This is a genomic window from Nocardia sp. NPDC056541 (assembly GCF_042794235.1).
Lineage (GTDB): Bacteria > Actinomycetota > Actinomycetes > Mycobacteriales > Mycobacteriaceae > Nocardia.
In genome coordinates, this window is sequence record NZ_JBHTUD010000014.1 from 170,610 (window position 1) to 226,205 (window position 55,596).

Sequence of the window (55,596 nt, forward strand, 5' to 3'; positions counted from 1 at the left end):
GTCCGGGGTGCTCGAGGAGAAGCCGCCTTCGTGGCGGACCAGTTCCCAGCCCTTGGGCGCGGTGATGCGGCAGGCGTGCGTTTCGCAGAGATCCCAGGAATGCGGTTCGGCGACGGTGGCCAAGGGTCCGACGACAGCGGTCGAGTCGGAGTACACATAAGTCAGCGTCGCTACAGCCGGGTTCTTGCAGCCGGGTCGGCAGCAACGACGCATAGGGATCACGACGTCGAGATTAGCCCTCCGCGGCCCGAAAGTGGATACGGACACGCCCTAATGGGCGAAGGCGGAGGTACGCATGATCGGCACGGCCGCGCAGCGTTCGTCGGTCTCGAGCGCACGGCCGGAGCGAAGGCGGAGGTACGCATGATCGGCACGGCCGCGCAGCGTTCGTCGGTCTCGAGCGCACGGCCGGAGCGAAGGCGGAGGTACGCCTATTCGGGCTCGGGATCGATCAGATCGGGGTCTACACCGAGGTAGGTCGCGATCTGCTGGACGAGGACCTCGCGCAGCAACTCGACCAGATCGTCGGGATCGGCGGCCCGTAATTCCAGCGGCTTGCGGAACAACACCACTCTGGCCCGAGTGGCCGCACCGTGCCGGTCGACGCCCGCGGGGATCAGCCGCGACAGCGGCACCGGTCCGTCGGCGACCACCTCGTCCGGCCAGGTGACCGAATCAGGATGCAGTGGACGGATTTTCGGCACATCGTCGACGGCGATATCGAGCTTGGTGAGGCGATCGTGCCAGCGGGTGTCGAGTGGGGCGAACGCCTCGAGCACGAGCCGATCGAATTTCTGGCCCCTGGTGCGCCACGCGGGCACTGTCGGCGGAAGCATGGGGCCTCGGACTCCGCGGCCGCGGCGGGTCACCGAACGAGCGGTGGGTGCCGGAGAATGACGCCGGGAACGTGCCATGGGTCTTTCACCTCTCTCGCCTGCACCGTGAAGATCAACAAGGGCGTTCGCCCGGAGACACCGACGTACTGCGCCTGCGTGGCTCCGGGCCAGGCCTGGAGAGAGTCTACTTTCGAACAGTCACTTAACCGATTCCGCGCTTCAGCCTGCGACGCTCTCGTTCCGAGAGACCGCCCCAGATGCCGAAGCGTTCATCATGTGCCAGTGCGTATTCCAGGCACTGGTCACGTACTTCACAGCCCAAGCAGATTCGCTTGGCCTCACGCGTCGAGCCGCCCTTCTCGGGGAAGAACGCCTCGGGGTCGGTCTGAGCGCAGAGGGCACGTTCCTGCCACTGCTCTTCGATCGACTCGAACATTTCGTCGAAGCCCGTAACGACCAGACTCAGCCGGGGAGCCGCGACTTCGCTTACCACGTCCGGTTCCTGCCAGCTCATGTCAGCGCAGACAGCGTGAGCTGCGCCTGCTGTGGAATCGGTCGGCGAGACCAGATCTTCGGTCATCGTTCCGCCTCCTCACTATGTGTTAGCGCAGAATGATTCTTTCCGTCGGTCCGAATGAGATCTCCGACGGCCCAACACCGCGACGTAGTCTCGCGGGCTTCCCCGAGCCTGCCTTCCGGCGAGTGGGAACCTTCTCGCAAACGTCCCCTGCGCTGTGTCCTCGCGCCGTGGCCGTTTCCGGCGACGTGGAACCCTCTCGCAAACGCCCCCGCGCTATGCCCTCTCGCGGTGACCGGAATGACATGTCTGTGATTAGACACGCCGCACTTGCCGGTGGTCAACCCGCCGTCACCCTTCCGTTACACTCCGCACCCGCCTTTCGTGTTGATCTTGTTATGTGCCGTGGCAAATGACCAGCAACTTCGCTGTAATTCGGCGCGGAAGCGACGGGCAACCGTCACTCACTAGGCTGTGACCCTGTGACTGCACAACACGCGGTGCGCGAGCCCAAGATCGCCGTTCTCGTCGGCGGTGTCGGCGGTGCCCGGTTCCTCCAAGGCGTCCGGCAGCTGCTGCCCGAAGCCGACATCTCGGCCATCGTCAACGTCGGCGACGACGTCTGGATGCATGGCCTTCGCATCTGTCCCGACCTCGACACCTGCATGTACACCCTCGGCGGTGGCATCGACACCGAGCGTGGCTGGGGCCACGCCGACGAAACCTGGCACGCGAAAGAGGAGCTGGCGAAATACAACGCCCAGCCCGATTGGTTCGGCCTGGGCGATCGCGATATCGCCACCCACCTCATTCGCACCGAAATGCTGCGCGCCGGATATCCGCTGTCCGCGGTCACCGAAGCGCTGTGCAATCGCTGGCAGCCGGGGGTGAAGCTGATTCCGGCTACCGACGATCGCTGCGAAACCCACGTGGTGGTCAGCGATCCCGACAATGCTGGCGAACGTCGCGCGATCCACTTTCAGGAATGGTGGGTGCGGTACCGCGCGGCGCTCCCGACTCACGGATTTGCCTCGATCGGCGCCGAGCAAGCCTCGCCGGCGCCGAATGTGACCGAAATCATAGGCTCCGCTGACGCCGTGTTACTGGCCCCGTCCAACCCTGTCGTGAGCATCGGCGCGATCCTCGCCGTGCCCGGAATCAGAGGCGCGCTACGCACCAGCGAAGCCAAGGTGATCGGGCTCTCGCCGGTGATCGACGGAAAGCCGTTGCGGGGCATGGCCGATGAGTGTCTGACCGCGATCGGCGTGGAGTCCACCGCGGAGGCGATCGGCCGCCACTACGGCGCCCGCTCGGCCACCGGCATCCTCGACGGGTGGCTGGTGCACTCCACCGACTCCGCCGATGTTCCCGGCGTGGAGGTGCGCAGCGTTCCGCTGCTGATGACCGACCCCGAGGCCACCGCTGAAATGGCGCGCGCCGCATTGGAATTGGCGGGAGTGAAGGTATGAGTTCGCAGACGAACGGCACCGGCGGCGCGTTGCCCGACCACGCCGCCGACGAGTTGCGGATCCTCCCGGTGACCGGGTTGCCGGAGTTCCGGCCCGGCTACGACATCGCCGAACATCTTGCGGCACAGGCGCCCTGGCTCGCCGACGGCGACATCATCGTGGTCACCAGCAAGATCGTGTCGAAGGTCGAGGGGCGCATCGTCGTCGCGCCGGTCGACCCCGAGGAGCGCGACACCGCTCGTCGCAAGCTGGTCGAGGACGAAGCCGTGCGGGTGCTCGCGCGCAAGGGCCGCACCCTCATCACCGAGAACCGGCTCGGCATCGTGCAGGCGGCCTCCGGGGTGGACGGCTCCAACGTGGCCGAGGGCGAATTGGTGCTGCTGCCTGTCGATCCCGACGGCAGCGCGAAGTCGCTGCGCACCGCGCTCGCCCAGCGGCTCGGCGTCGACGTGGCCGTGGTCATCACCGACACCATGGGCCGGGCCTGGCGCAACGGGCAGATCGACGCGGCCATCGGGTCGGCCGGGCTGCGGGTGCTCCATGATTACGCCGGCTCGGTGGACGGGCAGGGCAACGAACTGCACGTCACGCAGGTGGCCGTCGCCGATGAGCTCGCCGCCGCCGCCGATCTGGTCAAGGGCAAGCTCGGCGGAGTCCCGGTGGCGGTGGTGCGCGGGCTGCGGACCGACGACGACGGGTCGACCGCGGCGGCACTGCTGCGCGGTGGCATCGACGACCTGTTCTGGCTCGGCACCGCCGAAGCGCTCGAGCAGGGCCGCAAAGAGGCTGTGCCGCTGCGTCGTTCGGTGCGCGCGTTCACCACCGAGGCGGTGGACCCGGAACGGATCCGCGCCGCCGTGGCGGTCGGCCTCACCGCGCCCGCGCCGCACCACACCCGCCCGGTGCGCTTCGTCTGGCTGCGCAAGGCGACGCTGCGGACCCAGCTGCTCGATGCCATGACCGAGAAGTGGAGCGAGGACCTCACCGCCGACGGGCTCGACCCCGAACGCGTGCGGCGTCGGATCGCGCGTGGCCGAATCCTTTTCGACGCGCCGGAAGTGATCATCCCGTTCTGCGTGCCCGATGGCGCCCACGACTATCCCGACGCTCGTCGTCAGGCGGCCGAGCAGACGATGTTCACGGTGGCCGTCGGCGCGGCGGTGCAGGGGCTGCTGGTGGCGCTGGCCGCCGACGGCCTCGGCAGCTGCTGGATCGGCTCGACCATCTTCGCGCCCGAGATCGTTCGCGAGGTCCTCGGGCTCGACGAGGACTGGATGCCGCTGGGCGCCATCGCGATCGGTCATCCCCTGGAGGAGCCGGTGGTGCGCACCGTCGGCTCGCCAGGAGCGGGCCTGGTGGAACTGTGAGCGCGGAGTCGCTGCACGCGTCGGCGACCGAGTTGCTCACGCACTGGGAACCGGAGGCCCGCGCGGATCACTCACTGCGCGAAGCGATTCTGGCCTTCCTCGGCTCGGCTCCCCGCGGGTGTCTGCGCGAACACGCGCCCGGCCACATCACCGCGTCGGCGATCGTGTTGTCGCACGACCGTCGCGACATCCTGCTCACCCTGCACCCGCGCGTCGGTCGCTGGATCCAGCTGGGTGGTCATTGCGAACCCGATGACAAGACCGTGCAGGACGCGGCGCTGCGGGAGGCGGTGGAGGAATCCGGCATCCCCGACCTGATTCTCACGCCGGGTCTCTACGGCGCGCAGGCGCACCCGATCACCTGCTCGCTCGGCGTGCCGACGCGGCATCTGGACCTGCTCTTCGAGATCGTGGCGCCCCCCGGTGCGGTGCCGGTCCGCAGTGCCGAATCGACCGATCTGCGGTGGTGGCCGGTCGACGGGCTACCACCGGGCGCGGACGTGCTACTTCCGGTCAGAGGCCGAATGTAAAGGCCCCTGAAAAGGTCACTGACCTGTAACGACGGCGACCGTGTCCAGTTCGGGCACGGTCGCCGTCCGCGTTATCGAGTCGTCACTGCTTTACAAATTGGCCAATTTGTCTAGACAGCGGACGCATCCGGACATATCGTCTGTGACAGAGAGTTACGCACATCACACGTGTGAGATGTGCCTCGGGACTGGAGACGATGATGTCGACTGATGCCAACGCGTCCGAGCAGCGGGTCGCACCGCCGCAGTGGCGAGATTCCAAGCGATATTTGTGGCTGTGGGGGCTGTTCGCCCCGACCGGCCTGTTCACGATCGCGATCCCCCTGATCTGGGGCCTCAACCAGCTCGGCTGGCATCGCATCGCCGAGATCCCGTTCTGGCTCGGGCCGGTGCTGGTCTACCTCGTGATCCCGCTGGCGGACCTGTTCTTCGGTCCCGACGGCAACAACCCGCCCGACGAGGTGATGGAGTACCTGGAGAACGACAAGTACTACCGCTACCTCACCTACCTGTACCTGCCGTTCCAGTACGCCTCGCTCATCTTCGCCTGCTACATCATCACCGCGCCGAACCTGCACTGGCTGGGCTTCCCCGGCGGCGCCAATGTGGTCGACAAGATCGGTATCGCGATCAGCGTGGGCATGATCGGCGGCATCGGCATCAACACCGCGCACGAACTCGGTCACAAGAAGGTCGAACTGGAACGCTGGCTCGCGCGCATCGCGCTGGCCCAGTCGTTCTACGGGCACTTCTACATCGAGCACAACCGTGGTCACCACGTGCGGGTCGCCACGCCGGAGGACCCCGCGAGTTCGCGCATCGGTGAGTCCTTCTGGGCATTCTGGCCGCGCACGGTCTGGGGCAGCCTGCGCTCGGCCTGGCATCTCGAGAAGCAACGTCTGGGTCGGCTCGACAAGAGTCCCTGGACGCTGGGCAACGACGTGCTCAACGCCTGGGCGATGTCGGTGGTGTTGTGGCTCGGATTGATCGCCGTATTCGGCATCGAGGTGCTGCCGTATCTGATCCTGCAGGCCGTGATCGGGTTCAGCCTGCTCGAGTCGGTGAACTACCTCGAGCACTACGGCCTGGTCCGGCAGAAGACGGCCGGCGGACGCTACGAACGACCCGCGCCCGCGCACAGCTGGAACAGCGACCATATCGTCACCAACATCTTCCTCTACCACCTGCAGCGCCACAGCGACCATCACGCGTATCCGACCCGGCGCTACCAGACGCTGCGCAGCTGGGACGGTGCGCCGAACCTGCCCAGTGGCTACGCCAGCATGATCCTGCTCGGCTACTTCCCGCCGATCTGGCGCAAGGTGATGGACAAGCGCGTGCTCGCGCACTACGGCGGGGACGTCACCCTCGCCAATATCGAACCCAAGCGCCGGGAGCAGGTGCTGGAAAAGTACGGAACCGAGGTCGGGTCGTGAGCGCCTACAAATGTCCGGTGTGTGATTTCGTCTTCGATGAAGCCAAAGGCGCGCCACGCGAAGGATTTCCGCCTGGCACACTGTGGACGGCCGTTCCCGACGACTGGTGCTGTCCGGACTGTGGGGTGCGGGAAAAGATCGACTTCGAGGCGGTAGGAGTTTCGCAGTGACCGACTACAAGCTGTACCAGTGCGCACAGTGCGGTTTCGAGTACGACGAGGCCCAGGGCTGGCCCGACGACGGCATCGCCCCCGGCACTCTCTGGGAAGACATCGCCGACGACTGGACCTGCCCGGATTGCGGTGCCCGCAAGTCCGACTTCTTCATGGTCGAGATCGAACGTTCGTGAGCGTCGCGGGTACCCCGCGCACCGGTTCGCGCATCCCGTACCAGGAGGCCGCGCGCGAACTGCTGCGCAACTCGGTCCTGGACGGGATGCGCGAACTGCTCACCGAGCGTGACTGGTCCAAGGTCACGCTCGGTGACGTCGCGGCCAGGGCCGGGGTGAGCAGGCAGACGCTCTACAACGAGTTCGGTTCGCGCGCGGGGCTCTCGCAGGCCTACGCGCTGCGCCTGGCCGACGACCTCGTCGACCATGTGCGCGAGGCGCTCGATGCCAATGTGGGCGATGCCCGCGCCTCGATCCGGGTCGGGATGACCGGCTTCTTCCTCTCCGCCGCGGGCGACCCACTGGTCCGTTCGCTGCTGAGCGGGGAGATGAAGCCGGACCTGTTGCGGTTGATCACGCTGGACGCGGCCCCGCTGCTCGAGCACGCCACCACGCGTCTGACTCAGGTTTTCGTGCACAGCTGGGTGAACGCGACCGATGCCGAGGCCGACGTGCTCGCGCACGCGCTGGTGCGGATCGCGCTGAGCTACATTCCGAATCCGCCCGTGCCCGAACGCGACGCCCCGGCCGAGATGAGCGCACTGCTCAGCCCGTACGTCGAGGCAATTGTGCAGGTACGGGGCATCCGTGTCCCATCCGGTGAAGTGGATCACTGAGAGAAGTCACAAGCTCTGATTCGCCCCTGTGTAACCATCACCACGTTTGAGGATCTGCCGCTGTGTAACGCGCCTACGGTCTGTCAGTATTCACATCGGTCGGCGATTGGTCTTTTTGTAGCGGAGCGGGTGTGCAAACGGTTGGCAAACCGGGGGGTCTTCGTGATCCCAAACGGTATCTCTGGGCTTTAGGGCTGATCGCCCCGGCGAGCGCGCTGTTGCCCTCCCAGCTGGTGTTCCATACCAAGGCTGAAGTGTTCTGGTGGATCGGGCCTGTCATCGTCCTGATCGCCATTCCCGTGCTGGACTGGATCGTCGGCGAAGACGGCAACAATCCCCGCGACGAGGACTACGCGGCGCTCTCCGCCGACCGGTACTACCGGTGGTGCACCTACCTGTTCCTGCCGATCCAGTTGATCAGCCTCGGTGTGGCCTGCTTCATGTGGACGAGCCCCGAGCTGGCCCTGGTCGACAAGCTCGGATTGGCCGCCACGGTCGGCTTCGTCAGCGGCATCGGCATCAACGCCGCCCACGAATTGGGCCACCGGGTGGAGAGTGCCGAAAAATTGCTGTCGAAGATCGCGCTGGCCCAGTCGGGCTACGGGCACTTCTTCGTCGAGCACAATCGCGGACACCACGCCCGCGTGGCAACCCCTGAGGATCCGGCCAGCGCCCGGCTGGGCGAATCGCTGTGGGAGTTCCTGCCGCGCAGCGTGATCGGCGGGTTCCGGTCGGCCGTGCACCTCGAGCGCGCCCGCCTGCTCCGGCAGGGTCGCGGCTGGTGGAGCGCCGACAACAACATTCTGCAGGCCTGGGCGATGACGGCGGTGCTGTTCGGTTCGCTGACGCTCGTGTTCGGCCCGTCCATCCTCCCGTGGCTGGCCGTCCAGGCCGCGATCGGCATCGCGCTGCTCGAGACCGTCAACTACGTCGAGCACTACGGGCTGCTGCGCGCGCGCAAGCCCAACGGCCGCTACGAACGGTGCTCCCCGCGCGACAGCTGGAACTCCGATCGCCTGGTCACCAACATCTTCCTGTTCCATCTGCAGCGCCACAGCGACCACCACGCCAACCCGGGCCGCCGCTACCAGACCCTGCGCAGCAGCGAAGAAGCTCCGCAGCTGCCCGCCGGGTACGCCACCATGATCGTGCTCGCGGCCGTTCCGCCGCTGTGGCGTGCGGTGATGGACCCCAAGGTCGCGGCGCACTACGGCGGCGACCTGAGCCTGGCCAATGTCTCGCCCGCGAAGCCGCGACGGTTGCTGGCCCGATACCGCGCGGCGGCCTGAGACTCCACCTCGGCGGAGGAGGGGAACTCGCGCGGCCCCAGACGGTAACCTAGCCAACGTGACGACCTCAGAACTCCCCGCGCGCACCGAGCTCACCCCCGACGTCCGCAACGGCATCGACTACAAGGTGGCAGACCTCTCGCTGGCCGAATTCGGCCGCAAGGAGATCCGCCTCGCCGAGCACGAGATGCCGGGCCTGATGGCGCTGCGCCGTGAATACCACGACGTCCAGCCGCTGAAGGGCGCGCGAATCTCCGGATCGCTGCACATGACGGTCCAGACCGCCGTCCTGATCGAAACCCTCGTTGCTCTCGGCGCCGACGTGCGCTGGGCCTCCTGCAACATCTTCTCCACCCAGGATCACGCCGCCGCCGCCATCGTGGTCGGCCCGAACGGCACCGTCGAGGAGCCCAAGGGCATCCCCGTCTTCGCCTGGAAGGGCGAGACGCTGGAGGAGTACTGGTGGGCCGCCGAGCAGATGCTCACCTGGCCGAACGCCCCGGCCAACATGATCCTCGACGACGGTGGCGACGCGACCATGCTCGTGCTGCGCGGCGCGCAGTTCGAGAAGGCCGGTCTGGTTCCGCCCGCCGACGCCGATCACTCCGCCGAGTACACGGTGTTCCTCGACCTGCTGCGCGAGAGCCTCGAGGCCGACAAGACCAAGTGGAGCGTCATCGCCGACTCGGTCAAGGGCGTCACCGAGGAGACCACCACCGGCGTGCTGCGGCTGTACCAGTTCGCCGCCGCGGGTGAGCTGGTGTTCCCGGCGATCAACGTCAACGACTCGGTTACCAAGTCCAAGTTCGACAACAAGTACGGCACCCGCCACTCGCTGATCGACGGCATCAACCGCGGCACCGATGTGCTCATCGGCGGCAAGAAGGTGCTGATCTGCGGTTACGGCGATGTCGGTAAGGGCTGCGCCGAGTCGCTGGCCGGCCAGGGCGCGCGCGTGCAGGTCACCGAGATCGACCCGATCAACGCGCTGCAGGCGCTGATGGACGGCTACGACGTGGTCACCGTCGAGCAGGCGATCGGCGACGCCGACATCGTCATCACCTCGACCGGCAACAAGGACATCATCACCCTCGACCACATGAAGGCGATGAAGGATCACTCGATCCTGGGCAACATCGGCCACTTCGACAACGAGATCGACATCGCGGCGCTGGAGCGTTCGGGCGCGACCCGGATCAACATCAAGCCGCAGGTCGACGAGTGGACCTTCCAGGAGACCGGCAAGGCGATCATCCTGCTGTCCGAAGGTCGCCTGCTGAACCTGGGCAACGCCACCGGCCACCCCTCCTTCGTCATGTCCAACAGCTTCTCCAACCAGGTCATCGCCCAGATCGAGCTGTGGACGAAGCCGGAAGAGTACGACAACGAGGTCTACCGCCTGCCCAAGCACCTCGACGAGAAGGTCGCCAAGATCCACGTCGAGGCCCTCGGCGGCACCCTGACCAAGCTCACCAAGGATCAGGCCGAGTACATCAACGTGGACGTGGAAGGCCCGTACAAGCCGGAGCACTACCGCTACTGAGTTCTGTACGCCACGGTGGCCCGTCGACCTTCGGTCGGCGGGCCACCGTCGTCATCCGGCGGGTAATCTGCTGCGCATGGGCGTACTGATTGCGGTCGAGGGGCTCGATGGTGCCGGTAAGCGGACTTTGATCGACGGGCTGATCGCCGAATTGTCCGCGAAGGGCTTGCGGGCGGACAGTCTGGCCTTTCCCCAATACGGGCATTCGATCCACGCCGATCTGGCGGCGGAGGCGCTGCGCGGGGGCAACGGCGACCTGGCCGGCTCGATCAACGGCATGGCGATCATGTTCGCGCTCGACCGGGCGGCGGCGCGCGCCGAGCTGTCGGACCTGTTGGGCGGCAACGACATCGTGATCCTGGACCGGTGGGTGGCGTCCAACGCGGCCTACTCGGCCGCGCGGGCGCACCAGGACGCCGACGGCCAAATCGTGTCGTGGGTGGGCGATCTGGAGTTCGGCAGACTCGAACTGCCGACGCCGGATCTCACCGTTCTGCTCGACGTGCCCACCGAGGTGGCGGCCGAACGCGCCCGGCTCCGAGGCGAACTCGACGACACCCGCGCCCTCGATGCCTACGAACGGGACGGCGGTCTGCAGCGGCGCACCGGCGAGGTCTATCGTGAACTCGCCGACCGCGACTGGTTCGGCCGGTGGTGGACATACCGATCCGATGACGATAGGCCTGCGTTACTCACCCTCTGCTCGGAAATCTTTTCCGGATAAGGTTGGATACGCGACGGGTTCACACCATTAATGGCGTGGCGGCCCGATCCTGGCCATGGAGATGACAACATAGGACTATGAAGCCCAAGATTCTGGTCGTCGACGACGATATGGCACTCGCTGAGATGCTGACCATCGTCTTGCGCGGGGAAGGGTTCGACCCGCATGTGGTGGGCGACGGCACACAGGCCCTGTCAGCGGTGCGGGAGATCCGCCCCGACCTGGTACTGCTCGACCTGATGCTGCCCGGCATGAACGGTATCGACGTATGCCGGGTGCTGCGGGCCGATTCCGGCGTTCCGATCGTCATGCTCACCGCCAAGACCGATACGGTCGATGTGGTCCTCGGCCTGGAGTCCGGTGCCGACGACTACATCGTCAAACCCTTCAAGCCCAAGGAGCTCGTCGCCCGGGTGCGGGCGCGTCTGCGCCGCACCGAGGACGAGCCCGCCGAGCTGCTCTCGATCGCCGACATCGTCATCGACGTGCCCGCGCACAAGGTGACCCGCGGCCCCGGGCAGATCTCGCTCACCCCACTGGAGTTCGACCTGCTGGTCGCGCTCGCGCGCAAGCCGCGTCAGGTGTTCACCCGCGAGGTACTGCTCGAACAGGTGTGGGGCTACCGGCACGCCGCCGACACCCGTCTGGTGAACGTGCACGTGCAGCGACTGCGCGCCAAGGTCGAGAAGGATCCGGAGAACCCGGAGATCGTGCTCACCGTGCGCGGCGTCGGTTACAAGGCCGGACCGCCGTGATCGGTCACTGCGGGGCGCCGCTGTGACCACTGGTCCAGTGGCGCAGCTGCGGCGATGGGCGAGCCCGATCATGGCCTGGTTCCAGGCCGTCGGGACCGCACTCGGCCACCTGTGGCGCCGATCGCTGCAGCTGCGGGTCATCGTCTCGACGTTGACTCTGTCGCTCATCGTGATCACGATCCTCGGGGTCGTGCTCACCGGTCAGATCACCGACCGGCTCCTCGAAGCCAAGATCAACGCGGCTGTCGAGGAGATGGATCGTGCCCGCAGCACGATCGAGAACAAGATGTCCGGCGTTCCGTCCGGTAACAGCCAGGATCAGCAACTCGCCGACGCGCGAGCCGCGCTGTCCAGCCGTGGTGGCACCGGGCAGTCCAGCGGCGCCGCGGGCAGTTTCGACTCGGCGCTGGCGATGGTCGGCGGCACTCCGCCACACGAGATCGCGGCCGGACCGCTCGCCGAGGTGCCGCAGGAGCTGCGCCGATTCGTCCAGCGCAATCAGGTCTCCTACCAGTTCACCACCGTCGCCGACCCCGACGGCTACCGCGGGCGCGCGCTGGTCATCGGCAGCCCGAGCGCCGAGGTCGCGACCCTGGAGATCTACCTGATCTTCCCGCTGGCCAGCGAGGAATCGAGCCTGTCGCTGATGCGCGGCACGATGCTCATCGGTGGCGTGGTGCTGCTGGTGTTGCTCGCCGCGATCACCGCGCTGGTGACCAGGCAGGTGGTGCTGCCGATCCGGTCGGCGGCGCGGATCGCGGGCCGATTCGCCGACGGCCGACTCAAAGAACGCATGCTGGTGCGCGGCGAGGACGACATGGCCCGGCTCGCGCAAGCGTTCAACGAGATGGCCGAGAGCCTGTCGAACCAGATCACCCAGCTCGAGGAATTCGGCAATCTGCAGCGCCGCTTCACCTCCGATGTCAGCCACGAACTGCGCACCCCACTCACCACGGTGCGCATGGCGGCCGACCTCATCCACGGCTCCAGCGACGATCTCGATCCCGCCCTCGCGCGCAGCTCCGAACTGCTCGTCAACGAACTGGACCGGTTCGAGGGCCTGCTCAACGACCTGCTCGAGATCTCCCGCCATGACGCGGGTGTGGCCGAACTGCAGATCGAATCGCTGGATGTGCGGATGTGCGCGCGTGCCGCGATCTCCACGGTCCGCCATCTGGCTCGCGACGCCCAGGTCGAGGTGGTGATCGACCTGCCGGAGGAGCCGGTGGTCGCCGAGGTCGACCCGCGTCGCGTCGAGCGCGTGCTGCGCAACCTGCTGGCCAACGCGATCGACCACTCCGAGGGCAAGCCGGTGCTGATCCGCATGCGCGGCGACGCCGAGTCCAACGCTGTCGCGACTGTGGTGCGCGATCAGGGCGTCGGGCTGCGGCCGGGCGAGGAAAAGCTGGTGTTCAACCGGTTCTGGCGCTCCGACCCCTCGCGGGTGCGTCGCTCGGGTGGCACCGGGCTCGGCTTGTCGATCAGCGTCGAGGACGCGAATCTGCACGAGGGCAGGCTCGAGGCCTGGGGCGATCCCGGCGTCGGCGCGAGCTTCCGGCTGCTGCTCCCGATGGTGCGCGGCCGCAAACTCGGGCAGAGCCCGCTCGCCCTGGAACCGATGCTGCGCAAGGTTCCCGCGCTGCCGGAAGCCGAACCCGAGCCGACGACCATCGAAGCCGAACCGGCCGGACCGACCGCGGACGAGGCGAGGGGATCGGAGACGGTCGACGTGGAGCCGACCGGACCCGACTCGGCCGGACCCGACTCGGCTGTTGTCGAACTGACGGTCGTCGAGCCGGGAGACGAACCGCGAGACGACCCCTCGGCCGACGATTCCGGTATCGAACCGCCTGCGGCAGGCGCGCACCCGGCGACCAACGGCCACGACGCGGCCCCCGCCGACGCCGACCGCGACGAGTCGACGCCCACCGAGACCAGAGACAGGAAGTCATGACTAGTGCGCGTGGTGATCGTCGGGATCGGCACGGCGCCGCACTGGTCGCGGCGGTTCTGGCCGGGCTGATGGTGCTCACCGGGTGCGCCAGCCTGCCGGAGTCCTCCGCACCGCAGGCACTCGGCACGATCAATCGCGCGCCCACCTCCGAAGGCCCGACCCCGCCGACCTCCGGCCGCGACCCCGACCTGCTGCTGGGCGACTTCCTCACCGCCAGTGCCGACCCCACCAACCAGCACGCCGCGGCCCGCCAGTACATGGCGCCCGAGACAGCGGGCAGCTGGAACGACGAGGCGAGCACCACCATCGTCGACGATCGCCCCGACACCCTGCGCGAGTCGCGGTCGGGCGACAAGGCCAGCTATGTGCTGCGCGCCCGCAAGGTCGGCGAGCTCGCCCGCGACGGCGGTTACCGCGCCACCGAAGGCACGCTCGAGAACAAGATCGAGATGAGCAAGATCGACGGCGAGTGGCGGATCACCGAGCTGCCGCCGGGCGTCGTGATGGGCAACGACGCGTTCGTCAAGTCCTACCACCGCTACGTCCTGCACTACATCGACCCGGGTAACTCGCTCCTGGTCCCGGATCCGCGCTGGATCTCGGTGCCGCGCGCCCAGCTCACCGAGCGCTTGATCGGCATGCTCGCCGAAGGCCCGCAGTCCACGATCGCCCCGGTGGTGCGCAACCAGTTGGCGCAGCCGGTCTCGCTGCGCGGTCCGATCACCAAGGCCAACAACGAACCGGGTGACGTCGGTGTCGGCATCGGGGGAGTGCGCATCGACTTCGCCGGGATCGGCGGACTCGGCCAGCGCGATCGCGAACTGCTCGCCGCGCAGGTGGTGCTCACCCTGGCCGGCGCCGACATCCTCGGACCGTACGTGTTGCTCGCCGACGGTAAACCGCTCGACGACCGGTACGCGGCCAACGGCTGGTCGGTCGCCGATGTCGACCAGTACAGCGCCTCGGCGCCCGGCCAGAACCGGATCGGCCTGCACGCCTTGCGCAACGGCGCCCTGGTGCAGGTCACCCCGGACGGGATCGTCACCCCGAGTGGTTCCTTCGGCGAGGCGACCAACCTGCAGTCCGTCGGCATCTCGGCCGACGGACAGTTCGTCGCCGCGGTCGCCGACTCCGGCAAACCGCTGCCAGAAGCCGCCCGCACCCTGCTCATCGGCAACTACGGGGCCAAGGCGTTCGCGGTCGCCGAGGGTGCCAGCATCGCCCGTCCGTCCTGGACCAGCGACGGCGGCGCCGCCTGGACAGTGATCGACGGTGATCGGGTCATCCGGGCGGTCACCGATCGGGCCACCGGCAATGTCTCCACCGAGGACGTCGACATCACGGCCCTGTTCGAAGGCGCGGGCGCTCCACGTCCGCCGATCAGCGAGGTGGTGGTCTCGCGCACCGGCGTGCGCGCGGCGCTGATCGCCGACGGCAAGGTGTATGTGGCGGTGGTCCAACGTCGCCCCGACGGCAAGTACGCGCTCACCTCACCGCTGCCGCTCGCGCTCGGCCTGAGCTCGCGCGCGGTGTCGTTGAGCTGGGTCACCGGCGACACGATCATGGTGGCCCGCGAGGGCAATGTCGACCCGGTCTTCACCGTCTCCATCGACGGTTCGCAGTTCAGTGCGGTGACCTCGCAGAACCTCACTCCGCCGGTGCGGGTGGTGACGGCGGCCCCGGCCACGCAGTACGTGGCCGATTCCCGGGCCGTCCTGCAGCTACAGACCGCCGATCCGACCCGCAACGACCGTTTCTGGCGTGAGGTACCCGGATTGACCGGAGAACGGGTTGTGCCGGTCTTGCCGAGCTGATCATGTCGGTGCCCGCTGTCATGCTCGTGCGCTATGAGAACCCTGCTCGACCTGATCCTGCCCGATCGGTGCGGTGGCTGCGGTGCGGTCGGCGAGAGGTGGTGCGCCGAGTGCGCGGCCGAACTCGCCCGCGATCCCGTCCGGGTGCGGCCGCGCGCTGATCCCGGTGTTCCGTGCTGGGCGCTCGGTCCTTACGCCGGTGTGGGCAAGCGGGCGGTGCTGGCAGCCAAGGAACAGAACAGGCGCGACCTCGCCGCCCCACTCGGGCTGGCGCTCGCCCACGCGCTTGCCCGCTTGCGTGCCCCCGATCGCCCGCTGTTGCTCGTGCCCGCGCCGACCAGAACCGCGGCGGCGCGCCGGCGCGGTGGTGACCCGGTGGCCCGCTCGGCCGAGGTCGCGGCACGGTGGCTGATCGATTGCCGGAGCGTGCCGCTGCTGCGGATGGCACGCGGTGTCCGGGATTCGGTGGGCTTGACGACGCATGAGCGTTCCCACAATGTGCGCGGCAAGATCATGACTGTCGCCGAACCGGACGAATGGGTCGCCGTCAGTGCGAAAGCCCAGGTAGTGCTGGTAGACGACGTGCTCACCACCGGTGCCACCGCCTGCGAATCGACACGTGTTCTCAGCCGGATCGGCATAGTTCCGCGCGCGGTTTTGGTGACCTGCGCGGCTTGACTGATGAAAGTTCGCGTGAACAGTGGCGGACTTGCCGATGGCGGACTAGCGTCGCGAGCACACACCGAACCACAAGTTTGGGAGGTGGTGCCGCGGATACAGGTGCCGGGCGATTCCCGATCGGCACAGCTCAATCCCGCCGCCCTACGTTGGTAGTTGTGCGGCCATATCCGGGAGGTACGCGTGACGACTTCTTCACGGGCATCAGTGCAAGATGCTGAACCCACCACGGCACTCCAGAACGGTGCCACCGAGACGATCGACTTCGAGACCCCGAACGCCGAAGTGGTGGTCTCCGGTCGCAACGTCGAAATCCCTGACCACTATCGAATCTACGTCGCGGAGAAGCTGTCTCGGTTAGAGCGCTTCGACCCGTCGATCTTCCTCTTCGATGTGGAACTGTTCCACGAACGCAACCGTCGTCAACGCAAGGCCTGTCAGCGTGTGGAGATCACCGCGCGCGGCCGTGGACCGATCGTGCGCGCCGAGGCGTGCGCCGACAGTTTCTACGCCGCGCTCGAATCGGCCACCCAGAAGATCGAGAGCAGACTGCGCCGGGCCAAGGACAAGCGGCGCGTCGTGCACTACGGCGACAAGACGCCGGTCTCGGTCGCGCAGGCCACTGCCACACTGGTCGACGAGTCGCTGTTCACCCCGCCGGACGGTTCCGCTGCCCACGACCACGACGAGGCAATCGACGAGACGGGCCCCGGCCACATCGTGCGCACCAAGGTGCACACCGCGACGCCGATGTCGGTGGACGACGCCCTCTATCAGATGGAATTGGTCGGCCACGACTTCTTCCTCTTCCATGACAAAGAGACCGACCGCCCGTCGGTGGTCTACCGCAGACACGCCTTCGACTACGGCCTGATCAAGCTGGCCTAGAACCCTGACCGATCCGGGCATCCGCTGTGCGGGTGTCCGGATCTTGTTAGTTCAGCCGCCGAAGGTCTCGTGATGTACGGCCTCGGTCAACGATCGGCCGGACCGCCAGCCGAAACGTTCCAGGTCCGGCACCTGCTGGAACGCGTCGACCGGGCCCACGCACAGCCAGGCCACCGGCTTGATCCCGGAGGGCAGGCCGACGAGTTCGCGCAGGAATTCCGGATCGTAGAACGACACCCAGCCCACCCCCACCTGCTCGGCGGTCGCCGCGAGCCACAGATTCTGGATCGCCAGCACGGTGGAGTACACGCCGGTCTCCGGCACACTCGCCCGCCCGAGCACCTGTGGGCCGCCACGCGAATCATCGTGCGTGACAACCACACCCGTACCGCTCTCGACGATTCCGTCGATCTTGATCGGCGCGAAGGTCATCGCGCGCTCGGCGGGCAGCGCCGCACCGAACTCGACCCGCTTGTCCGCCACATGGTCGGCGAAACGGCGCAGGGTCTCGGCCTGGCGAACCACCACGAAGTCCCACGGTTGTGAGTTCCCGACGCTGGGCGCGCGATGCGCGGCGTCGAGGATCCGCAGGAGGGTGTCGTCGTCGACGAGCTCGCCGGTGTATTCGGCGCGCACGTCACGACGCAAACGGATTGCGTCGTAGACGCTCAGCTGATCGGCACTCACGCCGACCATACAACCGCAGCCGGTCAGGCCATGGTCCGGCGGGCCAGCTTGCGGCCGGCGGCCAGTGCGGTGCGCAGTCCCTGGCGACGCCCGGTCACCGGGTCGATCGAGGGGGTGGTGTTGCCGGCGAACAGGCGTTCGGACTTCGTCTCCGGCGCATCGTCGGTGGTGTGGCGCAGGTACTTGTTCGGCAGCGACAGCTTGAGAATGGTGCGCCACGACTTGAAGTACTGCACCGGCAGCGAACCGGTGGTGTAGGGCAGGTCGTACTTCTCGGCCAGCTCGCGCACCCGCACCGCGATGGCGGCGTAGCGGTTGCTCGGCAGGTCGGGGAACAGGTGGTGCTCGATCTGGTGGCTGAGGTTGCCGCTCATGAAGTGCAGCAGCGGTCCGCCGCTGATGTTGGCGCTGCCCAGCATCTGGCGCAGGTACCACTCGCCCTTGGTCTCGTTCTCGATGTCGGCCTTGGTGAACTTCTCGGCGCCGTCGGGGAAGTGACCGCAGAAGATGATCGCGTTGGTCCACACATTGCGCATCACGTTGGCGGCGATGTTGGCGGTGAGCGTGGTGACGAACGACGGGCCGGTGAGCAGCGGGAAGACCAGGTAGTCCTTGGCGGCCTGCTTGCCGATCTTCTTCAGGACCAGGGTGCGGTCGGCCTCGAACTGCTTCCACTCGGGCGAGTCCTTGGCCCACTTCTTCTTGGCGACCTTGCCCAGCTCGAGGTGCTGGATCGCGACGCCGTACTCGAACAGCGCCTGCAGCAGGAAGTTGTAGATGGGGTTGCCCAGGTAGAACGGCATCCAGCGCTGGTCACGGGTGACGCGAAGCAGGCCGTAGCCGATGTCGTCGTCCATGCCGAGCACGTTGGTGTACTTGTGGTGCAGGAAGTTGTGGGTGATCTTCCAGTGCGCCGACGGGCCCGCGTTGTCCCATTCCCAGGAGGTGGAGTGGACTTCCGGATCGTTCATCCAGTCCCACTGCCCGTGCATGACGTTGTGCCCGATCTCCATGTTCTCGATGATCTTGGCGGAGCCGAGCAGGGCGACGCCGGCCAGCCAGGCCGGGGGCAGGAAGCTGGCGAACAGGACCGTGCGGCCGCTGATCTCGAGCGCGCGCTGTAGCCGGATGACGTTGCGGATATAGCGCGCGTCGGCCGCGCCGCGAGAGGATTCGATCTCCCGGCGGATCGCATCGAACTCCGCGCCTAGAGCTTCGACATCCGCTGCGGTGAGGTGCGCGTATTCCTTGACATCCGAGATCGCCATGGCGGCTACAGTACCGTAAGTTACGAGAGCGTAGGTTGGCGATTTTCGGGACGAAATGTGTGATAAGTCCTATTGCGCGATCGAGATGGAAATGTTATCGAGCATGGCGAGCCATGCGACGAGCTGCCTTGTCCCGCAACACGCCCCGTTCGCGCACGGCGCGTTCACCCAATGCCCGCTTGGCCTCGCGCAGCGCCAGCTTCTCCTGCCGGGCTCGAGCCTTGAGCGCCGTCTTCGCCTCGCGCAGCACTTCCTTCTCGTGCCGCGCCTTGATCTCGAGCGAGACCTTGGCATCGTGCAGCGCCGAGCGCAGACCGAAACGCTTTCCGGTCTCCGGGTCGACCCGCAGGCTGTCGGGCAGCGAGATGCCGGCGAACTTGCGCTCCGACGACGTCTCGGGCGCATCGTCGGCGGTGCGCTTGAGGAAGCGATCCGGCAGCGCCAGCTTGTGGATGGTGCGGAAGGCCAGCAGGTACTGCTTGCCCAGCGATCCGGTGGTGTAGGGCAGGTCGTACTTGTCGCACAGTTCGCGCACCCGGACCGCCACCTCCGAGTACCGATTGCTCGGCAGGTCGGGGAACAGGTGGTGCTCGATCTGGTAGCAGAGGTTGCCGCTCATGAACGCCATCACGGGGCCGGCCTTGAAGTTGGCGCTGCCCAGCATCTGGCGCAGGTACCACTCGCCCTGGGTCTCCCCGTCGAGCTGCTCGGCGGTGAACTTCTGCGCGCCGTCGGGGAAGTGGCCGCAGAAGATCACCGCGTACGACCAGAGATTGCGGACGAGGTTGGCGGTGGCGTTGGCCTTGAGCGTCGACTTCCAGGCCGGACCGGTCAGCGCCGGGTAGATCACGAAATCCTTGGCGACCTGACGGCCCGCCTTGCGGTAGAACTCGATGTCGGGCGGCGAGGTCATCGTGACGCCCTCGACGCCGGCCAGCTCCTTCTCGATGCCGAGATCGTGCAGCGCGATACCCCACTCGAAGGTCGCGGCCAACAGCAGATTGGCGGCGGGCTGGACCAGATGCACCGGACGCCACGCCTCGTCGCGGGTCATCCGCAGAATGCCGAAGCCGAGGTCCTCGTCCTTGCCGAGCACGTTGGTGTAGGTGTGGTGCGAATAGTTGTGCGCCCGGCGCCACTGCGCCGAGGTGCCGGTCATGTCCCACTCCCAGGTGGTGGAGTGGATCTCGGGATCGTTCATCCAATCCCATTGGCCGTGGCTCACATTGTGGCCCAGCTCCATGTTCTCGATGATCTTGGCGACCGAGAGCATCGCGGTGCCGCCCAGCCACGCCCAGCGATTGCGGCTGCCGAACAGCACCGCGCGCCCGGCGACCTCGAGAGCTCGCTGGGCGGCGATGGTGCGGCGGATGTAGCGGGCGTCGCGCTCGCCACGGGAGGTCTCCACCGAACGGCGGATCGAATCGAGTTCTTTCCCCAGTGTCTCGATGTCGGCCGCCGTCAGATGGGCGAAGGCCTGAATATCGGTGATGGCCACCGGGGGTCCTCCTGTTGATTATCAGCAGCTGATGCCGCGGGTTCTCGGCCTGGGAACCTCGATCTTGCCTGGTCGAGGGCGCTGCTCGGTCGCACTCTTCGGCGAGTCCGGAATCGAGACGCCGAAAAACCCGGCGCTGCGCGCCTAGGGCTGTCGCCTCGATGCTGTTCGGCCTGTGAGTGATCCTAAGTCGCGCCCTCAGGCATTGATCGAAGTGAGGGGCCTAAGCGATAGCCGCCGGTCACGGGTTGTGGCCGACGCATAGGTCAAGGGTACCCGCTCGGCGGTTCGGCAACCGGTTAGATGTCCAGCGTGCAGTCGCCGGCGGCGGCGGAGATGCAGGTTTGCACCTTGTCGCCGGGCTGACGTTCGTCGCCGTTGCGGAGGTCGCGGGCGTGTCCCGCGGACAGCGTCACCACGCAGGTCTGGCAGATGCCCATCCGGCAGCCGAAGGGCAACTGCACGCCGACGGACTCACCGGCTTCGAGCAGGCTGGTGGCGCCGTCGACGGTGAGGGTGCGTCCGGTGGTGCCGAAGGTCACCGTGCCGCCCTCGCCGATCGCGGAGCGTTCCACCTCGAAGCGCTCGATGTGCAGCTGGTCGCCCACACCCGCGTTCTTCCAGTGGCTTTCGATCGCGTCGAGCATCGGGGCAGGCCCGCAGGCCCAGGTCTCGCGTTCGCGCCAGTCGGGGTAGAGCTCGTCGAGGCTGGCCAGGGAGAACAGGCCGTGGGCATCGGTGAGCTGCAGGTGGGAGACGAAGCTGGGGTGCTTGTCGTGCAGGGCGCGCAGTTCGGCGCCGAACATCACGTCGGCGTCGGTGGGTGCGGAGTGGACGTGCACCACATCGTTGACGCCGTCGCGCCGGTCCATCGTGCGCAACATCGACATGACCGGGGTGATCCCGCTGCCCGCGGTGAGGAACAGCACCTTCGCCGGCGGCGGCTCCGGCAGCACGAACCCGCCCTGCGGCGCGGCCAGCCGCACGATGGTGCCCGCGGCCACCCCGTTGACAAGGTGGCTCGACAACTTGCCTTCCGGCATCGCCTTCACCGCGATGGAGATGAGCCGCTTGCCGCCCTCGCCGGTCCAGTCCGGCGGGCAGGTGAGCGAGTAGGAACGCCAGTTCCAGCGGCCGTCGATCAGGATGCCGATGCCGATGTACTGCCCGGGGCGGTACTTGAAATCGAAGCCCCAGCCCGGCTTGATCACCAGGGTCGCCGAGTCGGCGGTCTCCTTCTGGACCTCGACGATGCGCCCGCGCAGTTCGCGTGCCGACCACAGGGGGTTGGCCAGATGCAGATAGTCGTCGGGCAGCAGGGGAGTGGTGACCCGGGCTACCGCGCCGCGCAAGATGTTCAGCTTGCCGCCGCGGTCGGCGACCTGCGCCGCCGGTGCTTCGAGCCATTCCCGGAACTTGTCGATGACCATGCTGTGCGATTTCTCCCTGTCGTGCATCCGGTCCACCGTGGGGTAGCCCTCTCGCAGCCAGGTTACGGCATCGTAGGTTCAGCGCCAGTTGTGAACATTGGGCAACCCCGCCGCCGCCCGCCGCAAATTACAACAGCTCGAGCAGGAACGGCAGTTCTTGTGGTGCGTACCAGGCAAGCTGGTGGTCCTCCGCGTCACCGAGCACGAATTCCGCGTCGGTATCGCCGAGGTCAGCGGCGTCGATGACGTCCACCGCCTTGGCCACCTGCGGCTCGGCCTCGGCCAGGTCCACATGCACGGCCGCGACCTGTTTGAAGGTGACCGGCCCCGACAGCTTCACCACAGCATCGTCGAGATCGGGCCGCAGTTTGGCCCCCGCTACATCCGCCGCGATCACCGCGCGCCGATACACCGGGCCACCCGGGGTGGTGGCCGAGCCCTCGGCGTCGTCGTCGAGATCGTCGAGTCCGTCGCGCTCGGCGCCGATCAACCGCATGGAGGCCCGGGCGGCTTCCTGCATCGCCACTTCGGCGAGCTCCTCGTCGTCGCCCGCGGCGTAGGCCTCGCGCAGCGCGGGCGTCACGGCGAACGCGGTCGCGCCGAGCGGGAGCAGTTGCTGCTCGTCGACGAGTTGGCGCAGCAGCGGAATCGTCGCCGGGATGTAGACGCGCATCGTGTCGTTCTCAGAGACAGGCACCGAGCAACTCCTCCATCGATTCGTGCACCGATGCCGCGAGGACATCGATATCGGCCATGGCGTCGCGGTCGGCGTTGAGTCCGTAGAAGACCTGACCGTCGTACGAGGTGAGCCCGAAACTCAACGTCTGATTGCGCAGCAGCGGTGATACCGGATACATCTCCAGCATGCGCGCGCCGCCGATGTACATCGCGGTCTGTGGTCCCGGCGCGTTGGTGATCACCAGATTGAAACTGTTGTCGGCGAAGGTACTCGCCGCTCGCACACTCATCGCGTGCAGGCTGGCGGGCGCGAACCCGGCCAGGTGCACGAGTGTGCGCGCCCGCACCCCGCGGCGCTGCCTGCCCGCCGCTTCGGTGGCGTGCGAGATGTGGGAGAGCCGCATCGTCGGATTCGGTTCGCCCACGGGCAGATCGATGAGGAACGAGGACACCTCGCTGGCCGGGGTCAGCTGATTGTCGCCGTCGACATAGACCGACATCGGCACCACCGCGCGCAGATTGGTCGACTCGACCAGTGCCTCGTTGCGCGAGAGCAGCCAGTTGCGCAGCGCCCCGGTGACCACCGCGAGCACCGCGTCGTTGATCGAGCAGTCGAAATGCCTGCGGATCGTGCGGTAGTCGTCCAGATCGGTGCGCACCACGTCGAAGCGGCGGCTGCGTGAGGTGCGGGCGTTGAGCGGGCTGTCCGGCGCCGCGCTCGAGGTCGCCGCGCGCACCACGCTGGCCGCGGCCTTCACCGCCATCCGCGTGCCGCGCACCACCCCGAACGCGTTCGATCCGGCGTCGCGCATCACGCTGTAGGCCTCGCGCGGTTGCGCGGCCAGTTGCGAGAGCGCTCCGGCGAGCAGTTCCACATCGGTGGGTTCGCGCGGCGCACGCCACGAGTCGTCGGCCAGTTCGCGCGGCAGCGGGGAGTTGTCGAGGATCACGTGCCCGATCTCCAGGGCGGTGTCACCGTCGACGAGTGCCGAGTGCGACTTGGTGAACACCGCGGCGCGCCCGTCGGCGAGGCCCTCGATCAGGTACATCTCCCACAGTGGTCGTCCCTGGTCCAGGGGTCGCGACGCGAGCCGGGCGACGAGATCGTAGAGCTGGCCGTCGCTGCCGGGACTCGGCAGCGCGGAGCGCCGGATGTGATAGCTGATGTCGAAACGGCTGTCCTCGACCCAGACCGGCCTGCCCATGGCGAGCGGGATCTCGCGCACCTTGCGGCGGTAGCGCGGCACCATCGGCAGCCGGGATTCGACCAGGTCGACGAGGCGTTCGTAGTCCAGTACCTGGCCTGTGCTGTCGGGGGAGGAGTTGTTCAGGATCGCGAGAGAGCCGATGTGGATCGGGTTACTGCTCGACTCGAGCCGATAGAACGACGCGTCTTGCGGCGTCAATCTCGTGATCACGCGCTCCGAAGCTCCTTCCGGTGCCGCATGGCGCTGATCGGGCACGCGCTACATCCTACGTCACGGCAGGTGAATCGCGGTGCCGGGCAAGGAGGCTCGCCGAGCGTCGTGACCTGGGGTAATGACTGCGCCGGTACGCCGGGCACGGGTCCGCGCCGCCGGGTACGGTGGTCTGCGGACTACCATCGCCGTTGAACACAACTCCGACCAGAGGACTGACGAGACCCGTGCCTGCGCTGACACTGACGAGGTTGCTACGGATTGGTGAAGGTCGCATGGTCAAGCGGCTCTCGAACCTCGCCGATGAGGTCATCGCGTACGGCGACGAGATCGAAGCGTTGACCGACGACGAGCTGCGTGCCAAGACCGATGAGTTCCGCCAGCGCTACGCCGACGGGGAAACCCTCGACGACCTGCTGCTCGAGGCCTTCGCCGTGGCACGTGAGGCGTCGTGGCGAGTGCTGAACCAGAAGCACTACAAGGTCCAGATCATGGGCGGCGCCTCGCTGCACCTCGGCAATATCTCGGAGATGAAGACCGGTGAGGGCAAGACGCTCACCTGTGTGCTCCCCGCGTACCTGAACGCCATCTCCGGCGACGGCGTGCACGTGGTCACGGTCAACGACTACCTCGCCAAGCGCGACTCCGAGTGGATGGGCCGTGTGCACCGCTTCCTCGGTTTCGAGGTCGGCGTGATCCTGGGCGGTATGACTCCCGCCGAGCGTCGGGTGGCCTACGCCGCCGACATCACCTACGGCACGAACAACGAGTTCGGCTTCGATTACCTGCGCGACAACATGACCCATTCCCTGGACGATCTCGTCCAGCGTGGTCACAACTTCGCCGTGGTCGACGAGGTCGACTCGATCCTCATCGACGAGGCCCGCACCCCGCTGATCATCTCGGGCCCGGCCGACGCGTCGTCGAAGTGGTACGCCGAATTCGCGCGCATCGCGCCGCTGCTGAAGAAGGATGTCCACTACGAAGTCGACATCAAGAAGCGCACCATCGGCGTGCACGAGCAGGGCGTGGAGTTCGTCGAGGATCAGCTCGGCATCGACAACCTCTACGAGGCCGCGAACTCGCCGCTGGTGAGCTACCTGAACAACGCCATCAAGGCCAAGGAGCTCTACCAGCGCGACAAGGACTACATCGTCCGCGACGGCGAAGTGATCATCGTCGACGAGTTCACAGGCCGTATCCTGGTCGGCCGCCGCTACAACGAGGGCATGCACCAGGCGATCGAGGCCAAGGAGAAGGTCGAGATCCAGCCGGAGAACCAGACCCTGGCCACGATCACCCTGCAGAACTACTTCCGCCTCTACAGCAGGTTGTCGGGCATGACCGGTACCGCCGAGACCGAGGCCGCCGAGCTGCACTCGATCTACAACCTCGGCGTGGTCCCGATCCCGACGAACAAGCCGATGGTCCGCAAGGACCAGGCCGACCTGATCTACAAGTCGGAAGAGGCCAAGTTCGCCGCGGTGGTCGACGATGTGACCGAGCGGCACGAGAAGGGCCAGCCGGTCCTGATCGGTACCACCAGCGTGGAGCGCTCGGAGTACCTGTCCAAGCAGTTCACCAAGCGTGGTGTGGCGCACTCGGTGCTGAACGCGAAGTTCCACGAGCAGGAAGCCCAGATCATCGCCGAGGCCGGTCGCCCCGGCGCGGTCACCGTGGCCACCAACATGGCCGGTCGTGGTACCGACATCGTGCTCGGCGGCAACGCCGACATCATCGCCGACATCCTGCTGCGCAAGCAGGGCCTCGATCCGGTGAACACCCCTGACGAGTACGAGGCCGCCTGGCACTCCGCACTCGACCAGGTCAAGAAGCAGACCGAGGACGACGCCGAGACGGTTCGCGAGGCCGGCGGTCTCTACGTGCTCGGCACCGAGCGTCACGAGTCGCGTCGTATCGACAACCAGCTGCGTGGTCGGTCGGGCCGTCAGGGCGACCCGGGCGAGTCCCGCTTCTACCTCTCGCTGGGTGACGAGCTGATGCGCCGCTTCAACGGCGCCGCGCTCGAGTCGATCATGACCCGCCTGAACCTGCCCGACGATGTCCCGATCGAGGCGAAGATGGTCTCCAAGGCCATCAAGAGCGCCCAGACCCAGGTCGAGCAGCAGAACTTCGAGATCCGCAAGAACGTGCTGAAGTACGACGAGGTGATGAACCAGCAGCGCACCGTCATCTACGGCGAGCGCAACCAGATCCTGCGCGGCGAGGACATGGAGGGTCAGGTTCAGAACATGATCACCGACGTGACCACCGCCTATGTCGACGGCGCCACCGCCGAGGGTTACGTCGAGGACTGGGATCTGGACAAGCTCTGGACCGCCCTCAAGACGCTGTACCCGGTGAGCCTGGATCACAAGGAACTCACCGGCGAGACCGCCACCGGCGACGCCGGCGAACTCACCCGCGACGAGCTTCGCGAAACGCTCCTCGACGACGCGCACACCGCCTACGAGAAGCGCGAGCAGGAGATCGACGGCCTCGCGGGCGAAGGCGCGATGCGCAACCTGGAACGTCAGGTTCTGCTCTCGGTCCTCGACCGCAAGTGGCGCGAACACCTCTACGAGATGGATTACCTCAAGGAGGGCATCGGCCTGCGCGCCATGGCCCAGCGCGATCCGCTGGTCGAGTACCAGCGCGAGGGCTTCGACATGTTCGCCGCCATGCTGGAAGGCCTGAAGGAGGAGTCGGTCGGCTTCCTCTTCAACCTCCAGGTGGAGGTCCAGCAGCCCCAGCCCGAAGGCGTCTCGGTCGACAAGGGTCTGCGCTCCCCGGTCGGTGCCCGCCCGCAGGACACCCCCGCGGAGACCCAGGCCCCGCCTGCTCTGCGTGCCAAGGGAATCAGCGACCAGGCTCCCCGAGCCATGAACTACTCGGGCCCCGCCGAGGACGGCCACGCCGAATCCCATTCCGACGCACAGGAATACGGCGGTCATCAGCAGGGCGGCACCCGCCGCGAACGCCGCGAAGCCGCCCGCACCGACTCCAAGGGCAAGCGCCGCCGCTGAGGCGAGCCAGCTGATCGAGACGACTGAAGCCCCCGCTTTCGGCGGGGGCTTCAGTCGTCTTTCCGTCTACCGGTCGGTCCTCGCGTCAGCTCGCTCGGTGGATGGGGTGGACTCGGGAGAGGGCGCGTTTGGCTTCGGCCAGGGAGATCATCTGGTCTTCGTCGTCGATATCGGCGACGGCTGCCTCAGCCCATTCGCGCAGGAGGGTGGAGACTCCTACCCGACGTTCGTCGGCGAGGGATTTCAGCCGGCTGTGCAGACCGAGGGGGAGCCGGATCGACGTGGTCACCATGATGTCTTCGTTGACGGGAAGACGTGGTGGGGCATCGGTGGGCTCGTCGGAGAAACTCAGCCGATCCATGAAGTCGGCGAGTTCTTCTTTGCTGGACGGAAGTCCTGGCTCGCTCATGATCGGGTCTCACTTTCCCACTGCTCGAATTGCGCCAGTTCCTCGGCGCGCATCGTGCGTGCGCCGATGATCACCCACGTCCAGTCCTCCCGTTGCCGCATCACCACGATCAACGGGCGGCCGGCTGTGGTGCGCCCCCACACCGTCAGGACGGTCACCTGGCCGTCGAAGGCCGGGCGTGGCCACCGTCGTGACGCTGCGAGGACCTGCCGAACCTCGCTGGGTTCGATGCCGATCAGGTGAGCGATCGCCCAATCAGGCCACTCGAAACCCATAAGTCCATAATACGCATGTAGTAACGCCATGTGAAAGTGCTGAGTTTCGGGCGGGCGTCGGTACGCTCGCGGTGTGTCGATACAGCGGAGGCCGTGTTGGGCGAGGTGATGCGCCCGCTGTCGGCATCGGAGCGGTGGTTCTGGCTCGTCGATCAGTTGTCGCCGGCGAATTGCGTGGTTCGATTGCGGGTGCGCGGCCCGATCGGCGCTTACCGCTTGGAAGAGGCCGCTGACGCGCTGGTCGCGGAATTTCCGCTACTGCGGGCAACCGTTGTCGACGGCCCGCGTTTCGCCCCGTCCGCCGACCCGCATCTACCGGTCCTGCACCGCATGGTCGACGACCCCGACGAGTGGCGCACGGTCTTCGACGAACAGCTGGCCGAGCCCGTCGACCTCGCGACCGCACCTGGGCGCCTCATCGATCTGGTGTGGCGCCCTGGCACTTCCGAGGAACACCACGACCTGATCCTGGTGCTGTCGCATGTGCTGCTCGACGGCCGCTCGATGACGTCGCTGGGGTGGCGAATCCTCGCTTACGCCTTCGGATCTCCCCTCCCCGGCGCCGCGCGTCCGCCGATTCCGGCCCCCGACGACCTCATCCCTCCCGCACATACGCGCCTGCTGCGCTGCCTGCGCACCAACCTCACCGGTCAGCTCACCGCGATGGCGCGCCGCCCGACCAGCCTGCCCGGCATCGCGCCACCACTTCCGATCCGCCGCACCCGCACCGTGATCCGCACCGTCGAGGGCGACACCCTCACCGAGCTCCGGACCCGCTGCCACCAGCACGACGTCACCGTCAACGCCGCGCTGACCGCCGCCTTGGCCAACGCCCTCGGTGAACTCGCCCCCCGGTCCTCCGGCGTCGCGGGCATCGGCATTCCGGTCGACGTCCGCTCCCGCTTGAACCCGCCCCCGGCCGACGACGAGCCCGGTATGTTCACCGCGGTCGTCCCCACTTTCGTCCCCTACGGCCCTGGCCATTCCCTGTGGGACGCGGCTCGCGCGGCGAAAACCCAACTGCACCAGCAGCTGGCGAAGAACACCGACCTCACCGCCCTGGCCGCCATCCGCTACGGCTGCCCCCGCTCGCTCGAATCCGGCAGGCGCACCATCGAACTCATCGACCGCCGGGCTCCGTGGAACGTCACTCTCAGCAATCTGGGCAGACTCTCACCGCCCGAAACCCCTGAGCCGCTGGATATCACGGCGCTGACGGTCGCCGGGACGAACTCCTGCGCCAGTGCGCTGACGGTCGCGGTGGCCACTCTCGGCACCACGATGTCGATCACCTTCTGCTACGTCGACACCATGCTCCCTCGGGCCACCATCGAATCCCTCGCCGACCGCACGCTCCGCTCGGTGACCCGCTGAGCCGACCGGCAGCACCGAGTCCAACGGGCGGCCCGCACTCAGGCGAGCAGCTTGCCCACAAGCTCCCGTAGCACCGCGCGATCCGGTTTGTTCGTCCGCCCGCTGACCGGAATCCGATCCACCACCACGATGTCGTCGGGGACGGCGGTGGTGTCGATGACCTGCGGCAGTCGTTCGCGAAGCAGGGCCGCGATATCGTCTGCTCCCGGTTCGGCGACAATGGCGAGCACGATCCGCTCATCGCCGATCTCGTCCGGCAGGCCGACCATGATCGCCTCGCGCACCCCGTCGATCGCGGTGATCACCGGCTCGTACAACCCCGGGTAGACATTGGTCTTCCCCCGGATCATCATGTCTTTCTTGCGTCCGGTGAGGACGAGTTCCGTTCCGTCCCACCGTGCGAGGTCCCCGGTCGCGATCTCGGTCAGCGGCTCCGCGCCGAGATACCCGCGGCACAGGTTCGGGCCCGACAGCACGAGTTCCCCGTCGTCGGCGATCCGCGCCTGCACACCACGCACCGGAGCGCCGAGCAGATCCCCGTCGTGCGCGAGCTTGGCGGTGCCGGTCGCGATCGCCACCGGCAGGATCTCCGTCATCCCATAGATCGCGAGAAACTCGGTGTCGGGCAACGATTTCCGTGCCCGGCGCAGGAGTGCGGAGGTGACCGGCGCGCCGCCGAGGGCCACTTGACGCAGATTCGGCGGCGGCTCGAGGTCGCCGGCTTCGATCGCGTCGAGCGCGACAGCGAGATCGGCCGGGGTGTAGAACGTATGCGTAGCGCTCCGCAGATTTCGCGTGAATCGGACAGGATCGATGTGCGTCCCGAACCGTGGATACCGCGGCATCGCCCACCGCGCCCCCGCCATCAACGCGGGCAGTCCCATCATGAGCTGCTCGGTGTGCAGGAAGGCGCCCGGCGCGAGGCTGGTCTTTCCGCCCATCGCGGCGAGTCCCGCGCTCAGCGAAGCACGCGTGTGCACCACGGCTTTCGGGTCGTCCGTCGTTCCGGAGGTGAAGACGATCAACGCCGCCGCGTCGGGATCCGCGGCGGGCAGGGCGGTCTCGCGTGCGTCACCGGTGAACCGCCGCAACGGAATCGACCCGAACGGCGTACCGGGCAACCACACTCCGCTGTGGATATGGCGAACATCGAGCGCGCCGAACCGCGGCAGTTCCAGCCCCTTCTTGCGCCCGAACCCGGCGAGTGGGCCACTCACCGCGTACAGCAGCGATTCTGTTGCGGCCCAAGCTGGTTCGACCAGGCCGACTCGCTTGGCGAAGAGCTCCGGCCCGACGCCGGGGTCGACGAACACGATCGTCCCGCCCGCTGCGATCACCCCGAAGATCACCAGCACCGACGAGACACTCGGCCGGATCGAGAACAGCATTCGATCGCCCGGCGCGAACCCCGCCTCGCCGAGATTGTGTGCCACCCGGCCGATGGACTCCACCAGCTCCCGGTAGGTGAGCGCGCGCTTGCCGACCGTGCCGAGCGCCGACGCGTCCGGAATCCGTGCGGCTTGCGCGGCAAGCCGTGCGAGAAAGTCGGTCACCGATGTTCCCCTCCACTGCCGATCGGCCCGGCCGCGGTCACCGAATATCGACCACGTCGGGCCGATACCGATGATCGGCGTACCAGGCCAGCGTCTTGCGAATACCCCAGGCGCGCACTCGCCGATTCGAGCCGTGCACCCGCACGTCCCGGCGCAAACCGTAGTCGGTGGTGATCGTGCGCACCGCGTTGACCAGCGCCCGGTCCTCGTGGAGATCCTCGATCGCGGTGCGCGGGAATCCGCCTGCGGCAACATACAATTCGGCGGTGATGGCCATGTTGCACCCCGGTGTCATCACATAGGGTCCGAGATACTTCGGATCCCGGTTGCCCGAGCGCACCTTGCCGAACGTCGAGGCCACTTCCAGTGCCACCCGAATGATCGTGCGGTCGATCCAGGAAACGCCTTCATCGGTGCGCGGAATCAGCTGACCGCTGACCAATCGCAGCCCGGAGCCGAACCCGGCCTTGATCCGCCGGGTCCAGTCGGGGGCGGGCAGGCAGTCGGCGTCGGTGCGCGCGAGGTAGGTGGCGCCTCGGGAAATCGCGTAGCGCATCCCGGTATCGGCGGCGGCGCCGGTGCCCTTCTGCTGCTCGTCGATCACCACGATGCGCGGCAGTGGATGGGCGGCGGCGAAGGCCCGCACCACCTCGACGGTGCGGTCGGTGGAGTTGTTGTCGACCACGACCACCGTGAAATCCGTGTCCTGCTGCGCCGCGATGGCATTCAGGGTGCTGCCGATGCCGCGTTCCTCGTCGAAGGCGGGAATCACCACCCACAGATCACTCACGCGTCCTCCAGCAGCCGGTCCAGCCCGCCGACCTGGTCGACCCAGCGGTGGAAGTCGTCCAGGCCGGTCGTGAACGGCACCTCCGGTCGATAGCCCAGTTCACGGGCGGCGCGCGAAATGTCATAGGTCGCCGATCGGGTGACGAGCGCGACCGCGTACCGCGAGAGCGGGGGAGTCCACCGCTGCGCGACCGCCGGTATCCGCCACAGTGTTTCGATCGCCGCCAAGGCCCCGCCGAGCACCGGCGCGGGCACCGTCACGCTCGGTCCGGCCAACGAGAACCGTGCGGCCACCGCGTCCAAGGTCGCCCATACCGGCACCGGCTCCGCGTCGGCGATGAAATACGCACGCCCACCGATTTTCTCGGCCGTCAGCGCGAGAGTGGCGGCGTCGACGAGGTGGTCGATGTAGCACAGCGAAGCCCGAACATCGCGCCCGCCGGACAGATCCGGCAACCGCCCCGCCCGCAACTTCGCCAGAATCTGCACGATCGGCCCGTGCCGGTCGCCGGGCCCCCACACCGCGCGCGGCCGCAGCGAACACGTCGTGAACTCCGGTGTATCGGAGGCCAGCACCAATTGCTCGGCCACGGCCTTGGTCTCGCAATAGCTGTTGAGAAATCGCGCCGGGTAGGGCACGGTCTCATCGATCCCCACCTGATCCCCGCCGTCGGGTGCCATCAACGCACTCGGACTCCCGATGAACACGAACCGCCGTACTCCGGCTGCCGCGGCTTCCTGCATCAGCCGATCGGTCCCGGCCACGTTCACCGCGAAAAACTCGGCGGGCCTGCCGAATTCACCGAGCAGGGCCGCCGCGTGCACCACTGCGCGCACTCCGGCCACCGCCGCGGCCAGCGCACCCGCGTCGGCGAGATCGGCCACCGCCACCTCGACACCCTCCGGTGCCGAGGCCGGATCGCGAACCATCGCCCGAACCGGCACCCCGCGCGCCACCAGCCCGCGCACGATCGCGCCGCCGACGAACCCGCTCGCGCCAGTCACCAGCACTGTCATCGCGCCACGCTATCCCGTCGACGATCTCGCGAAGCCGCGGCCGGACGGTGCCGCCTCGGTCACTGTTCGCCCTCGCCCAGCGTCTTCCACCAGGTAGCCCCGAGCAGCATGGTCATCACGGCCGCACGACGACCCGAGATCCCCCGTTCAGCGGCCACTTTCCGGGCTGCTGGAATCTGCGCGGCGTGCACCCCGACGCTCAGCACCACATCGATCCAGAAGGCCACCCGCAGCCACCGGGCCCGGAACGGCCGCACCACACCGGCGATCAGGAATATCCAGCCGATCACCGGAATCGACCGCAGCGCCAGCACCGCTCTCGGGCTGGGCACCGCGACCGAAGTATCGGCCGCCGCGCGATGGCGACCATGTCGCGGCGCACTCACCGGATCCGGAACAACATGCAGAGACCGTGTCACCGCACACCAACCCCTCGATAGGTCACTGCCGCCGCGGTGGGTCCACCGTCGGCGGCGACGAACAGCAACGGTCGTTCGGCCAGTCCCGCGTCACGAGCCGCCACGAACGCGGCGGTCAACGCGGAAGTGTGTGCGTCGGCGGCGAAGTCGTCGGTCACCACCGCGCCCACGCCGAGCTGGGCCGCCAGTTCGCCGGCGAAGTCCGCCGTCGGCTTACCGCACAGCAGCACCACCTGTCCGGCGTCGATACCGTCCGCCGCCAACGCCTCTCGCGCCGCGATAGCGGCGTGCTCGACGAGTTCCGCTGTCCCGGTGAGCAATTCCACCGTCAGCGAGGAACGGCCCTCGGCTCCCATCGCGGACAGCTTCACGTAGCCCTGCGGGTCGGGCAGTACGTCGCCGGCACTCACATGGACTCCGCCGAAACCCGCCGCTTCGGCGGAATTCTCGAGCACGAGAGCCGCCCCTACCGGCTCGAACGCGAACTCCACATCGGCCCGGCCCGACGGATGCGCGTCGCCCGACACGACGACGACATGTCCCGTGGGCAGATCTGCCAGCAGCGATGCGGCCACCCCGACCGCGTTCACCACCCCGCAGGCACCGTTCATCAGATCGAACGACAAGCACGGCACGTCACCGCGCCGATAGTCCAGCCCGATCCCCGCGGCCTGCTGGATCAGCGCCGCGACCGCTGGTTCCACCAGGTTCGCATCGCGATAGACCCCCACATTGATCAGTGCGTCGACCTGCTCCGGCGGACAACCGGCTCCCGCTAAGGCGTCGCGCGCGGCGCTTGCCGCCTGTCTTACCGAGCTGACTCCGCCGCTGCGCGTCACTGCCGAAGAAATGATGATTCCCATACTGTCCTATACCCGCAGATCGCCGATTGTCACCGACAAGAATCCGGCGACCACCCCGGAAGCTGCCGGTACCAGCAGTACTTTCGACCCCGGCTCGATCAGTCCCTGCCGCAACGCGTCGTGCAACACCACGAAATGCGAGGTCGACGCGGTATTGCCGTATCGGTCCAGCACCGCGAGTCCCGGCGGCATCGCCGCGTCGAATTCGCGCTCGGCGATCTTGTTGATCAATTCCACAGCGGGGCCACTGAACTGGTGATGGATCAGGTAGTCGTAACCCTCCTCGGCGAAGCTGGAACCGCGGGCGGCCAGGAACTCCAGCTGCCGCGAGGTCCACAGCAGGTACCGGGACTCGTTGTGCATCGCCCGGTTGTCGGTGTAGAGCGCGACTCCCGGCCCCTGGTCACTGGGCATCCCCAAGCACAGCTTCGCGAACGCGGCGCTGGTGTTGAGCTCCACGTAGTCGAGCCCTGGCCCGTCGGTGCCGTCGAGCAGCACGGCCGCCCCGGCGTCGCCGACGGTGAGCGAGGCGAACTGCGGGTCGTACTTCTGCGAGATCTCCCGCACCGCGGTGTCGGCGATGGGCGTGATGCACTCCCCGGACACCACCAGGCCGCGACGCACCGCACCGGATCGAATCATCCTGTCCAGCAGGAGAACTCCGGTCATCATCCCGGCACACGCGTTGGACACGTCGAAATGGATCGCCGTGTTCGCCCCGAGTGCGGTGCGCAGCATCAGAGCGAACGACGGTTCCAGGCAGAAGTCCTCGCCCCGGGTCCGGGTGATCGAGCAGGAGATGATCACATCCAGATCGGCGGCGTCGTAGCGCGAATTGCCCAGTGCGCTGCGGGCGGCGGCCGAGGCGATGGTGAAGGAGTCCTCGGATTCGCCGCGTACCCTGCGCGCCCTGACTCCGCTGACCTTCTCCAGATCCAGCGGCGCGTCGACGGCCAGCTGCGCCAGCAACTCCGCCGTGGTCACTTCTCTGGCCGGCAGATACGCGCCGACGGCTTCGATTGTCGAACTCACCATGCTTGTTCACTTCCAGATATCGCGTGATGCACAGATCACCACCAGCGCATCTCGTCGATCCTAGCCACAGACCTTCACTAATCGGGCGTGCTCGATTAGATTCTGCCGGGGTGTGGAGCTCCGCCCGACGCCATGAACTAACCCTACTCGCCGCTGGTCAACCCTGGTTGCCTGGATTATTGCTGCTGGGACGGTTCGCGCGGCCCATCCGCAAGGTGCCCGAACTCGGCTGGTTCGTCGCCGATCCGCTGGTGGCCCGCCAGATCTACAACGACAGCACCCATTTCAGCATCGTGTCCGAGGGCGCGGCCGGGCACTGGTGGGCGCAGGTCATCGGCGACTGGGTCGAGGATCTGTTCGAGGGTCCCGGCCATACCGACCTGCGGACCAAGGTGCGCGACCTGTTCACCCTGAGCCACACCGATGCTCTGGTCGAGCGCGTGATCGGCCCCGACCTGCGTGACCTGCGCGAACGCCTGGCGGCGGGGGAGACCGTCGACATCGCCGCCCGCGCGCAGATCCTGGTCGGGCGCAGCGTCTCCGACCTGGTCGGCATGCGCCCCGAAGACATCGCCGCGGCCATCGGCGGCGACTACACCGACGATCAGGACGCGCTGTTCCTGCGCCTGTTCCATCACGTCGAAGAACTGGTCAACCTGGGTTTCGGCACGATGGCCTCGACCACGCTCGACCCGGTGGCGCTGGCCCGCGCCCGGGAGCTGGCCACCCAGCTCGCCGTCAACGTTCCCGACGCGTACGCCCGCGCCGATCCCGACACCACCCTCGGCCGCTGCCGCGAACTGGGCCTCGACGTCGAGCACGCGGGCGGCCTGGCGATCCTGATGGCCGTCGCGGGCACCGACACGCTCGCCAGCGCCATGACCAGAATGGTCGCGATCATGCACGACACCGACCAGCACCGCGCCCTGCTCGCCGCTCCTGATCGCCTTCCCGACGCGGTCCGCGAGACCCTGCGCGTCACGAGCCCGGCCTACCTCGTCGGCCGCTCGGTCACCGCGGATGTCCGCATCGCCGACCGCGACCTGCGCGCCGGCGAACACGTCAAGATCCTCACCTGGACCATCAACAACGCCGCGGGCGAGTTCCGCGTCGACCGGGACTACAACCCCGAAACCCGCCAGCTCTGGTTCGGCGGCGGCCGCCACCTCTGCCTCGGCGCCCAGCTCGTCCACTCCGAACTCACCGCGCTTCTCGAAGCCCTGACCGCAGCCGGCCGCCCGTGGGAGATCGTCGAACGCCGCTACCGCAGAAAGGTTTTCATCCCCACCTACGAGGCGCTGCGCATCCGCCTCGCGCGCTGAACAGCACGAAAGGCCCCGTCCGGGTGGACGGGGCCTTTCCGGTGACGACTACTGGTTTTCCGGCGCGTTGATCCGGTTGCTGAAGCCGATGCCGATGGCGATCGCGGCGGGGACGCCGGTCAGCACCAGGCCCGCGGCCGCACCCAGCGGGATGCCGACGGCGGCACCGGCGAGGCAACCCGCGAGGCCGGTGGCGCCGCCGAGGGCGAGCACCGGGACGCCGAGAACCAGGCCGCCGACGCCGCCGATGGCGCAGCCCGCGAGGCCACCGGTGAGGGTGCCGACGAGAGTGCCGATGGCGGTGATGATGCCGAACTGGGTGGCCGCGGCGCTGACGGCGTCGTCGAAGGCGTCCTGCCGGACGACGTCCTTCAGCAGGGTCGACGGGCGGGCCGAGGCCACGTCGGTGCGCGGGGTCAGGGTGGCGCGGGTGCCGTCGACGGCGGCGTCGATCGGGTACTCGAGGTCGTCGAGCGTGTAGGCCAGCGGCAGGGCGGCGACGATGTTGCCCTGGTTGTCGCGCACCTGGAACTGGTTGTTCTCGGTGGTGAGCGAGCCCGCGTCGGTCTCGACGACGACCGCGTCGCCCTCGATGCCGGTCTTCCAGTTGATGCCGGGCAGCACCTGGTTCACACCCTGGTTCACGCCGTCGAGGAAGGCCGCGACGGGCGCGGGAGCAGGCGCCGGAGCGGCGTGCGACGTGCCGGTGGCAACGCCGAGCGCGGCGATGACGAGTGCGGAGGTTGCGGCAACCTTGCTGATGTTCATGAATGCAGTCTTTCCCTCAATGGCGATGCTCCCTGGGGAGCGCAGGCCCTCGATCGAGCACCCATGATCAAGTGTCCAACTGTTTGTTGCTGAAATGTAACTTATAAAGTCTTAAGAGTTCAAAACGGACAGTGACGTGCGTCATTGCCGGTGAATTCGATTAACTGTGAACAGCTTTCGTGCGCAATTCACCGGCCGTGATCTGAAGCACATCAATGTCGAAGTCCTGTCACCAGCCGCAACCGTCGTGCGAGGTCGGAGGCGAATACCCGTTCGGGGTCGACCCGGTCCCTGACCCGGCGCCATTCGTCGAGCCGTGGATACATCGTCGCGATCATCTCGGGGGTGGTCCGTGATTCCTTCGCGAGGTACAGCCGTCCACCCGCCGCCCGCACCCGCTCGTCGAGGTCGGCGCAGAATCGGTCGAGCCCGCTGGAGAGCGCGAAATCCAAGCTCAGCATGTATCCGGGATGCGGCCACGACAGCGGCGCCGGATTGCTCGCCCCCATGCGCTTGAAGACGTTGAGGAACGAGTGGTGCCCTGATTCGGCGATGGTGCGCACCGCGTCGGCCAGCTGCTGCTCGGCCCCGAACGGCATCGAGAACTGATACTGCAAGAACCCGCGCTTGCCGTACGCCCGATTCCATTCGCCGAGCAGGTCGAGCGGGTGATAGAACTGCGTCAGATTCTGGATGCGCCCTCGCGACCGCCGGGGAAACAGGCGATGAGCGGCCTCGGCGGCAATCCGGGTGGTCACCGAATTGACCATCCCGTTCGGAAAGATATCGGGCACTGTGAACAATTGTGGGGCATCGAAATTCAAGGGTTTGCTACGCAGTCTCGACGGCAACTGATCGACCGTGGCCAGCGAGCCCCGGCTGAATCCGGCCCGCCCGAGTTTCGCCCCGGTGGAAATGGTGTCCGGCACCGCCATCGAGTAGTCGTACCCGTCATCGGAACCGCCGGTCAGCAATTCCATCGTCTCGTCGAGATCGCGTGTGCGGTCGTTGTCGACGAGGAAATACGCGGTCTCGGTGTGCTTCAACCGAACTCGCGCGCCGATGATGATGCCGGTGAGCCCCATCCCGCCGACCGTCGCCCAGAACAGTGCCGAGTCGGGCCCCTCCGGGCCCAAGGTACGTACCGTTCCGTCGGCGGTCAGCAGATCCATCGACACCACGTGATTGCCGAAGCTGCCCTGCGAATGATGGTTCTTACCATGGATATCCGCGCCGATCGCCCCACCGACCGTCACCTGCCGGGTACCCGGCAGCACCGGGACCCACAGCCCGAACGGCAGCGCCGCCCGCATGAGCGTGTCCAGGCTGATGCCCGCGTCGACCTCGACGATCCCGCTGTCGGGATCGATGCTGTGGATGCGGTCCAGCGCGGTCATGTCGACCACCAGTCCGCCCGCGTTCTGCGCCGGATCCCCGTAACTACGCCCGAGCCCGCGCGCGATCACCCCGCGCGGTCCCGCGGTCCGCACCCGTTCGGCGATCACCGCGATGTCGGGGGTGCGCAGCACTTCGGCGACGGTCGGTGCGGTGCGGGCCCATCCGCTGAGGCTGCGGCACGCGCTGACTGGATTCGGTTGCGTGAATGTCACAGGGGCTCACGCTAAAACGGGTTCCTGTGTGCAGCCTGAGGTAATCGTGCGGTTATTGCGGAGATGCCTGCCGCGGGCTGAGGGTGCCGTCGTGCATCGTGGTGATGCGGGTGCAGGCGGCCGCGAGGAGGGGCTCGTCGTGGCTGATCAGCAGGACGCCGAGGTTGTCGTCGGCGCGCGTCATGACCAGGCGGATGATGGTGGCGGTGGTGGCCGCGTCGAGCATGGCGGTGGCTTCGTCGAGGATGAGGTAGCGGGGGTTCTGGGCGAGGGCGCGGGCCAGGCAGGCGCGTTGGAGCTGGCCGTCGCTGAGGGCGTGGGGGCGGCGGTCGAGCAGGTCGGGGGTGAGACCGACAGCGGTGGCCAGCGCGGCGAGATCGGGGACCGTGGCGCCGCGGATGCGGGCGGGCTCGGCGATGATCCGGGCGAGAGTGAAGTGGGGATTGGTCGCGGCACGGGGGGATTGAAAGACCATGGCGATGGCGCCGCGAGCCCGGCGGGGTGCCTGCCCGTCGACGGTGACAGTGCCGGAGGTGGGCGTGAGTAGCCCGGCCATGGTTCGCGCGAGCGTGGTTTTCCCCGATCCCGAGTCGCCGGTGATTCCGACGATCTCGCCCGGAGTGATCCGCAGGTCGACCCCGCGGATGACGGATTCCGAGCTGTAGCCCGCGGTGATGGAGTCGGCGATCAGCATCAGGACCTCGGTCGGCGAATCATGCGCGGCAGCTGGGGAACCAAGTGCGTCGGGCCACCCGCGTAGGGACAGATCTCCGACAGGTTCGTCAGCGCTCGCGGGGGATGGGGGAGCGGGTGCAGGCCGTGTTCGGGTAGGGCGGCGAGCAGGTCGCGCGTGTAGTCGTGCCACGGATCGTCGAGCACGTGAGCCCCGGGGCCGACCTCCATCAGGCGTGACGCGTACATCACCGCGACAGTGTCGGCGATGCCCGCGCGGATCAGATGCCCGAGATCGTGCGTGATCAGCAGGACCGCCGCACCGTCATCGGCGCACTCACGCAACAGTTTTCCGATCTGGTCGGTGCGCGTGCGATCGAGTCCGGAAGTGGGTTCGTCGGCGATGATCACCTCGGGGTCACCCGCCAAGGCGGCCGCTACGGCTGCCCGCTGGGCCATGCCGCCCGAGAGCTCGTGCGGATACAGGTCGAGCGCGGCGACGGAGAGCTCGGCGCGCTCGACGAGGTCGGCGGGGGTGTGTGCGGTGCCGAGCGCGGTGATCGCCTCCGCGAGTTGAGATCCGACGGTCCGTACGGGGGAGAAGTAGGTGCTCGGTGACTGGGGGACCAGGGCGATGTGACGGCCGCGATACGGCAGGTGGGCGGCGAGGATGTCGATCGGTTCGGGGGCCGGGTCCGCGCCACCGAGTTGCAGGCGAACGGACCCGGTGGTGATGGCTTCGCGTGGTAGCACACCCATCACGGCACTCGCGACAATCGACTTCCCGCAACCGGATTCGCCGACGAGCGCGGTGATCGCGCCTGCCGCGATGTCGAGAGACAGTTCGGTCACCGCGTGCACCACGCCACCGCGGCTCACCGGAATGCGGACGGTCAGCGCGTCGATGGACAGGCAGGTACCTGACTCGGGCGATCTCGCGCTGTTCATGTGGCCTCCTCGGCGGTCGCCGCAGCGCGACGTCGGCCATGGCATCCCGGCATCGGCGGGTCCTGCTGTGCTCGGTTCATCGCGGCATCCGTGCAGGTTTCGGTGGGGCCAGCAACCCGCGGAGTGACGATCCCGAGACGGCGACCGCCACCGTCGTCAGCACCAGGAATCCAGCGGGGAAGACCAGCGTCCACCACCCGCCCAGCAGCAGCGACGTGCGCGCTTCCTCCAGCAGTGTGCCCAGGCTCGGCTCGTGCGGCGGCAGTCCGAACCCGAGGAACGACAAGGTCGACTCGTGCCAAATCGCGTGCGGGAGAAGCAGAACCACCGCGATCAACGCCTGCGGGGCGACGGCGGGCAGCAGATGTCTGACCAGCAGGTGAGCGCGACTCGCACCTGCGAGCACCGCCGCGGACACGTACTCGCGCTCGCGCAGACTCAAGCTCTCCGCCCGCACGATCCGCGCCACCTGCACCCAGTGCGTGAGTCCGATCGACAACACCACCGCCAGCGCGTTTCCCCGGAACAGCGCCACGATCACGATTCCGAGCAGCAGATGCGGCAGCGCGTTCGCGGTATCGGCGAAGCGCATGATCACCCGATCCACCCACCCACCGGCCAGCGCGGAGACAGCACCGACCAGCACCCCGATCACCGTCGACACCGCAGCCGCACACGCCGCGACCACCAGCGAGGTCCGCAATGCCGCCGCGATTCGCACGAACAGCGACCGCCCGGCCGAGTCGGTCCCGAACCACCACTGTCCGGACGGTGCCTGCCGTGCGCTCGCGAAGTCGGTCAGCCGATCGTCGACCCCACCGATCCACGGCACCGTCACCGCGTACAGCACCACCGCGGCCAGCACCGCCAGCGCGACACAAAGCCGCCGCTCACCGCCCGCTGACGCCCAGCAGGCACCGCGCCGCCCCTCGGCAGCTTCGCGCGGGACGTCGCGTGCACGAACGCGCAGGCGATACCGCTCACCCATCGGCGCGCACCCTCGGATCGAGCAGCACCACCGCGACATCGGCGAGCAGCGAGCCGAGCATCACCGCGCAGGTCGTGCCGACAGTCAGCACGGCAAGCAGCGCCATGTCCAGATCCTTCGCGGATTGCACGAACGCACCGGCGATCCCCGGCCACGAGAAGATCTCCTCCACCAGCACCGCCCCGACCACGACCTCCGGCAGTCGCGCGCCGAGGATCGTCACGAACGGGGCCAGCGAGGCAGGCAGGATGTGCTTGCGGGTGATCGTCGCGGGGTCGATGCCGCGCGTGGCGGCACCGACCACGAAATCCTCACCGCGATTGCCCGACACCGATTCCCGCACGGCCAGCAGGAGCCACGGCACCTGTGAGACGGCCAACGCGGCAGCGGGCAGCACGAGATGTCGCGCCACCTGACCGACCCCGGCCTCGGCCCCGGCGTCGGTGAGCCCGGCAGGCGGCAACCAGCCGAGTCCGACCGCGAACACGCCGATCGAGGCCAGCGACACCACGAACGGCGGTAGCCCCTGCATCACCACACACGACGTGGTGACCAGCCGATCGATCACCCCACCGCGATGCATGCCCGCCCAGACGCCCGCGCCGAGCGCGACGGCGATCGCCACGCTCATCGCGATCACGACCAGCAGCACTGTCCACGGAATCCGTTGGGCGAGCAGGGTACTCACCGGCTGGGCGAACCCGCGGGAAACGCCGAGGTCGCCGCTGAACAGGTCGCCGATCCAGCGTCCGTACAGCTGGTACCACGACGCGTCCAGCCCGAGCTGATCGGTGAGCATCGCCCGATCCGACGCACTCGTCGTCTCGTAGCGGGCGCCGAGATAGCCGACCAGCGGGTCGAACGGCGACACCGCCGCCGCGGCGAAGAGCGCGGCCGACACCGCGGCGAGCACCGGAATCAACGCCGCCAGTCGCCACCCGACCATGGCTCGGAGGCCGCGTCCGCGAACGCGACTGCGCCCCATCAGCGGGTCCAGGTCTGCAGCGACCACCATGGTCCCCAGGTGACGCCGTGCGCGTGCGGCTCGAGAATCGGTCCCGACATCGTCCAGGAAGAATCCTTCACCACATAGGTGTGATCGAGATGGACCAGGAAGACGTGGCTCGGATCCTGGGCATACCGGCTCTGTACCTCCCGGTACGCGGCGGCGCGCACCGCGGGATCGACACTGCGCCTCGCGGTGTCGAGTCGCGCGTCGATCGCGGGATCCGCGTGCCTGCTCGCATTGTCGTACGGGCTACCCGCACTCGGGTCGAGCAGCGGCGAGTGCAGGGTGTTGTAGGCCTGGGTGTCGGGATCGTAGGGCTCGCTCCCGCCGCCGAGCAGGATCCCGGCCTGTGCGATGCGCGGCTCGATCCGATCCCAGGACAGCGCCTCGAGATCGACCTCGATACCCACCCGCCGCGCATCGGAGGCGAAAGCCAGTGCGAGGTCACGGCGCAACGTGTCGGTGGAGTTGTACATCACGGTGAATCGCGCGCGCACGCCGTCTTTCGCGCGCACGCCGTCGGCGCCGGCCCGCCATCGCGCACCGTCGAGGATCTGCTCGGCACGCGCGCGATCGAAGGCGAAAGCGACCGCCGGGTTGTGGGATTCGCCGTAGACCTCGGCGAAAGGCGTGTAGGCCGGGCGACCGTAGCCGCCGAGGATGTTGTCGATCATCGCTTGCCGGTCCACCGCGTAGTTCAGTGCCAGCCGGACGGCCGGGTCGCCGGCGACCGGATCGCGCTCGGGCATCGACACACCGCGCCAATCCGCGGAAGTGTTGGCCTGCACCGACATCCGTTGTTCGAAGGTGGCGGCCAGCAGGGGCGGCAGTGACGTTCCGTCGAGTTCACCGCCGGCCATCCGCTGCGCGCGGGTGTTGTCGTCGGGCACGTAGAGCACAGTCAGCCGCTTGACCGAAGGCGCACCACCCCAATAGCTTTCGTTCGCTTCGAATACCGCTCTCGTCGGCTCCAGTGTTGTGAGCCGATAGGGGCCGGTGCCGATAGGGGCGGTATTGAGCGGTGATTCGGTCGCGGGTCCCGGTGTCGAGACGGACTCCGACGGCACGATCCCGATCAGCAGCTTGGTCGGGAACGCGGCATAGGGATGACGCAGGGTGAACCGCACCGACAGCGGATCGACGGCGTCGACCCGGTCGATCATCGAAAACGACGACCGTACCTCCGAGGCCGACGCCGGATCCAGAATCGCCCGGTAGGTCGCCACCACGTCGGCGGCGTCGAACGCCGATCCGTCACTGAACCGCACGCCGGGGCGCAGCGGCGCCGTCCAGACAGTCGCGTCGGCGTCGGGCGTCGGCAATGCCGTTGCCAGGGCGGGCTCGAAACCGGGCAGGCCGGTGCCGCCGGTGAGGCGAAGCAATCCGTCGTAGACCTTGGCCTCGCCGGCCGCGCCGTACCCGGCGACGGGGTTGTACCCACCCAGCTCATACGCGTCGGCGAGCACGAGCGAGTCGATGGACCCGCTGTCGGGCGCTCCGCACGATGTCAGCACGACCGCCAGCGCGGCTCCTACAGCGAACAGCGGCCGAGTGCGCATCCATCATCCCTACATGTTTATCTGAACAGATGAACAGATAATAGTCGCGGGCGGCGCCGTCCTGTCCACTCGGCGATTAAGCTGGGCACCGCCATGGGAGAGCCACGCACACTGCACGGGTCGCCGGTCGAACTCGGCCGTCGCGCGATCGGCGACGTCGAGATCAGGGAATGGGCGCAGCGCTTCGACCTGCTGTCAGACCCCGGCCGCCTGGAAATCCTGCTGTGTCTGCACCGCTCGCCCGGCATCAGCGTCGGCGAACTGGCCGCCGCGGTCGGCCGCAACGAGAACGCGATCTCCCAGGCGCTACGCGTGCTGCGGCACGAGGGGTGCGTCACCTCGAGTCGCGAAGGCCGATCGGTCACCAACCGGCTCACCGACCCGATCATCCACGAAATTCTCCACACCATCGGCGCGAAGCACTGACGTCGAGAATCCACTGCTCGCAGGATTCGGCCGCGCCGGAACCCGCCTCGGCAGGGCCGTCGCGGGGTTCCGGCGCATGGTGAATGCTTGTCGCTCAGGAGAACTCGGCGACCACCTCGTACAGGGCAGGGTTGGCGCGCGCGACCTGACGCGCCTGGTCGACCGAGGCGACGACCGTCGGGTTGAGTCCGGCGGCCTCGCAGGCCTCGGCACTGTCCCAGTGCGCGATGTTCACCAGCTGGAATCGCGAATCGGGCAGCAAGGCACGGTGCAGGCGGACATCGCGGAAACCGGGGGCGGTGCGCATGTGCGCGGCTCGTTCGCGCCACTGCGCGACGAATCCCTCGATGTCGTCGGCGGAAACCTCGATCACATTGATGAAAGTGACACCCTGGTCGGTCATGGGGAGCTCCTGTTCGGTCACGCGGCGGATCCGGGACGGACGATCATGAGAACGACCACGGCCGTCCACAGCAGGTTGTAGATACCCGCGAGCATCGACAGCACCCGCAGGCGCTTGCCGTCGTCGGGCTGGTCGAGGGCTTCGCGCTGCATCGGAACGATCTGCACGGCGAGCAGCCCGCCTGCCACCGCGGTCGTCACCATCGCGGTGGTGATCCAGATTTCGTTCATCCGGCCCTGGATCGTGGCCAGCACGATGCCGATCACCGGCACGATGATGGCGAGTTTCGCGTAGTTCCCGGTGATCCGGTGCATGGCGGCCGCGACCGGCCTGCTGCGCACCGATTCCGGATCGGGCGCGCCCGCGACCGGCGCGTACCGGGGAAAAAGACTGGTGGCGACCGCTGAGCCGCCGACGAAGACGATGCCCGCGAGTACATGCACGGACAACAAGACGTGTTCCAACTACCGACTCCCTCCGACCTTCAATGTGCTTGAAGCCTAGCTCGAGTTTCAGCCACATTGAAGGTCGGATTCGTCACGCCTCGGGTCGAGGGGGAATCGTCCCGGCGAACGCGTCGACGATCGCCGCTCCGACCCGCCGCAGAATCGGATCCGATTCCGCCCCGAACAGCTGGGTGTCCACCCGCGCCACCGCTTGACGCGCCTGCGCGAGCAGCCCCGCGCCGGCTTCCGTCAGCTCGATCGCCGACGCCGACCCCGCCCGCGCTGTCCGATCCTGCACCAATCCCGCCCCCACCAGCCCCTTTACCGCGGCGTGCACACTCTGCACGCTCGTCCCCGACATCCGCGCCAACTCGCTGAACGAGGCCCCGGGCACCCCATTGATATGCCCGAGCAACCCCAGCCGAGCCACCGTCAAATCCAGCGCCCCCAACTCGACCCCCAACGCCGCCTCCACTCGCCGCGACATCGTGATCACCAAAATGCTCGGGCTCATAGCTGGCGGTCCAGGACGCTCGTTCTCGGTGGTCACCCCCTCATTTTCCCGCACGACACCCCGATAGTCGTGTTCCGGGAGCCGTATTCACTCCGCGTCCGCGAAATAGCCTCGGGGCCCAGCGAGTTCGCTGGGCGCCTCGCCGGCTCAGGCAGGGAGGGCGGGGAGGGTTCTCGTGTGGGTGATCTCGGGGGTGACGGTGATGATGTCGCAGGCGGCGACGATGCGGTGGGGGAGGTCGGAGCCGAGGTGGGTGAGGCTGGGGGTGACGATCGCGGCGGCTTCGGTGGTGGTGACCACGTCGAGCAGGCGGCCGATCGGGTCGGCGGTGCGGTCACTGAAGACGACGGTCTTGGTGAAGCGGTAGCCCAGGCGTTCGGCTAGGGAACGGATCTGCGTTTCGTCCCAGGACTGGGCGACACCCGAGATGTCGCGGCGCAGGTAACCGATCGCCGGTGGCTTCATGGGGATGACGGTACCGGCGGACAGTGTCGTGGTTGTGAACGCGAGCGAACGCGAGTCGAATTCGAAATCTGAACGAGATCTATTTCGGATTTGGATCCGCCGGGGACCATGGCGTGATCTACTGCTCGCCACTCGGGCGTATCAGCGCCTCGACGACGTCGAGGGCGTCCGGCACGTAGTTGGAGACAGATGATGGTGGACAGAAGAGTGCAGCGCGCGGCCGTTTTCGCCGCCGCGGCGGGGCTGGCGATGACGGCGTTTCCCGGCTCGGCCGTAGCCGCTCCGGGATCGATCACCTGGGATGACGGCAACAGCCATTTCACCCGAACGGTATCGAACACCAACCCGGTGGTCGGCGACACGGTCACCGTGACCACGAAGTTCGAACGCACCGGCATCCCGGTGGAATACATCTACTCGATCAAGGACCTGCACCCGGCGTGCCTGACGCCGGTCGCGGGCTCGGCGAAGATGTCGGGTGACGCGGTCTCGATCGATACGTCGTCGTCGGACTGGATCCGCGCCGAGTTCGGCATCACCAAATACCCGGTGTACCCGAATATCTCGCCGAAGTCGCAGACCTTCGAGATCCAGTACAAGGTCGGCGTGAACTGCGCCCGCGACACCCCGCTGCCGACCTCGATGCACTACGGCGGGTCTCTCGGCGACGGCATCTACCAGGCCAAGGGACCGGCCATCACAGTGTCGGGCGACGCCGTGTCCAGCACCGCCATCACCGCGGTGTCGGGTGCGCAGGTCGGCAAGGCCGTCACGCTGGAAGCGAGCGTGACCCCGGCCGCGGCGGGCGGCACGATCCAGTTCAAGGCGGGCGACAACGTGCTCGGCGACATCCCGGTCGGCGCGAACGGCAAGGCGAGCATCGTCTGGACGCCGGGCGCCCCGGGTGCCTACAGCATCGGCGCGGCCTTCTCCGGGCGCAGCGGAGTGGCGGGTTCGTCGAGCACCGCGACGGTGACCGTGGCCGAGGTGCCGACCGACGGTGGCGGCGGTGGCGGCGGGGTCGACACGGGGTCGTTCAGCTTCTGAGTGTCACCCGGCACGGAATCGGTTGCTACCAAGCATCGTTGGCGATCAGGGCGGTCAGCAGCGTGCGAATCGCGGCGACCCGCCGTTCCGTGCCGGGCAGCTGATCGAGCGCGCATTCCGGATCGGCAGGCGGCCCGAGATGGGTACAGCCGCGCGGACAGTCCTCGATGGCACCGGCGAGGTCGGTGAACGAGGCGATCACATCGTCGGGCGTGATGTGGGCGAGGCCGAACGAACGCACGCCTGGGGTGTCGATCACCCAGCCGCCTTCGGGTAGCGGTAGCGCCACCGACTGGGTGGAGGTGTGCTTGCCCTTGCCGACGCCGGACACCTCGCCCACCGCCCGATAGGCATCGGGCACCAGACGATTCACCATCGTCGACTTGCCGACACCGGAGTGCCCGATCAGTGCGGTGAGCCGGTCGTTCAAGATCTCCAGCACCGGCTCCATCGGGTCGTCGATGCCCGCGTAGAGGATCTTCAGATCGAGACCGTCGAAGGCGGAAGCGAATTCGGATTCCGAGACCAGGTCGCGTTTGGTGAGCACCAGAATCGGTTCCAGCCCACCGGCATACGCGGCCACCATCGCCCGCTCGACGAAACCGGTGCGCGGCGGCGGATCGGCCAGCGCCACCACGATGAACAACTGCTGGGCATTGGCGACGACGATGCGTTCGAACGGATCGGTGTCGTCGGCGGTGCGGCGCAGCACGGTGCTGCGCTCGCTCACCCGCACGATCCTGGCCAGGCTGTCGGGCCTGCCGGTGAGGTCGCCGACCACGTCGACCTGATCGCCCACGACGATCGGGGTGCGGCCCAGTTCACGGGCGCGCATGGCGACGATGCGCCGGTCGGCGTCCCCGTCGAGCACGCAACCCCAGCGGCCGCGGTCGACGGCCACCACCATGGCGGGCTCGGCGTCGGCGTGCTGGGGACGGGTCTTGGTGCGGGGACGCGACGACGCCTTACCCGGGCGTACCCGGACGTCGGATTCGTCGTAGCTGGCTGAGGATCGCCCCTGGCGGCTCAGCGCGCCACTCCGTCACTGGATAACGCGGGAGCCAGCATCTGCTCCCACAGAGCGACGAAGGTCGGCAGGGTCTTGGCGGTGGTGCCGATGTCCTCGATCTCCACCCCCGGCACGCGCAGGCCCAGAATCGCGCCGGCGGTGGCCATCCGGTGATCGGCGTAGGAGTGCCACTGTCCGCCGTGCAGCGGGGTGGGCACGATCTCGAGGCCGTCCTCGGTCTCGGTGACATCGCCGCCGAGCCGATTGATCTCGGCGGAAAGTGCTGCGAGACGGTCTGTTTCGTGTCCGCGCAGGTGGGCGATGCCACGCAGTCGCGAGGGAGAATCGGCCAGTGCGGCCAGCGCGGCGACGGTGGGGGTGAGTTCGCCGACGTCGTGCAGGTCGATGTCGATGCCCGCCAGGCGTTCCGGACCGTGCACGGTGAGGATGCCGTCGAAGATGCGGGCCTCGGCGCCCATCCGGACGAGGATCTCGCGGATCACGTCACCGGGCTGGGTGGTGCCGCGCGGCCACATCGGGATGCTCACCTCGCCGCCGGTCACCGCGGCCGCCGCCAGGAACGGGGTGGCGTTGGACAGGTCGGGCTCGATGTCCCAGTCGACCGCGCGGATCGGGCCGGGCGCCACGGTCCAGGTCTGGGCGTTGCCGGAATCGGCCGGGGTCTGCACGGCCACATCGGCGCGGCGCAGCATCTCGACCGTCATCTCGATGTGCGGCATCGACGGCAGTGCCTTGCCGTCGTGGTGGACGGTGATGCCCTCGTCGAAGCGGGCGGCCGAGAGCAGCAGCCCCGACACGAACTGCGAGGAACCCGACGCGTCGATGGTGACGGTGCCGCCGCGCAGCGCGCCGGTGCCGTGTACGACGAAGGGCAGCGCGTCACCGTCGACATCGAGACCGAGCTTGCGCAGGGCGTCGAGAATGGTGGACAGCGGACGCAACTTCGCCTGCTCGTCGCCGAAGAACGCGACATCGCCCGTGGCGAGTGCGGCGGCGGGCGGCAGGAATCGCATGATGGTGCCCGCCAGCCCGCAGTCGACAGCGGCACTGCGCAGGGGCGCCGGGGTGATCTCGAGGATCTCGGCGTCGCCGGTGATCTCGGTGCCGAGGGCGCGCAGGGCCCCGATCATCAGATCGGTGTCGCGGCTGCGCAGGGCGCCGGTGAGCGTGGACGGCCCATCGGCCAGTGCGGCCAGGATGAGCGCGCGGTTGGTGATGGACTTCGATCCGGGCAGGGTCACGGTCGCGTGGACGGGGACCTCGATATGGGGCGCAGGCCAGAAACTCACGTCCCCATCTTCGCTTATGTGCGGTTCGGACGCACCGGTGGTGCGCTTTTTCGGCGTGGGGTGGCGTCGTCGGCGGCGCCTGATGTCGGTGCCCGCGCGTATCTTGACCTTTATGTGTGGACGATATGCGACGACCACGAATCCGGGCCGGTTGGCGGCCGAACTGGACGCTGTCGACGAGACGGGGCTCGACGAGCCGGACGCCGCCGTCAGCTACAACGTCGCGCCGACCACACAGGTGCTCACGGTCGTGGAGCGGCACGCGCACGGCGAACCCGACGACGATCCGCGGCTGCGGATCCGGCGGATGCGCTGGGGCCTGATCCCGCACTGGACCAAGGCGGCCGAACCCGGCGTGCCCGCCAAGGGGAAACCGCTGTTCAACGCGCGCGCCGACAAGGCGACCACCGCGCCCTCGTTCCGCGATTCGGCCAAACACAAGCGCTGTCTGGTGCCGATGGACGGCTGGTACGAGTGGCTGGTCGAGCCGTCACCGACCGGCAAGGGCAAGGCGGTGAAGCGGCCCTTCTATATGTCGCACAGTGACGGTTCCCTGCTCTATATGGCCGGGCTCTGGTCGGTCTGGCGGGACCGCAGCCTGCCCGATGCCGAGCCGCTCATGTCGTGCACGATCCTGACCACCGACGCGAGCGGCGAGCTGGCAGGCATCCACGACCGGATGCCGTTGCCGATGCCGCGCGAACACTGGGACGCCTGGCTCGACCCGGATCACCCGGCGCCCGCCGATCTGCTGCGACCGCCCTCGCAGGCGGAGCTGGCGACGATCGTGGCGCGCCCGGTCTCCACCCTGGTCAACAATGTGCGCAACAACGGGCCCGAACTCCTGGTGCCCGACGGGTCACGAGACGACAAGGCCGGGCAGACCACAGTGTTGTGATCGTGCCCGGCCTCGGGTAGCAGTTCCTCAGAGCGAGCAGGGCACCGAGTCGGTGGCGATGTTCAACCCGCACTTGATGACTCCCGTGATCAGATCGATCACCTCGGTGGCGACCCCACCGCCGAGCTTTTCGGCCTTCTCGGCCTTCTCGTCGGTCTCGGGTGCGGTCTTCGGCGAACTCTTCGGCGTGGTGCCCTGGCCGTTGAGCGGATAGTCGCCGGGCTCGGCCTGCGACGGCGGAACCACCTGCGGAACCGCGGTGGCCGGAGCTATCGCGGCAGCGCCGAAAGTGATTACCAGGGCACCGGACAGGGCGGCGATCGTCGAACGAGCGGACATTTTCGCATCACATCCTCGGGTCGAATCGGTCGTACCGGGCGCAGAATGCGTCGAAGTGATTCGGAACGAGGCGCCGACCGGATTGCCTCAGCTGGTGATCGGGGCGGTGACGGCCGCGCAGGCACGCACCAGATCCGCGGGCGCCAACTCGATTTCGAGCCCGCGTTTGCCCGCGCTGCACAGCACCCGATCCCAGTCGAGCGCGGAGGCGTCGACAACAGTGGGCAACTTCTTGCGCTGACCCAGCGGCGAAACCCCGCCCAGCACATAGCCGGTGGTGCGCTCGGCCTTGGTCTTGTCGGCCATGCTCGCCTTCGGCGCGCCGAGCGCGGCGGCCGCCGCCTTCAACGACAGCCGCGCGGGCACCGGCAGAACGGCCACCGCGAGCGTGCCGGATGAGAGTTCGATCACCAGCGTCTTGAAGATCTGCGCGGCTCGCACTCCCAGTTCCTCGCCGAGTGCGTCGACGGCCTCGTCGCCATAGGAGTCGGCGCGTGGATCGTGGGAATAGGAATGCACCGTGTGCGCGATACCGCTGAGGGCCTTGATCGCGGGAGTCGACATAAGCGGTCACCTTAATCGCGGCCACGCCCGGTCCGGCAACCAGATTTCCGCCGGTGTGGGAACACGAATGCGGGGGTGCATGTTGCACACAAGTGACAAGCCAACGCGGCCAGAGACGACGTGAAGGAGAGATAGTGACACTGCTGCTCGAGGAGCGTCCTGTCCTGCCACGGGGTGCGCGATTGCCAGTCGATTCCGTCGTGCCGGTAGATTCGGCTACTACGGCGATCGAAGGGATTGGTGTGACGAGCGACGACGACGTGGTGTCCGACGGTGCGTCCGGCACGGAAGTCGACGAAGCCGAGCTGGCGGCCCGGTTCGAGCGCGATGCGCTCCCGATGATCGACCAGCTCTACGGCGCCGCCCTGCGGATGACCAGGAACCCGGCCGATGCCGAGGACCTGGTGCAGGAGACGTTCGTGAAGGCGTTCCAGGGGTTCAAGTCGTTCCGGGAAGGCACCAATCTGCGTGCCTGGCTGTACCGGATCCTGACCAACACCTACATCAACTCCTACCGCAAGAAGCAGCGCCAGCCCGCGCAGTACCCGACCGACGAGATCACCGACTGGCAGCTGGCGGCCACCGCCGAGCACTCCTCGGTGGGTCTGCGCTCGGCCGAGGTGGAGGCGCTGGACGCCCTGCCCGACGACCAGATCAAGTCCGCGCTACAGCAGCTGCCGGAGGAATTCCGGATGGCGGTGTACTACGCCGATGTCGAAGGCTTCCCGTACAAGGAAATCGCCGACATCATGGGCACCCCCATCGGTACCGTGATGTCTCGGCTGCACCGTGGACGCAAGCAGCTCAAGGGCCTGCTCGCCGATGTGGCGCGCGAACGTGGATTCGACCGTGGGGAACGCCAGGAGGTAGTCAAGTGAGTGACGATCCCGATCTCGACATGGACTGCACCGCGGTCCTCGCGGATGTGTGGCTCATGCTCGACAACGAGTGCGATCAGGCCACTCGGCAGCGCTTGCAGGAGCACATGGACCACTGCAGCCCGTGCATCGAGGCCTATGGCATCGAGGAGAAGATCAAGGGTCTGCTCAGCCGCAAATGCGGTGGCGAGCACGCTCCCGAAGGCCTGCGCGACCGGCTGAAGCTGGAGATCCACCGGACGATCTCGGTGACCAGGATCGAGACCACCGAAGGCTGATCAGCCCGGATACGGAAACAGCACGCTCTCAGTAGCTTCTGAGAGCGTGCTGTTGTCGTCTGTGCGCAGCGGCACGACTCAAGCGTTAGGACGCTTGCCGTGGTTTGCGGCGTTGCCCTTGCGGCTGCGCTTCTTACGTCCACGCTTACCCATGGGAGCTCCCTTCTCTGTCTGGTCGAGAGCCATTGTTTCACGTGTGGTTGGCTGTAGCTTCGGCGGATACTAACGAAGGGGTGCCATGCCTGAAGAAGTGCGCGCGGAGATGGTCTCGACCGTGCTCGCTGTCGAGGTCACCGTGGGCGAACACGTCCGGGTCGACCAGACACTGGTGCTGCTGGAATCGATGAAGATGGAGATCCCGGTGCTCACCGAGGTCGAGGGCGACATCACGTCGGTCGACGTCAGCCCGGGCCAGGTTCTCCAGGCGGGCGACCTCATCGCCACCATCGCGTAACTCACCCGAGCAACGAAGCGGTAGATCCAGCGTGGCAACACTGAGCGAGCTCCTGGCCGAACACACCGACCTTCCCGGCATCGCCGTGGACCATCTGCAACGGGTGGTGGGCGATTGGCAGTTGCTCGCCGACCTCTCGTTCTCCGATCTGCTGCTGTGGGTGGGCGCGGGCCCGGTCGTCGACGGTTCCGATGTGGTGTGTGTGGCCCAGATCCGGCCCACGACCGCGCCGACCGTGCATCTCGACGACAAGGTCGACACCACCGCCTCGCGCACCGACTTCCCGCAGGTCTTCGATGCCCTGCTCAGCGGACACACGGTGCGCACCGACACCGAGGTCGAGGTGAGCGGGGTCTATCACCCGAGCCCGGTGCACGCGGTGCGCGAAGCGATTCCGGTGCGCTGCGGCGACGATGTGATCGCCGTGCTCAGCCGCGATTCCGACCTGGCGCGCTCGCGGGTCCGCAGTACCCTCGAAACGGCGTATGTGTCGTGCGCCGACGATCTGTGCCAGATGATCGCCGACGGCAGTTTCCCGACGCCCGAGGATCGGGCGGCCACGCATTCCAGCCCGCGCGCGGGCGACGGATTCATCCGGCTCGATACCGACGGCATCGTCGTCTACGCGAGCCCGAACGCGCTCTCGGCCTATCACCGGATGGGGATGCAGGCCGATCTCGTCGGCCAGGATCTCGCGGTGACCACCCGCTCGCTGATCACCGATCCGTTCGACGCCCAGGAAGTGGTGGCCGATATCCAGGCCGCGCTCGCCGGGCGAACCGGGCGCCGGATGGAGGTCGAGGCGCGCGGGGCGACGGTGCTGTTGCGCACCCTGGTGCTGCGTCCGGGCGGGAAACTGGCCGGGCCCGCGGTGCTGGTGCGCGATGTCACCGAGGTGAAGCGGCGCGATCGCGCGCTGTTGAGCAAGGACGCCACGATCCGTGAGATCCACCACCGGGTGAAGAACAATCTGCAGACCGTGGCGGCGCTGCTGCGATTGCAGGCGCGCCGCACCGAGAACCCGGAAGCCCAAGTGGCGCTGACGGAATCGGTGCGACGGGTCACCTCCATCGCCTCGGTGCACGAGATGCTGTCGATGTCGGTGGACGAGGAAGTCGACCTCGACGAGGTCATCGACCGGCTGCTGCCGATCATGGCCGATGTGGCGACGGTGCACACCGCGCGGATCAAGGTGCGCCGCGCGGGTTCGCTCGGGGTGTTCTCCGCCGAACGGGCGACGCCGCTGGTGATGGTCTTGACGGAACTGGTGCAGAACGCGATCGAGCACGCCTTCGACGCGGGGGAGAACGGTACCGTGACGATTCGCTCGGAACGGTCGGCTCGCTGGCTCGACGTGATCATCTCCGACGACGGCCGTGGCCTGCCGTCAGGGTTCAGTCTGGAAGGTTCCGACCGGTTGGGTTTGCAGATCGTGCGCACCCTGGTGACCTCGGAACTGGGTGGCTCGATCGGCTTGCATCCGGGTGCCGATGTGGGCACCGACGCGGTGTTGCGGGTTCCGCTCGGCCGCCGTTCCGGGCGCTGAGGCTACGGAAACCTCAGGTGGGCAACAATAAACCCGGCACCGTGAAGGTGCCGGGTTCTCACACATGCGTTACCGGACCGGGGCTGATGGCCCGGCAACGCCAGGTCCGTCGATTCAGACGGAGGTACGCGTACGGGTGCGCGCGTTGCGCCGCTTGAGCGCGCGACGCTCGTCTTCGCTCATTCCACCCCACACGCCGGCATCCTGTCCGGACTTGAGGGCCCATGACAGGCAATCGGCCGTGACGGGGCAGCGGGCGCAGACCAGCTTGGCATCGGCAATCTGCGCGAGCGCAGGACCACTGTTACCCACCGGGAAGAACAGTTCGGGGTCCTCATCGCGACAGATGGCCTTGTGGCGCCAGTCCATTCCTCTGCTCCTTTGCGAGGGCGCCACAAAGGGCGCCTGTAGTTAGTGGATCGTTCACTTGTGCGACTCGAATGTTTCCGCACGGTTGCTTGTGAATGCTTTCACGATCACCGTAGATGTCAATAGGTCTCCGGCGCACCGTGGGGGAGATCACGCTCTAGGCCCCCACAAGGGGAACCTGCCCGGTCCTTTGTACTCGCGTCTCCGGGTTTTCGCAGCGCAACCAGGAGATTTTTCTTGCCGTCCGGTGGTCAGGACGGCTTGGGTGCCACCACGTCGAGCACGCTGGGGACGGATGTGAAATGCACCATCTTGCGTTTTCCGATGAAGTCGCCATCGATTTGCAGGCCGATCTCCTGGCCCGTCTCGATTCGCACGGACGGCACGTCGTCGGCGCGGAAAAGTATGGGCGACTTGGGGTTTCCATTCTCGGCCAGCAACTGCCGCGCAAGCAGCAGTGTGCGGGTCACACTCATCGACCGCACCGCGAACACGCCGAGGCCCGATTCGAAGGTGGTGGTGGGATTCGTGCGAATCGGGCGGTCCTCGAGATAGGTCCACGGACTCGAATTCGTGACGAAGGCGTAATAGACCTCCTCGACCGGATCCCGTCCTGTTACCTCGAGGGTGACGCTCGGATCCTGCCGCCGAGCCCGGAAGAACTGCCGGACCGTGGTGCGCAGATAGCGCGCGGGCGTCGCCTTGCGGCCTTTGGCGCGCGCGGTGTCGATCGACTCGCACACATCGGCGTCGAGGCCGACGCCCGCGCTGAAGGTGAACCATCGGTCGTCGGCGAGGCCGAGCCCGATCCGGCGGTCGGCATCGCGCGCCAGCAGATCGATGAGCTGGTTGGTTGCTGTCACCGGATCGGGGGAGATGCCGAGCGCGCGGGCGAAGACGTTCGCCGAGCCGCCCGGGATGATCCCGAGACGTGGGCGCCACACCTGGTCGTCGCCGACCTGGGGCACCGGCAGGAAGCCGTTGATGGTCTCGTTGACCGTCCCATCGCCACCGTGCACGACGATCAGGTCCATCTCCTGCGTCGATGCCCACTGGGCCAGTTCGGCCGCGTGGCCGCGATGCTGGGTGTGCGCAACGGTCAGCTGCGTTCGGCTCTCCAAGGCGTGAGCGAGCAGATCCCGGGTGGCCGGGGTCGTCGAGGTGGCATTGGGATTGACAATGAGCAACGTCCGCACAGTGCCGAGGGTAGTGCGCGCGGGCGAACACCCG

60 protein-coding genes (1 of these 60 cut by a window edge) are annotated in these 55,596 nt (G+C 67.4%); 25 read left to right on the plus strand and 35 right to left on the minus strand.

What is annotated here, in order from left to right:
• The 3 genes from ACFQ9R_RS24430 to ACFQ9R_RS24440 form a co-directional block, all read right to left on the minus strand.
• Positions 1-213 carry the 5' portion of a DUF3499 domain-containing protein gene (locus tag ACFQ9R_RS24430; RefSeq protein WP_378652435.1) on the minus strand. It extends 165 nt beyond the left edge of the window, so only the first 213 of its 378 coding nucleotides appear in the window; the start codon lies at positions 211-213; its stop codon lies off the left edge, out of view.
• A 218-nt stretch (positions 214-431) separates the two neighbouring features.
• The gene (locus ACFQ9R_RS24435; protein WP_194826429.1) at positions 432-914 is read right to left on the minus strand and encodes a metallopeptidase family protein; all 483 of its coding nucleotides are present in this window, start codon (positions 912-914) and stop codon (positions 432-434) included.
• Between the two features lie 124 nt (positions 915-1,038).
• Complete coding sequence (locus ACFQ9R_RS24440) at positions 1,039-1,272, minus strand: WhiB family transcriptional regulator (protein ID WP_133733920.1); 234 nt, start codon at positions 1,270-1,272, stop codon at positions 1,039-1,041.
• 563 nt (positions 1,273-1,835) lie between these two features.
• Between ACFQ9R_RS24440 and cofD the strand changes: the two genes are divergently transcribed.
• The 15 genes from cofD (at position 1,836) to hpf (ending at position 16,805) form a co-directional block, all read left to right on the plus strand.
• The gene (cofD, locus tag ACFQ9R_RS24445) at positions 1,836-2,822 is read left to right on the plus strand and encodes a 2-phospho-L-lactate transferase (protein ID WP_378993519.1); all 987 of its coding nucleotides are present in this window, start codon (positions 1,836-1,838) and stop codon (positions 2,820-2,822) included.
• The gene (locus ACFQ9R_RS24450; RefSeq protein ID WP_378993520.1) at positions 2,819-4,189 is read left to right on the plus strand and encodes a coenzyme F420-0:L-glutamate ligase; all 1,371 of its coding nucleotides are present in this window, start codon (positions 2,819-2,821) and stop codon (positions 4,187-4,189) included. The genes cofD and ACFQ9R_RS24450 overlap by 4 nt, the downstream gene beginning before the upstream one ends.
• Positions 4,186-4,719, plus strand: a complete 534-nt coding sequence (locus tag ACFQ9R_RS24455) for an NUDIX hydrolase (RefSeq protein WP_378993521.1) — start codon at positions 4,186-4,188, stop codon at positions 4,717-4,719. The genes ACFQ9R_RS24450 and ACFQ9R_RS24455 overlap by 4 nt, the downstream gene beginning before the upstream one ends.
• Before the next feature lie 197 nt (positions 4,720-4,916).
• Positions 4,917-6,155 (plus strand): alkane 1-monooxygenase, encoded by a 1,239-nt coding sequence (locus ACFQ9R_RS24460; RefSeq protein WP_378993522.1) that lies wholly within the window; start codon positions 4,917-4,919, stop codon positions 6,153-6,155.
• On the plus strand, positions 6,152-6,325 hold the full coding sequence (locus ACFQ9R_RS24465; RefSeq protein ID WP_082844102.1) for a rubredoxin: 174 nt from the start codon (positions 6,152-6,154) through the stop codon (positions 6,323-6,325). The genes ACFQ9R_RS24460 and ACFQ9R_RS24465 overlap by 4 nt, the downstream gene beginning before the upstream one ends.
• A complete protein-coding gene (locus tag ACFQ9R_RS24470; protein ID WP_378632574.1) occupies positions 6,322-6,504 on the plus strand; it encodes a rubredoxin in 183 nt (60 codons plus the stop codon). The genes ACFQ9R_RS24465 and ACFQ9R_RS24470 overlap by 4 nt, the downstream gene beginning before the upstream one ends.
• The gene (locus ACFQ9R_RS24475) at positions 6,501-7,160 is read left to right on the plus strand and encodes a TetR family transcriptional regulator (RefSeq protein ID WP_378993523.1); all 660 of its coding nucleotides are present in this window, start codon (positions 6,501-6,503) and stop codon (positions 7,158-7,160) included. Before ACFQ9R_RS24470 ends, ACFQ9R_RS24475 begins: the two co-directional genes overlap by 4 nt.
• 194 nt (positions 7,161-7,354) lie before the next feature.
• Positions 7,355-8,449 (plus strand): alkane 1-monooxygenase, encoded by a 1,095-nt coding sequence (locus ACFQ9R_RS24480; protein WP_378993570.1) that lies wholly within the window; start codon positions 7,355-7,357, stop codon positions 8,447-8,449.
• Positions 8,450-8,507: 58 nt separating this feature from the next.
• Positions 8,508-9,992 (plus strand): adenosylhomocysteinase, encoded by a 1,485-nt coding sequence (gene ahcY, locus ACFQ9R_RS24485; RefSeq protein WP_378993524.1) that lies wholly within the window; start codon positions 8,508-8,510, stop codon positions 9,990-9,992.
• Positions 9,993-10,068: 76 nt separating this feature from the next.
• Positions 10,069-10,716 carry a dTMP kinase gene (locus ACFQ9R_RS24490; protein WP_378993525.1) on the plus strand — a complete coding sequence of 216 codons (648 nt, stop codon included), beginning with the start codon at positions 10,069-10,071 and terminating at the stop codon, positions 10,714-10,716.
• A gap of 77 nt (positions 10,717-10,793) precedes the next feature.
• Positions 10,794-11,471 carry an MtrAB system response regulator MtrA gene (gene mtrA / locus ACFQ9R_RS24495; RefSeq protein WP_056813049.1) on the plus strand — a complete coding sequence of 226 codons (678 nt, stop codon included), beginning with the start codon at positions 10,794-10,796 and terminating at the stop codon, positions 11,469-11,471.
• 70 nt (positions 11,472-11,541) lie between these two features.
• On the plus strand, positions 11,542-13,425 hold the full coding sequence (gene mtrB / locus ACFQ9R_RS24500; RefSeq protein WP_378993571.1) for an MtrAB system histidine kinase MtrB: 1,884 nt from the start codon (positions 11,542-11,544) through the stop codon (positions 13,423-13,425).
• Positions 13,422-15,239, plus strand: coding sequence for an MtrAB system accessory lipoprotein LpqB (lpqB, locus tag ACFQ9R_RS24505; RefSeq protein ID WP_378993526.1), 1,818 nt, complete (start codon positions 13,422-13,424; stop codon positions 15,237-15,239). The genes mtrB and lpqB overlap by 4 nt, the downstream gene beginning before the upstream one ends.
• A gap of 33 nt (positions 15,240-15,272) precedes the next feature.
• Positions 15,273-15,917: a ComF family protein gene (locus ACFQ9R_RS24510; protein WP_378993527.1), complete on the plus strand. Its 645-nt coding sequence runs from the start codon at positions 15,273-15,275 to the stop codon at positions 15,915-15,917.
• A gap of 258 nt (positions 15,918-16,175) precedes the next feature.
• Entirely contained in the window at positions 16,176-16,805 is a 630-nt protein-coding gene (hpf, locus tag ACFQ9R_RS24515; RefSeq protein ID WP_378993572.1) for a ribosome hibernation-promoting factor, HPF/YfiA family, read from the plus strand.
• 51 nt (positions 16,806-16,856) lie between these two features.
• Here hpf and bluB read toward each other — a convergent pair whose 3' ends face one another.
• The 6 genes from bluB to ACFQ9R_RS24545 all read right to left on the minus strand — a co-directional run bounded on the left by bluB (position 16,857) and on the right by ACFQ9R_RS24545 (position 23,784).
• Complete coding sequence (bluB, locus tag ACFQ9R_RS24520) at positions 16,857-17,492, minus strand: 5,6-dimethylbenzimidazole synthase (RefSeq protein WP_378993528.1); 636 nt, start codon at positions 17,490-17,492, stop codon at positions 16,857-16,859.
• Positions 17,493-17,515: 23 nt separating this feature from the next.
• Positions 17,516-18,760 carry a fatty acid desaturase family protein gene (locus ACFQ9R_RS24525; protein ID WP_378632593.1) on the minus strand — a complete coding sequence of 415 codons (1,245 nt, stop codon included), beginning with the start codon at positions 18,758-18,760 and terminating at the stop codon, positions 17,516-17,518.
• A 94-nt stretch (positions 18,761-18,854) separates the two neighbouring features.
• Positions 18,855-20,258, minus strand: coding sequence for a fatty acid desaturase family protein (locus tag ACFQ9R_RS24530; RefSeq protein ID WP_378993529.1), 1,404 nt, complete (start codon positions 20,256-20,258; stop codon positions 18,855-18,857).
• Positions 20,259-20,557: 299 nt separating this feature from the next.
• On the minus strand, positions 20,558-21,715 hold the full coding sequence (locus tag ACFQ9R_RS24535; RefSeq protein ID WP_378993530.1) for a ferredoxin reductase: 1,158 nt from the start codon (positions 21,713-21,715) through the stop codon (positions 20,558-20,560).
• Positions 21,716-21,815: 100 nt separating this feature from the next.
• A complete protein-coding gene (locus tag ACFQ9R_RS24540) occupies positions 21,816-22,361 on the minus strand; it encodes a DUF6912 family protein (protein ID WP_378993573.1) in 546 nt (181 codons plus the stop codon).
• A gap of 10 nt (positions 22,362-22,371) precedes the next feature.
• On the minus strand, positions 22,372-23,784 hold the full coding sequence (locus ACFQ9R_RS24545; protein ID WP_378993531.1) for a wax ester/triacylglycerol synthase family O-acyltransferase: 1,413 nt from the start codon (positions 23,782-23,784) through the stop codon (positions 22,372-22,374).
• Positions 23,785-24,011: 227 nt separating this feature from the next.
• Between ACFQ9R_RS24545 and secA the strand changes: the two genes are divergently transcribed.
• A complete protein-coding gene (gene secA / locus ACFQ9R_RS24550) occupies positions 24,012-26,810 on the plus strand; it encodes a preprotein translocase subunit SecA (RefSeq protein ID WP_378993532.1) in 2,799 nt (932 codons plus the stop codon).
• Between the two features lie 85 nt (positions 26,811-26,895).
• Here the strand turns inward: secA and ACFQ9R_RS24555 are convergent, their stop codons facing one another.
• Together ACFQ9R_RS24555 and ACFQ9R_RS24560 are read right to left on the minus strand one after the other, a co-directional pair.
• Positions 26,896-27,219 carry a hypothetical protein gene (locus ACFQ9R_RS24555; RefSeq protein WP_378632602.1) on the minus strand — a complete coding sequence of 108 codons (324 nt, stop codon included), beginning with the start codon at positions 27,217-27,219 and terminating at the stop codon, positions 26,896-26,898.
• Positions 27,216-27,494 (minus strand): hypothetical protein, encoded by a 279-nt coding sequence (locus ACFQ9R_RS24560; RefSeq protein ID WP_056813016.1) that lies wholly within the window; start codon positions 27,492-27,494, stop codon positions 27,216-27,218. The genes ACFQ9R_RS24555 and ACFQ9R_RS24560 overlap by 4 nt, the downstream gene beginning before the upstream one ends.
• Positions 27,495-27,587: 93 nt before the next feature.
• Here ACFQ9R_RS24560 and ACFQ9R_RS24565 point away from each other — a divergent pair, with 93 nt between their 5' ends.
• Positions 27,588-28,868 carry a condensation domain-containing protein gene (locus ACFQ9R_RS24565; RefSeq protein ID WP_378993533.1) on the plus strand — a complete coding sequence of 427 codons (1,281 nt, stop codon included), beginning with the start codon at positions 27,588-27,590 and terminating at the stop codon, positions 28,866-28,868.
• A 38-nt stretch (positions 28,869-28,906) separates the two neighbouring features.
• Here the strand turns inward: ACFQ9R_RS24565 and ACFQ9R_RS24570 are convergent, their stop codons facing one another.
• From ACFQ9R_RS24570 to ACFQ9R_RS24595, 6 genes are all read right to left on the minus strand, one after another.
• Positions 28,907-30,421 carry a class I adenylate-forming enzyme family protein gene (locus ACFQ9R_RS24570; protein WP_378993534.1) on the minus strand — a complete coding sequence of 505 codons (1,515 nt, stop codon included), beginning with the start codon at positions 30,419-30,421 and terminating at the stop codon, positions 28,907-28,909.
• Positions 30,422-30,458: 37 nt separating this feature from the next.
• Positions 30,459-31,211 (minus strand): glycosyltransferase family 2 protein, encoded by a 753-nt coding sequence (locus ACFQ9R_RS24575; RefSeq protein ID WP_378993535.1) that lies wholly within the window; start codon positions 31,209-31,211, stop codon positions 30,459-30,461.
• A complete protein-coding gene (locus ACFQ9R_RS24580; RefSeq protein ID WP_378993536.1) occupies positions 31,208-32,227 on the minus strand; it encodes an NAD-dependent epimerase/dehydratase family protein in 1,020 nt (339 codons plus the stop codon). The genes ACFQ9R_RS24575 and ACFQ9R_RS24580 overlap by 4 nt, the downstream gene beginning before the upstream one ends.
• Before the next feature lie 59 nt (positions 32,228-32,286).
• Complete coding sequence (locus tag ACFQ9R_RS24585; RefSeq protein ID WP_378993537.1) at positions 32,287-32,559, minus strand: hypothetical protein; 273 nt, start codon at positions 32,557-32,559, stop codon at positions 32,287-32,289.
• A gap of 83 nt (positions 32,560-32,642) precedes the next feature.
• Positions 32,643-33,509 carry a hypothetical protein gene (locus ACFQ9R_RS24590; protein WP_378993538.1) on the minus strand — a complete coding sequence of 289 codons (867 nt, stop codon included), beginning with the start codon at positions 33,507-33,509 and terminating at the stop codon, positions 32,643-32,645.
• Between the two features lie 6 nt (positions 33,510-33,515).
• Entirely contained in the window at positions 33,516-34,544 is a 1,029-nt protein-coding gene (locus tag ACFQ9R_RS24595; RefSeq protein WP_378993539.1) for a 3-oxoacyl-ACP synthase III family protein, read from the minus strand.
• Between the two features lie 179 nt (positions 34,545-34,723).
• Here ACFQ9R_RS24595 and ACFQ9R_RS24600 point away from each other — a divergent pair, with 179 nt between their 5' ends.
• A complete protein-coding gene (locus ACFQ9R_RS24600; protein WP_378993540.1) occupies positions 34,724-35,866 on the plus strand; it encodes a cytochrome P450 in 1,143 nt (380 codons plus the stop codon).
• Positions 35,867-35,914: 48 nt separating this feature from the next.
• Here the strand turns inward: ACFQ9R_RS24600 and ACFQ9R_RS24605 are convergent, their stop codons facing one another.
• The 7 genes from ACFQ9R_RS24605 to ACFQ9R_RS24635 all read right to left on the minus strand — a co-directional run bounded on the left by ACFQ9R_RS24605 (position 35,915) and on the right by ACFQ9R_RS24635 (position 43,420).
• Positions 35,915-36,634: a hypothetical protein gene (locus ACFQ9R_RS24605; protein WP_378993541.1), complete on the minus strand. Its 720-nt coding sequence runs from the start codon at positions 36,632-36,634 to the stop codon at positions 35,915-35,917.
• Positions 36,635-36,846: 212 nt separating this feature from the next.
• Positions 36,847-38,244 carry an FAD-binding protein gene (locus ACFQ9R_RS24610; RefSeq protein ID WP_378993542.1) on the minus strand — a complete coding sequence of 466 codons (1,398 nt, stop codon included), beginning with the start codon at positions 38,242-38,244 and terminating at the stop codon, positions 36,847-36,849.
• A gap of 52 nt (positions 38,245-38,296) precedes the next feature.
• Positions 38,297-38,938: an ABC transporter ATP-binding protein gene (locus ACFQ9R_RS24615; RefSeq protein ID WP_378993543.1), complete on the minus strand. Its 642-nt coding sequence runs from the start codon at positions 38,936-38,938 to the stop codon at positions 38,297-38,299.
• Positions 38,938-39,864, minus strand: coding sequence for an ATP-binding cassette domain-containing protein (locus ACFQ9R_RS24620; RefSeq protein WP_378993544.1), 927 nt, complete (start codon positions 39,862-39,864; stop codon positions 38,938-38,940). The genes ACFQ9R_RS24615 and ACFQ9R_RS24620 overlap by 1 nt, the downstream gene beginning before the upstream one ends.
• Before the next feature lie 76 nt (positions 39,865-39,940).
• A complete protein-coding gene (locus ACFQ9R_RS24625) occupies positions 39,941-40,852 on the minus strand; it encodes an ABC transporter permease (protein ID WP_378993545.1) in 912 nt (303 codons plus the stop codon).
• Positions 40,845-41,867, minus strand: coding sequence for an ABC transporter permease (locus tag ACFQ9R_RS24630; protein ID WP_378993546.1), 1,023 nt, complete (start codon positions 41,865-41,867; stop codon positions 40,845-40,847). Before ACFQ9R_RS24630 ends, ACFQ9R_RS24625 begins: the two co-directional genes overlap by 8 nt.
• Positions 41,837-43,420 carry an ABC transporter substrate-binding protein gene (locus ACFQ9R_RS24635; RefSeq protein ID WP_378993547.1) on the minus strand — a complete coding sequence of 528 codons (1,584 nt, stop codon included), beginning with the start codon at positions 43,418-43,420 and terminating at the stop codon, positions 41,837-41,839. The genes ACFQ9R_RS24630 and ACFQ9R_RS24635 overlap by 31 nt, the downstream gene beginning before the upstream one ends.
• A gap of 93 nt (positions 43,421-43,513) precedes the next feature.
• Here ACFQ9R_RS24635 and ACFQ9R_RS24640 point away from each other — a divergent pair, with 93 nt between their 5' ends.
• On the plus strand, positions 43,514-43,846 hold the full coding sequence (locus ACFQ9R_RS24640) for an ArsR/SmtB family transcription factor (protein ID WP_378632642.1): 333 nt from the start codon (positions 43,514-43,516) through the stop codon (positions 43,844-43,846).
• Positions 43,847-43,940: 94 nt separating this feature from the next.
• On the opposite strand, the gene ACFQ9R_RS24645 is transcribed toward ACFQ9R_RS24640, so the two are convergent.
• From ACFQ9R_RS24645 to ACFQ9R_RS24660, 4 genes are all read right to left on the minus strand, one after another.
• Complete coding sequence (locus tag ACFQ9R_RS24645; protein ID WP_378993548.1) at positions 43,941-44,249, minus strand: antibiotic biosynthesis monooxygenase family protein; 309 nt, start codon at positions 44,247-44,249, stop codon at positions 43,941-43,943.
• Between the two features lie 17 nt (positions 44,250-44,266).
• On the minus strand, positions 44,267-44,713 hold the full coding sequence (locus tag ACFQ9R_RS24650) for a hypothetical protein (RefSeq protein ID WP_378993549.1): 447 nt from the start codon (positions 44,711-44,713) through the stop codon (positions 44,267-44,269).
• A gap of 73 nt (positions 44,714-44,786) precedes the next feature.
• Entirely contained in the window at positions 44,787-45,209 is a 423-nt protein-coding gene (locus ACFQ9R_RS24655; RefSeq protein ID WP_378993550.1) for a MarR family winged helix-turn-helix transcriptional regulator, read from the minus strand.
• Positions 45,210-45,356: 147 nt separating this feature from the next.
• Complete coding sequence (locus tag ACFQ9R_RS24660; protein WP_101466068.1) at positions 45,357-45,674, minus strand: hypothetical protein; 318 nt, start codon at positions 45,672-45,674, stop codon at positions 45,357-45,359.
• A gap of 192 nt (positions 45,675-45,866) precedes the next feature.
• Between ACFQ9R_RS24660 and ACFQ9R_RS24665 the strand changes: the two genes are divergently transcribed.
• Positions 45,867-46,721 carry an Ig-like domain-containing protein gene (locus ACFQ9R_RS24665; RefSeq protein WP_378993551.1) on the plus strand — a complete coding sequence of 285 codons (855 nt, stop codon included), beginning with the start codon at positions 45,867-45,869 and terminating at the stop codon, positions 46,719-46,721.
• A 25-nt stretch (positions 46,722-46,746) separates the two neighbouring features.
• Here ACFQ9R_RS24665 and rsgA read toward each other — a convergent pair whose 3' ends face one another.
• Both rsgA and aroA read right to left on the minus strand, forming a co-directional pair.
• On the minus strand, positions 46,747-47,628 hold the full coding sequence (gene rsgA / locus ACFQ9R_RS24670; protein ID WP_378993552.1) for a ribosome small subunit-dependent GTPase A: 882 nt from the start codon (positions 47,626-47,628) through the stop codon (positions 46,747-46,749).
• Between the two features lie 119 nt (positions 47,629-47,747).
• Positions 47,748-49,040, minus strand: a complete 1,293-nt coding sequence (gene aroA, locus ACFQ9R_RS24675; protein WP_378993553.1) for a 3-phosphoshikimate 1-carboxyvinyltransferase — start codon at positions 49,038-49,040, stop codon at positions 47,748-47,750.
• A gap of 112 nt (positions 49,041-49,152) precedes the next feature.
• Between aroA and ACFQ9R_RS24680 the strand changes: the two genes are divergently transcribed.
• A complete protein-coding gene (locus ACFQ9R_RS24680; protein ID WP_378993554.1) occupies positions 49,153-49,938 on the plus strand; it encodes an SOS response-associated peptidase in 786 nt (261 codons plus the stop codon).
• Positions 49,939-49,965: 27 nt separating this feature from the next.
• On the opposite strand, the gene ACFQ9R_RS24685 is transcribed toward ACFQ9R_RS24680, so the two are convergent.
• Together ACFQ9R_RS24685 and ybaK are read right to left on the minus strand one after the other, a co-directional pair.
• On the minus strand, positions 49,966-50,277 hold the full coding sequence (locus ACFQ9R_RS24685) for a hypothetical protein (protein WP_378993555.1): 312 nt from the start codon (positions 50,275-50,277) through the stop codon (positions 49,966-49,968).
• An 87-nt stretch (positions 50,278-50,364) separates the two neighbouring features.
• Positions 50,365-50,841 (minus strand): Cys-tRNA(Pro) deacylase, encoded by a 477-nt coding sequence (ybaK, locus tag ACFQ9R_RS24690; protein WP_378993556.1) that lies wholly within the window; start codon positions 50,839-50,841, stop codon positions 50,365-50,367.
• A 164-nt stretch (positions 50,842-51,005) separates the two neighbouring features.
• On the opposite strand from ybaK, the gene ACFQ9R_RS24695 reads away from it, so the two are divergent.
• Together ACFQ9R_RS24695 and rsrA are read left to right on the plus strand one after the other, a co-directional pair.
• Entirely contained in the window at positions 51,006-51,719 is a 714-nt protein-coding gene (locus ACFQ9R_RS24695) for a sigma-70 family RNA polymerase sigma factor (protein ID WP_378993574.1), read from the plus strand.
• 20 nt (positions 51,720-51,739) lie between these two features.
• Positions 51,740-51,997 carry a mycothiol system anti-sigma-R factor gene (gene rsrA, locus ACFQ9R_RS24700; RefSeq protein ID WP_378993575.1) on the plus strand — a complete coding sequence of 86 codons (258 nt, stop codon included), beginning with the start codon at positions 51,740-51,742 and terminating at the stop codon, positions 51,995-51,997.
• A 78-nt stretch (positions 51,998-52,075) separates the two neighbouring features.
• Here the strand turns inward: rsrA and ACFQ9R_RS24705 are convergent, their stop codons facing one another.
• The gene (locus ACFQ9R_RS24705; RefSeq protein WP_022597109.1) at positions 52,076-52,150 is read right to left on the minus strand and encodes a 50S ribosomal protein bL37; all 75 of its coding nucleotides are present in this window, start codon (positions 52,148-52,150) and stop codon (positions 52,076-52,078) included.
• Between the two features lie 85 nt (positions 52,151-52,235).
• Here ACFQ9R_RS24705 and ACFQ9R_RS24710 point away from each other — a divergent pair, with 85 nt between their 5' ends.
• A complete protein-coding gene (locus ACFQ9R_RS24710; RefSeq protein WP_378632681.1) occupies positions 52,236-52,451 on the plus strand; it encodes a biotin/lipoyl-binding carrier protein in 216 nt (71 codons plus the stop codon).
• 31 nt (positions 52,452-52,482) lie between these two features.
• Positions 52,483-53,997, plus strand: coding sequence for a sensor histidine kinase (locus tag ACFQ9R_RS24715; RefSeq protein ID WP_378993557.1), 1,515 nt, complete (start codon positions 52,483-52,485; stop codon positions 53,995-53,997).
• 114 nt (positions 53,998-54,111) lie between these two features.
• On the opposite strand, the gene ACFQ9R_RS24720 is transcribed toward ACFQ9R_RS24715, so the two are convergent.
• Positions 54,112-54,366 (minus strand): WhiB family transcriptional regulator, encoded by a 255-nt coding sequence (locus ACFQ9R_RS24720; RefSeq protein ID WP_022567051.1) that lies wholly within the window; start codon positions 54,364-54,366, stop codon positions 54,112-54,114.
• 251 nt (positions 54,367-54,617) lie between these two features.
• On the minus strand, positions 54,618-55,562 hold the full coding sequence (locus ACFQ9R_RS24725; protein ID WP_378632685.1) for a diacylglycerol/lipid kinase family protein: 945 nt from the start codon (positions 55,560-55,562) through the stop codon (positions 54,618-54,620).
• Positions 55,563-55,596 lie beyond the last annotated feature (34 nt).

Coding starts and splice junctions, on each gene's coding strand:
- ACFQ9R_RS24435 (WP_194826429.1), bottom strand. CDS start 914: ATGGCACGTTCCCGGCGTCATTCTCCGGCACCCACCGCTCGTTCGGTG.
- ACFQ9R_RS24440 (WP_133733920.1), bottom strand. CDS start 1,272: ATGTTCGAGTCGATCGAAGAGCAGTGGCAGGAACGTGCCCTCTGCGCT.
- ACFQ9R_RS24450 (WP_378993520.1), top strand. CDS start 2,819: ATGAGTTCGCAGACGAACGGCACCGGCGGCGCGTTGCCCGACCACGCC.
- ACFQ9R_RS24460 (WP_378993522.1), top strand. CDS start 4,917: ATGATGTCGACTGATGCCAACGCGTCCGAGCAGCGGGTCGCACCGCCG.
- ACFQ9R_RS24490 (WP_378993525.1), top strand. CDS start 10,069: ATGGGCGTACTGATTGCGGTCGAGGGGCTCGATGGTGCCGGTAAGCGG.
- mtrA (WP_056813049.1), top strand. CDS start 10,794: ATGAAGCCCAAGATTCTGGTCGTCGACGACGATATGGCACTCGCTGAG.
- mtrB (WP_378993571.1), top strand. CDS start 11,542: ATGGCCTGGTTCCAGGCCGTCGGGACCGCACTCGGCCACCTGTGGCGC.
- lpqB (WP_378993526.1), top strand. CDS start 13,422: ATGACTAGTGCGCGTGGTGATCGTCGGGATCGGCACGGCGCCGCACTG.
- ACFQ9R_RS24510 (WP_378993527.1), top strand. CDS start 15,273: ATGAGAACCCTGCTCGACCTGATCCTGCCCGATCGGTGCGGTGGCTGC.
- ACFQ9R_RS24525 (WP_378632593.1), bottom strand. CDS start 18,760: ATGGCGATCTCGGATGTCAAGGAATACGCGCACCTCACCGCAGCGGAT.
- ACFQ9R_RS24535 (WP_378993530.1), bottom strand. CDS start 21,715: ATGCACGACAGGGAGAAATCGCACAGCATGGTCATCGACAAGTTCCGG.
- ACFQ9R_RS24540 (WP_378993573.1), bottom strand. CDS start 22,361: ATGCGCGTCTACATCCCGGCGACGATTCCGCTGCTGCGCCAACTCGTC.
- ACFQ9R_RS24555 (WP_378632602.1), bottom strand. CDS start 27,219: ATGAGCGAGCCAGGACTTCCGTCCAGCAAAGAAGAACTCGCCGACTTC.
- ACFQ9R_RS24560 (WP_056813016.1), bottom strand. CDS start 27,494: ATGGGTTTCGAGTGGCCTGATTGGGCGATCGCTCACCTGATCGGCATC.
- ACFQ9R_RS24580 (WP_378993536.1), bottom strand. CDS start 32,227: ATGACAGTGCTGGTGACTGGCGCGAGCGGGTTCGTCGGCGGCGCGATC.
- ACFQ9R_RS24590 (WP_378993538.1), bottom strand. CDS start 33,509: ATGGGAATCATCATTTCTTCGGCAGTGACGCGCAGCGGCGGAGTCAGC.
- ACFQ9R_RS24595 (WP_378993539.1), bottom strand. CDS start 34,544: ATGGTGAGTTCGACAATCGAAGCCGTCGGCGCGTATCTGCCGGCCAGA.
- ACFQ9R_RS24605 (WP_378993541.1), bottom strand. CDS start 36,634: ATGAACATCAGCAAGGTTGCCGCAACCTCCGCACTCGTCATCGCCGCG.
- ACFQ9R_RS24615 (WP_378993543.1), bottom strand. CDS start 38,938: ATGCTGATCGCCGACTCCATCACCGCGGGCTACAGCTCGGAATCCGTC.
- ACFQ9R_RS24620 (WP_378993544.1), bottom strand. CDS start 39,864: ATGAACAGCGCGAGATCGCCCGAGTCAGGTACCTGCCTGTCCATCGAC.
- ACFQ9R_RS24625 (WP_378993545.1), bottom strand. CDS start 40,852: ATGGGTGAGCGGTATCGCCTGCGCGTTCGTGCACGCGACGTCCCGCGC.
- ACFQ9R_RS24630 (WP_378993546.1), bottom strand. CDS start 41,867: ATGGTGGTCGCTGCAGACCTGGACCCGCTGATGGGGCGCAGTCGCGTT.
- ACFQ9R_RS24635 (WP_378993547.1), bottom strand. CDS start 43,420: ATGCGCACTCGGCCGCTGTTCGCTGTAGGAGCCGCGCTGGCGGTCGTG.
- ACFQ9R_RS24640 (WP_378632642.1), top strand. CDS start 43,514: ATGGGAGAGCCACGCACACTGCACGGGTCGCCGGTCGAACTCGGCCGT.
- ACFQ9R_RS24645 (WP_378993548.1), bottom strand. CDS start 44,249: ATGACCGACCAGGGTGTCACTTTCATCAATGTGATCGAGGTTTCCGCC.
- ACFQ9R_RS24655 (WP_378993550.1), bottom strand. CDS start 45,209: ATGAGCCCGAGCATTTTGGTGATCACGATGTCGCGGCGAGTGGAGGCG.
- ACFQ9R_RS24660 (WP_101466068.1), bottom strand. CDS start 45,674: ATGAAGCCACCGGCGATCGGTTACCTGCGCCGCGACATCTCGGGTGTC.
- ACFQ9R_RS24665 (WP_378993551.1), top strand. CDS start 45,867: ATGGTGGACAGAAGAGTGCAGCGCGCGGCCGTTTTCGCCGCCGCGGCG.
- rsgA (WP_378993552.1), bottom strand. CDS start 47,628: ATGGTGGTGGCCGTCGACCGCGGCCGCTGGGGTTGCGTGCTCGACGGG.
- ACFQ9R_RS24680 (WP_378993554.1), top strand. CDS start 49,153: ATGTGTGGACGATATGCGACGACCACGAATCCGGGCCGGTTGGCGGCC.
- ACFQ9R_RS24685 (WP_378993555.1), bottom strand. CDS start 50,277: ATGTCCGCTCGTTCGACGATCGCCGCCCTGTCCGGTGCCCTGGTAATC.
- ybaK (WP_378993556.1), bottom strand. CDS start 50,841: ATGTCGACTCCCGCGATCAAGGCCCTCAGCGGTATCGCGCACACGGTG.
- rsrA (WP_378993575.1), top strand. CDS start 51,740: ATGGACTGCACCGCGGTCCTCGCGGATGTGTGGCTCATGCTCGACAAC.
- ACFQ9R_RS24710 (WP_378632681.1), top strand. CDS start 52,236: ATGCCTGAAGAAGTGCGCGCGGAGATGGTCTCGACCGTGCTCGCTGTC.
- ACFQ9R_RS24720 (WP_022567051.1), bottom strand. CDS start 54,366: ATGGACTGGCGCCACAAGGCCATCTGTCGCGATGAGGACCCCGAACTG.